Origin of the sequence: Anaerosalibacter massiliensis (genome assembly GCF_024623155.1) — a bacterium.
Lineage (GTDB): Bacteria > Bacillota > Clostridia > Tissierellales > Sporanaerobacteraceae > Anaerosalibacter > Anaerosalibacter massiliensis.
On record NZ_JANJZL010000003.1, the window covers coordinates 173,014 to 230,684 of the forward strand.

Sequence of the window (57,671 nt, forward strand, 5' to 3'; positions counted from 1 at the left end):
CTCCTCCAAGTCTTATAGTAGTAGGACAGGTAGTTAAGTTACGAAAAAAGCTTAATTTTTTTGAAGAAAAATTATTATTTGGTAAAGCTATAGTTGTAACTAGGACTAAAGCTCAGAAAAAAGAATTTGTTAATGAATTAAAAAAACTAGGGGCTACAGCTTATGAATTTCCTACTATTGAAATAGATGAAATATCTCCTAATCTAGAATTAGATAGTGCCATTGAAAACATAGATAAATACACTCATATTTTACTAACTAGTGTAAATGGAGCAAATATATTTTTTAAAAAACTATTCTCTCTAGGATATGATGCTAGAAAATTAGGTGAGGTAAAAATTGGAGCTATAGGACCTAAGACAGGAAAGACTATAGAAAAATATGGTGTAAGACCAGATTTTATTCCAGAGGAACATGTATCTGAAGCTTTAATAAAAGATTTAAAGAAAGTTTTAACAGAAAAAGATAAAGTATTGGTTCCAAGGGCTAAAAATGCAAGACCCTATTTAGTAAGAGAGATTTCTAAAATATGTGATGTAGACGAAGTTAAAACTTATAATACAATTAAAGGGATAAACAAAGCGGAGAAATTAATAAAGTTTTTAAAAGATAAGAAGGATTTTTACCTAACCTTTACTAGTCCTTCAACTTTTAATAATTTTGTAGAGATATTAGGTGATGATTCTTCAGATATTTTAAATAGAGGTAAGATACTATCTATTGGACCAATAACTTCAAACACTATAAGAGAAAAAGGATATGAAGTCTATGGTGAAGCAGAAGAATATACAGTAGACGGCTTAATAGAACTACTCGTAAAGGAAGGAGAAAAACAATGAATATATTAAATAGACCTAGAAGACTTAGAAAGAATGAAACTATAAGAAATTTAATAAGAGAGACTAAACTTTCTGTTGAAGATTTTATCTATCCAATATTTGTGGAAGAAGGAACAAATATAAAAGAAGAAATACCATCTATGGAAGGAGTCTATCGTTATTCAGTAGATAGAGTACTGAAAGAAGTAGAAGAAGTAGAAAGTTTAGGAATAAAAGCTATACTATTGTTTGGAATTCCAGCAAATAAAGATGAGTTAGGGACTGAAGGATATGCAGAAGATGGTATTGTACAAAAGGCTACAAGAGAAATAAAAAAAGTATTTCCCCAAATGTATGTTATAACCGATGTATGTATGTGTGAATATACATCTCATGGTCATTGTGGAATACTTTTAGAAAATGGTTATGTAGATAATGATAAAACATTAGAGTATTTAGGAAAAATTGCTTTAAGTCATGCTAGAGCAGGAGCAGATATGATAGCACCTTCTGATATGATGGATGGCAGAATAGAGTATATTAGAAATTGTTTAGATGACAATGGATTTAAAACTGTACCTATTATGGCCTATAGTGCGAAATATGCATCTTCATTTTATGGACCATTTAGAGATGCTGCAGATTCATCTCCAGCTTTTGGAGATAGGAAGTCTTATCAAATGGATCCAGCTAATACAGATGAAGCTATGAGAGAAATTGAATTAGATATAATGGAAGGGGCAGATATAATAATGGTAAAACCAGCTCTTTCCTATCTTGATATAATAAGAAGAGCAAAAGATAATTTCAATATGCCTTTAGCAGCTTATAATGTAAGTGGAGAGTATTCAATGCTTAAGATGGCTGTAAAGGAAGGACTTTTAGACGAAACAGCTATATTAGAATCTTTACTCTCAATTAAAAGGGCTGGTGCAGATATAATTATTTCATATTTTGCTAAAGATGTAGCTAAAATACTAAAATAATTAAAAGGAAGTGATAATATGAACCTAAAAAAGTCAAAAAATATATATGATGAAGCTATAAAATACATTCCAGGAGGAGTAAATAGCCCTGTTAGAGCCTTTAAGTCTGTTGGAGCAGATCCAGCATTCATTAAATCTGGACATGGAAATAAAATAGAAGATGAGGACGGAAATACTTATATTGATTATATCTGTTCATGGGGTCCTTTAATACTTGGACACTCTGATGAAAGATTAATAGAAGGTATAGAAGATATTTTAAGAAATGGAATAAGTTTTGGACTACCTACTAAGATAGAAGTAGATATGGCAAAGCATATTGTAGAATCTTATAATGGTGTGGAAATGGTAAGAATGGTGAACTCAGGTACGGAAGCTACTATGAGTGCCATAAGAGTAGCTAGAGGATATACTGGTAGGGATAAAATAATAAAATTTGAAGGTTGCTATCATGGACATAATGATTGTTTACTTGTGAAATCTGGGTCAGGAGCTATAACTTATGGAGTACCCACTAGCAGTGGAGTTCCAGCAGATATAGTAAAAAATACTATAGTTTGCAGATATAATAATTTAGAAGATGTAAAAAAGACTTTTGAAGATTTTGGAGAAGATATAGCAGCTATAATCCTAGAACCTGTAGCAGGAAATATGGGAGTAGTTCCTGCAAAGAGAGAATTTTTAGAAGGCCTTAGGAAGATAACTAAAGAGAATGGTTCAGTACTTATATTTGATGAAGTAATAACAGGTTTTAGGATAAGCTATGGAGGGGCTAGCGAAGTATATGGAATTGAACCAGATATGGCTTGTTTTGGTAAAATAATCGGAGGAGGATTTCCAGTTGGTGCTTATGGCGGAAAAAAAGAAATAATGGAAATGGTATCTCCAACAGGGCCAGTTTATCAAGCAGGTACTCTTTCAGGAAACCCATTAGCCATGCATGTAGGATATAGAAATTTAAAAATACTAAAAGAAAATAAAAATATATATAAGGAACTAGAAGAAAAAGCTATTATGATAGAAGAAGGAATTAGAAAAAATATAGAAGAATTAAATATAAATGCAAAAATAGTAAGATTTAAAAGTATGTTAACTCTTTTCTTTGGAAAAGGACCTTTTGAAAACTTTGATGATGTTCAGTCTTGTGATACAGAAATGTATGCTAAATATTTCAATGAAATGTTAAATCGTGGAATAATGCTTCCACCAGCCCAATTTGAAGGTATGTTTTTATCTATAGCTCATACTAAAGAAGATATAGAATATACTATTAAGGCTAATTACGAAGCATTGAAGGCTATTAAGTAGAGTTAAAAAAATTGCAAAAATTATAGTCTTATGTTAGCATATGTTTTATACAACTTAATAAGAGGAGATATAGGTTTATTATGATTAAAAGGGAAATTGGTAAAAGCCAATACAGCCCCCGCTACTGTAAGTGGTACGAAATCAACGATATACCACCTCTTGGGAAGGTGTTGAGAGTAGGATAAACCACAAGTCAGGAGACCTGCCTATAACTTTTAAGTATGCCTTCGGTGGGAAGGAATTGCTTTTGTATTAAAATATATATGAATATCCATCCCATAGCTGTTTGAGGCTATGGGATTTTTTACAAATAACTCAAAGAAAAGAGGTATAAAATGAAAGAAGCTATCCTTGTAGTTAGTTTTGGAACAACTTATGAGAAAACAAGAAAGTTATGTATAGAAAGCACAGAAAATGAAATTAAAGATAGATTTAAAGATTTTGAAATTAGAAGGGCTTTTACTTCTCAAATGGTAATAGAAAGATTAAAAAAGAGAGATGGCATAATAATAGATAATGTAGAAGAAGCATTAGAGAAAATATGTAAGGGTGAGACTAAAGATATATATATTCAATCCTTACATATCATACCAGGTCATGAATATGAAAAAATGCATAGGCACATAGATAGTTTTAAGGACAAATACAATTTTAATAGTATAAGTGTAGGAAAGCCCTTACTATATGATGAAGAAGATTATAAAAAAGTGGTTGAAGCACTAGATACTAAGGGATTAAAAGAAGATGAAGCTATTGTATTTATGGGACATGGGACAGATCATATTTCTGACAATTGTTACAGTAGATTAGAAGATGAATTTAAGAAACAAGGATTTAAAAATGTATATATAGGTACAGTGGAGGGCAATGAAACTATAGAAGATATAATACCTTTACTAAAAGAAAATAAAATAAGAAAGGTAATACTAAAACCTTTCATGTTAGTTGCAGGAGATCATGCAAAAAATGATATGGCAGGAGATGAAGAAGATTCTTGGAAAAATAAACTTTTAAAAGAAGGTTTTAAGGTAGAAACCTATGTAAAAGGCCTTGGAGAAGAGGACAGTATAAGAAAGTTATTTGTGTCACATTTAGAAGATATAATAGAATAAAATTGAGAAATTAATTAAGTTTTGTTAGGGGTTTAGAATTATCTAAGCCCTTTTTCTTGTGAGTATATTTTAAATATAATATGGGCTATGATATAATAGGATATTGAATAATAAATCCCATGATTTTGATAGAGGTGAAATATGTTAAATATAGATGATAAGCTATTATTAGAAAGATCGGGAAACTATCAATCTTACATTAAAGGAAAAGAATGTTATTATAATGGTAGAGTCACGAATTTAAGGTACGATAAAGACTTAAAATATTTTCAAGGAATAGTTAAAGGAAGTAAAGAATATATAGTGGAGCTTTTTTTTGATAAAGATAATGATTTAGTATCCTCTCATTGCACATGTCCAGCTTATGAAAAATATTCAGGTGATTGTAAACATATCATTGCTCTTCTTTTATATATAAAAAACTTAAATATATCTAATACATTTCAAAAAAAAGATGAAGAAAATATAAAAAACATAATTGATTATTATAAATTTAATAGTGAAAATCAAAATATACCTGTAAAATTAGAACTTAATTATGAATTTGATTTTAATGATTTCAGAGACATTGATGAAAGTTCTTTTTTAAGTCTAAGAATGGGAGAAAACAAGCTATATGTAGTAAGAAATGTTAAAAAGTTCTTTGAGAGTTTAGAAAATGGAGAAGAAATATATTTTGGAAAAGAATTTACTTTCAATCCTAATTATCATGTATTTAGACCTGAAGATGAAAAAGTAATTAGCTTTCTGAAACTTTTATATGAAAATCATACAATAAATAGTACAAGATATTATGGAAGTGGAGACCAGAATATATTTAAAGGAAAGCACATATTACTTAAACCAGAGGCATTGAAAAGTTTTTTTAAGCTTATGGGAGGTAGAAGTTTTAATGCTTCTATAATGGGATCTGAGTACAAGAATATAAAGATAATAGAGAAAGATTTTTATTTAAATATGAAACTAGATGAAGAAGGCAATTATTTAACTATGAAAATGGATTCTTATGAAAATATTATTCCTCTTACTTCAAATGGTGAGTATATTTTTAATAATGAGCATATCTATAAAATTTCAAAAGAGTGGAGAAAGAAAATAGTACCTTTATATGATGAGATAATTTCAAGTAGAAATGAAACTTTAAAAATACCTAATAAATACAAAGAGGACTTTATATCAGAAATAATTCTAAGTGTTAAAGATGTAGCCAATATTGATATAGATGAAAAAATAGAAAATTCTATATACAACCCTGATCTTAAAGCCAATATATATTTAGATAAAGAGTCAGATATTATTATAGGAAAAGTTAATTTTATATACGGAGATATAAATATAAACCCTTTTAGTTCTCAAGATTCTAATATTAATAAACCTGGAAAAATTTTATTGAGGGATGCAGAAAAAGAAAGAAATATTTTAAGACTTTTAGAAAAAAGCGAATTTAAGGTTAGAGATGGGGAGATATATATAGATGAAGAGGAAAAAATATTTAATTTTATATTCAATATTATTCCTAAGATTCAAAACTTATGTAGTGTATATTACTCTGAAGGCTTTAGAAATATAGCATTCAAAAACCCTGCTAATTTTTCTGGAAGTATAGGTTTAAATAGTGATACAGATATGTTAGAGTTTAATTTTGAATTAGCAGGTATAAGTTCTGAAGAATTAGAAAAGGTATTTAAAGCTTTAAAGGAAAAAAAGAAATATTATAGGCTGAAAAATGGTTCGTTTTTATTATTAGATAATAATGAACTAGGATATATGGAAAATATTTTAGATTATTTAGATATAGATGAAAAAGATTTAAATAGAGAAACATTATCAATTCCTAAGTACAGAGCAGCATATTTAAATAATTATTTAAAGGAGAAGAAACTAAATTTTATTGAAAAAAATATGGATTTTCAAAATTTAGTTGAAGATATTAATAAACCAGAAGATATTGAATATGAGATTCCTATAGAGCTAGATAATATTCTTAGAGATTATCAAAAGTTTGGATTTAAGTGGTTAAAAACTTTATCAAGATATGGTTTAGGTGGAATATTAGCTGATGATATGGGTTTAGGTAAAACATTGCAAATAATTACCTTTTTATTATCAGAAAAAAATGAAAAGGGCAGATGGCCATCCCTTGTAATTGCTCCTACTTCTGTATTATACAATTGGGAAGCAGAAATTAAAAGATTTGCTCCTAGTCTTAAAGCAATTGTAGTGTCAGGAGACAAAGATGAGAGGAAAAATCTTTTGAAAGATATTGAAGATTATGATGTAATTATTACCTCATATCCTCTAATAAGGAATGATATAGCTGAATACAAAGAAATTACATTCAGACATTGTATATTAGATGAGGCTCAGTATATAAAGAATCCAAAATCTTTAAGTGCTAGGTCTGTTAAAAAGATAAAAGCTAAAAATTATTTTGCTCTAACTGGAACTCCTATGGAAAATTCTTTAACAGAATTGTGGTCAATATTTGATTATTTAATGCCTGGATATTTATTATCTAATGGAAAGTTTATAGAAAAATATGAAAAGCCAATTATTAAAGAACAAGATGAAAATGCTCTGAAAGATTTAAATCTTCATATAAGACCTTTTATTTTAAGAAGGCTTAAAAAAGATGTGCTAAAAGAATTGCCAGATAAAATAGAGCAGAAAGTAGTAGTAGAGTTAACAAATGAACAAAAAAAGATATATCTCGCTTATTTACAAGCTATAAAAGGAGAGATAGAAGAAGAAATAATAGCTAAGGGATTTGGAAAAAGTCAAATAAAGATTTTAGCAGGGCTTACAAGACTTAGACAAATCTGTTGTCATCCAGGAATGTTTGTTGAAAATTATAGAGGAAAAAGTGGAAAGATAAATTCTCTTGAAGAAATAGTAAAGGATGCTATAGAGGGAGGACATAGAATACTTCTATTTTCTCAATTTACTAGCATGTTAAATATTGTTCAAGATATGTTGGAAAAAAACCATATAGAATATATGTATTTAGATGGCTCTACCAATATAGAAGATAGAGGAAGAAGGGTTAAAGCTTTTAATAATGGAGAGGGTAATGTATTTTTAATATCTTTAAAAGCAGGTGGAACAGGATTGAATCTCACAGGGGCTGATATGGTTATCCATATTGATCCTTGGTGGAATCCAGCAGTTGAGGAACAAGCTACAGACAGGGCTTATAGAATAGGGCAAAAAAATACTGTTCAAGTTATGAAACTTATAACTAAGGGTACTATTGAAGAAAAAATATTTGAGTTACAAGAAAGAAAAAAAGAAATGATAGATAAAGTGATTACAGAAGGAGAAACTTTAGTATCAAAGCTTAGTGAAGACGAGATAAAATACCTATTTAGCATATAAAGGGACTTAGAAAGTTCTAAGTCCTTTTTCTATGGCTATTTTAGGCATTCCTATAGTTTCAACAATTATCTCCCCGGAATATTTCTTACCTTCATTTAAGACAAGTCCTTTTTTAAGTAGTTGTAAAGTAATAGTTTTATCGGCTTTTACACAAGTATTTAGAACCTCTCCTGTATCTGAATTTAGACCTGAAGGAATGTCAACAGAAAGTATATAATTATTACTTTTATTCATAGTAGAAATAGTTCTTTCAAACAACCCTTCTACTTTTCTAGATAGGCCTGTACCAAATATGCTATCTATAATCATCTGAGAAGAGTCTATACTTTTTTGAAGATATTTCAAATCTTCTATTCCTAAAATATGGTGAATTGGTATATTCATATTTCTAAGAATAGAATAATTAGTGCCAAAATCCTTACTTCCTTTTCTAACATCACCAATAACAAATATATCTACATTTTTATCTAATATTGACAAATGCCTTCCAACTGCTAATCCATCTCCTCCATTATTCCCAACACCAGATATAATAGTGAATTTATCATATTTATCTAAATCTATATTTTTAACTATTTTTAAGGCTGCATTTTCCATAAGAACTATTCCAGGAATACCTATAGCTTTAATACAAAAATTATCAATTGAATTCATTTGTTTAGAACTTACCTTTTCCATTTAAATCCCTCCTAAGATATGATTATATCATTAGTAGAAGGTTTTTAATAGTTAAAAACTAGTGATTCATGTATTGTAAATATAAAATAAATGATAAAACTGTTAAGAAATATACTAAAAAAGAAGGTTTTTAATAATCTTTATAGAAATAGTACTTTAGTCCTATAGTCAAGTATTTGGAGGTATTAAAAATGAAGGAAATTATTACTTTTTATCCAGTAGATTCAGATAAAACAATATTGCCAATTCAATATAATCATATGGTTCAAGGAATGATTTATAATTTATTGAAGAAAGATGTGGCAAGTTTTTTACATGAAGAAGGATTTAAAAATGAAAAAAGGGCTTTCAAAATGTTTACTTTTTCAAGGATAACAGGAAATTATTTTTTAAATAAAAGAAATGGAGAAATAATATTTAAAGGACCAGTTTCACTTACAGTATCTTCTCCCTATAATAAATTTTCTAATTCTATAGGAAATAACTTATTATTTAGACAAAAGGTAAGACTGGGAAATAATTATCTGGAAGTAAAGAAAGTAACAGTTGAGAAAGAAATAGTGGATAAAGAGGAAATAAGAATTAGAACTTTATCCCCTATATCTACATATAGTACTCTTTTTAGAAAAGATGGAAAGAAGTTTACATATTATTATAATCCTTATGAAAAATATTTTTCACAAACAATTAATAATAATTTAAAAAATAAGCATAAGGCTTTTTATTCAGAAGAACTACCTAAAAATGAAGTGAAAATAAAACCTATTGGGAAAACAAAAATGTCTGTAGTAAAATATAAAGGTTTTATAATAAAGGGTTATACAGGTAAATTTAATTTAACAGGCCCTATCCCATTGCTTCAATTAGGAATTGATACAGGATTAGGGAGTAAAAATAGTCAAGGATTTGGATGTGTAGAAATAATTTAAGAGCATGTTATTGGAGGTATACTATCTTTAGTATACCTATTTTTTATAGAGTTGATACAAGAGAAACTCCGTTACTTATCTCGTAGGCTGAATTGTGTGTTTAATTTTTAGATTAAATATTTAAAAATTAATATCCTTTTTATAAAATAAGATTAACTATTTATAAATAGTTAATCTTATTTTATATTAATATTGCAATAAATTTTGAATCATGCTATACTTTAGGTAAACGATTTAGTAAAACGCTTACCTAAAGAAGGGAGTAAATACTATGTCTATAACTATAAAAGATATAGCAGCTATTGCTGGAGTATCAACTGCAACAGTTTCTAAAGTATTGAATGGAAAAGATAAAGACATTAGTCAGGCTACTAGAGAAAAAGTTTTAAAAATAACTAAGGAATATAATTATGTACCAAATAATGTAGCTAGAAGTCTAGTTACTAAAAGGACTAAAACTATAGGTTTGATTATTCCAGATATAACAAATCCTTTTTTTCCAGAAATAGCTAGGGGAGCAGAAGACAAAGCTCAAGAAAAAGGATATAGTATTATATTTTGTAATACTGATGATGATATAGAAAAAGAAAATAAAAATATAAATATGCTTGTAGAAAAAATGGTAGACGGAATAGTGCTTGCTGCCTCTGCTAAAGAAGAATTGAATATTGAGAGGTCAAGATATAATTCCATACCTTTAGTGTTAGTAGATAGAGATTCAAATCTTGAAGGGATAAATGGAAAAGTATTTGTAAATAACATTTCTGGTGCTTATCAGGCAGTTAGTTATTTATTAGAAAATAATTATAAGAATATCTTGTTTTTGTCAGGGCCTTTGAGTACTATACCTTCAAAAGATAGACTTAAAGGATACAAAAAAGCTCTAAAAGAAAAGAGGATAGATTATAATGATGAGTTAGTTATAGAAGGAGAATATAAATATTCTTGGGGTTATGAAATAGGAAAAAAAGTTTTAGATAGTAAAATAAAATTTGATTCTGTATTTTGTGGAAATGATCTAATTGCTTTTGGAGTGATGAAATCTTTTAAAGATAGAGGATTAAACATACCTAAAGATATTGGGATTGTAGGTTATGATGATATATACATGTCAAGATTAGTAGAGCCAACCCTTACTACTGTAAAGCAACCAAATTATCAAATGGGCTATAGAGCAGTAGAAATACTCATAAATATAATTGAAGGAAAAGAAAAAATTGATAAAGACATAGTTCTAGAAACTAAATTAATAATTAGGAAATCTACTAAGGTATAGGTATATAAGAGCTGAGGTGATGATATGAAAGATATTTTAGTTGTAGGAAGTATAAATATGGATCTAGTAATTAATGTAGATGAAATGCCTAAGAAAGGTCAAACTATATTAGGTGAAAATTTCAATCAAATACCTGGAGGAAAAGGTGCAAATCAAGCTGTAGCTGTAGCTAGATTAGGTGGAAATGTAGCAATGATTGGAAAAGTTGGACAAGATAATTTTGGAAATAAATTAATACAAACTATGAACAGTGATGGTGTGGATACTAGCTTTATTAAAAGTGAGAAAGATATATCTACAGGAGTTGCTTTAATTACTGTAGATAGAAGTGGAGAAAACTCAATAGTAGTAGCTCCAGGTGCTAATTATGAAATAGAGAAAAAGGATATTGATAAAGCTAAAAAATTAATAGAATATTCAAAAATAGTTATTACTCAATTAGAGATACCTATTGAAATAGTGGAACATACCTTAAGTAAGGCTAAAGAAAATGGAAAATATACTATATTGAATCCAGCACCAGCTCAAGTATTAGATAGAGATATAATTAAAAATATAGACTTATTAACTCCTAATGAAACAGAGCTTGAAATTTTAAGTGGTATAAGTATTAAGAACGAAGAGGATATAAGAAAAGCAGCTCAAAAGCTTATAGATCTAGGAATTAAGGAGTTAATAATAACCTTAGGGGATAGTGGTTGTATATATGTAAATAAAAATACATTTAAAAAATATGATGCATATAAAGTTGTACCAGTAGATACTACAGGTGCAGGAGATAGTTTCAATGCCGCTATTGCAGTTGGATTATCTCATGAAAAAGATATAGATGAAATAATAGATTTTGCATTAAAAGTTGGGGCTTTAGCTGTTACAAAAGAAGGAGCACAAAGTTCCCTACCTTATATTGATGAAGTTTTAGATTTTAAGGGGAGATATTAATGAAGAAGGGAAAGCTTATAAATTCAGAGTTATCTTATACTATTGCAAAAATGGGACATACAGATACTATTGCTATATCTGATAGTGGGTTACCTATTTCTAAAGAAGTGGATAGGATAGATTTAGCACTTACTAAAGGAATTCCTTCTTTTATAGAGACTTTAGACATAGTATTGGAAGAATTAAAAATTGAAGAAATAACAATAGCTGAGGAAATTGAAAAGGCAAATCCTAAAATATATAGTGAAATAATTAATCGAATTAATTATTTGGAAAACATAGAGGGTTCTAAGATAAAAATAAACAAAATAAGTCATGAAAGTTTTAAAAAGGAAACAAAGAATTGTGTAGCTGTTATAAGGACAGGAGAGTTCACACCTTATGCCAATATAATATTAAAATCTTCTGTAGTGTTTTAGAAAAGAGGTGTTCTATGTGGATGATATAATTCTTGAAATGAATGGCATAACAAAGAAATTTCCAGGAGTTAAAGCATTGGACAATGTAAATTTTCATCTATATAAAGGAAATGTAATGGCATTGATTGGAGAAAATGGTGCTGGAAAGTCAACTTTGATGAAAATATTAAGTGGAGTATATCCAAAAGATAAAGGTAAAATAATACTCCATGAAAAGGAAGTAAATTTTGATACGCCTAAGGAAGCTCAGGATGCAGGTATAGCTATAATACATCAAGAATTAAACCTTGTGCCTTACTTAAGTATAGGAGAAAATATTTTTTTAGGAAGAGAACCTTCAAAAAAGTTTGGAAAGGTAGATTGGAATAAGTTATACATAGAATCGGAAGAATATTTAAATAAATTAGGAATGAAATTAAACTCTAGAAAACTAGTTAAAGATCTTAGTATAGCAGAACAACAAATGGTAGAGATAGCTAAAGCACTATCTATAGATGCAAAAATAATTATTATGGATGAGCCTACAGATTCCCTTACAGATAAAGAAACAGAAAATCTTTTTAGAGTAATTAATGAACTTAGAGAATCTGGAAAAAGTATTGTATATATATCTCATCGACTACAAGAAGTTTTTCAGATTTGTGATAGTATCACTGTTTTAAGAGATGGACAATTCATAGGAGAAGAATTAGTAGAAGATATTACAGAAGATGAAATAATTGAAATGATGGTTGGTAGAAAACTTGATGAACAATTTCCTAGAATAGATTCAAAATTAGGGGATACAGTATTGGAAGTTAAAAATCTTTCTAATGAATATATAAGTAATATTTCATTTAATTTACTTAAAGGCGAGATACTAGGTATATCAGGCCTTATGGGTTCAGGAAGGACTGAGCTTGCCAAAACTATATATGGAACTATTGAAAGTAGTAGCGGAGATATTTATATATATGGAAAAAAAGCAGATATAAAATCAGAAAAAGATGCTATAGAGCAAGGAATAACTTATGTATCTGAAGATAGAAAAGGCGAAGGACTTGTGTTAAATTTGCCAGTATTAGAAAACATGACTATTTCATCATTAAAATGTTTTGTTAATAATTTTGGACATATTAATAAAGAACTAGAAAAAAAGATTGCAGAAGAATATATTAATAAACTATCTATTAAAACTCCTTCCATAAATCAATTAATAAAAAATTTAAGTGGAGGGAATCAACAAAAAGTTTCTATAGCCAAAAGTCTTATGTCAGAGCCTAAAATCCTTATATTAGATGAACCCACCAGAGGGGTAGATGTAGGGGCTAAAAAAGAAATATATGATTTAATAAATGAGTTTAAGTCTCATGGGATGAGTATAATTATGATTTCTTCAGATATTCCAGAAATATTAGGAATATCTGATAGAGTTTTAGTAATGCATGAAGGAGAAATTTCTGGAGAAATAAGTATTGAAGAAGCTTCTCAAGAAAAAATAATGAAATATGCAGTGGGAATAAAGGAGATGGAGTAAATGAATAGAGAATTCTTTAAAAAATATAAATCTATAATTGGTCTAATACTATTTTCTATAATTATTTCTATATTTAATAAAGATTTTTTAACAGTTAATAATATATTAAATATATTAAGACAAACATCCATAAATTCCATTATAGCTGCAGGTATGACTTTTGTTGTTCTAACTGGTGGCATAGATCTGTCAGTAGGTTCTATTTTAGCTTTTTCAGGTGCTGTATGTATTAGTATGGTATCTGCAGGTTTTAGTGTATTTTTAGCAGTTATAGTGGCATTAATAATAGGCTCTATTATTGGAATACTTAATGGTATTTTTATAAGTAAAGGGAAACTACAACCTTTTATTGCAACTTTAGCAACTATGACTATAGTAAGAGGGGCTACATTAGTATTTACAGATGGAAGACCTATAACATCAGGAGGTAGCAAAGGAGCTCAGGCTTTTAGAAATATTGGAGCAGGATATTTTCTAAAGATTCCTATACCAATATATATCATGGTTATAGTCTTTTTGCTATCCTATTATTTACTTAAACATATGAAGTTTGGAAGATATGTCTACTCTCTTGGTGGAAATGAAGAAGCTACTAAATTATCTGGAATAAATGTAGATAAGGTAAAGATTTTTGTCTATGGAATTAGTGGTTTTCTTGCAGCTTTAGCAGGAATTGTTATGACATCTAGACTTTCTTCTGCACAACCTAATGCTGGTGTTGGATATGAGCTAGATGCAATAGCTTCAGTTGTTTTAGGAGGTACAAGCCTTACAGGAGGAGTAGGAAGTGTTTTAGGAACTATAGTAGGAGCTTTAATAATAGGAATAATAAACAATGCTTTGAATCTAATGAATGTTAGTTCATATTATCAAACTATGGTGAAAGGAATAGTCATACTTTTAGCAGTTCTTTTAGATAGAAAAAATGATTAAATGGGCTTTATTGATGTATGAAAATAAAACAAGGGGGTTTTTATATTATGAAAATGAGGAAAATGCTTTCAGTTTTACTTATTGGGATTTTAGTGATAGGAATAATATCAGGTTGTTCTAACTCAGAAGAAAAACCAGCTACTACAGATGAACCTAATAAAGAAACAGGAGATAATAAAGATGTAAAAATAGGACTTGTTGTTTCCACATTAAATAATCCTTTTTTTGTAACAATGAAAGAAGCAGCGGAAGAAAAGGCAAAAGAATTAGGTTATGAAATAATAGTTTTAGATTCTCAAGATGATCCAGGGAAAGAAATTTCAAATGTAGAAGATTTAATTACTAAAAAGGTGTCAGTTATTTTAATAAATCCTACAGATTCTGATGCAGTAGCAAATGCTGTAACAGCAGCAAATGATGCTGACATACCAGTTATAACTCTTGATAGAGTAGCAAATGGAGGAGAAGTAGCAACTCATATTGCTTCTGATAATGTAGCTGGTGGTGAAATGGCTGGAAAATTTATAATAGAACAACTTGAAGGAAAAGGAAAGGTAGTAGAAATAGAAGGAATACCAGGAGCTTCAGCAGCAATAGATAGAGGAGAAGGTTTTAATAAGGCAATAAAAGAAACTGATATTGAAGTGGTAGCAAAACAACCAGCTGATTTTAATAGAACAAAAGGACTAGAAGTAATGGAAAATATATTACAATCTCACGCAGAAATAGATGCTATATTTGCACACAATGATGAGATGGCATTGGGAGCATTAGAAGCAGTTAAAGGGGCAGGAAAAAATATAGTGGTTGTTGGATTTGATGCAACAGATGATGCAGTAAAATCAGTTGAGAATGGAGAAATGGCAGCAACAGTAGCTCAACAACCAGAAAAAATAGGAGCATTAGGAGTAGAAGCAGCAGAAAAAGTAGTGAAAGGAGAAAAGGTTGAAGAGTTTATACCAGTAGACCTAAAGCTTATAACCGAATAAAATAGAAAGGATGGACTTCTCCATCCTTTTTTTAATTTTATTAAATAAGGTATATAAAAAATTATCTTTCTTTTAAGAATCGCATATATAGAGGACTTATCACTTGAAAAACTCATATATAAATTATATAATTATTTTGAAAGGAAATATGAAAAGAGGGTGCAGCATGAGGGGAAAAAAGACATTAATTTTATTATCATTAGTATGGATTTTTATTTTAACTTCTTGTGTAAATACTACTGAAACTATTGAAGAGTCAGAAAATATAAATCTTTATCCAGCTTATAAAAAAGAAAGAAATCAAAGAAAATGGGGATACTTAGGAGAAAATGGTAATTTTGTTATTGAACCTGAATATGAAATGACTGAGGAGTTTGATGAAAACGGTTTAGCAAAAGTGTATTTAGATGGTAAAGTAGGACTTATAGATAGAGATAATAAAGTGGTTTTGTCACCAATATATGATTCCATAGGAGATATTGAAGAAGGGGTATTTAGTGCAGTAAAAGATGATAAATATTATATATTAGATATAAAGGGAAATGAATTGTTTAGTTCTAAGGAATATACATTCATAGGGAAATCAAGTAATAACTATATAGTTGCAGGAAAGAAAAGTAAAGATGGCAATGTAAAAATGGGATATATAAATAAAAATGGTAAAGTTCTTATAAAACCTAAGTATAATATGGCCTGGGATTTTAAAAATGGAAGGGTTTTAGTTAAAACAGAAAGCAATGAAAATTTAATAATAGATAAAAGTGGAAAAATTATTAACAAACTTAAATATGAAGATGTAACTCCAGATGAAAAGAATGAAACCTTTTTATTTGCCAATGAAGATAATTTATTTGGTTTTTTAGATGAAGAAGGTGAAGTTCTTATAGAACCTAGGTTTAAAAACAGTTCTAGTTTTAAAGATGGAATGGCTATAGTTAGTATTGACAAAGATTCTAGTGAAATTGGGAAAATGGGAGTAATAAATAAAGAAGGAAAGTTTCTAATTAAGCCTGATTTCACTTATATATCTTATTTAGGAGAAGGGCTATTTGAAGCTTCAAAAGATGAAAATGGAGGTAATGAAATATTCTTAAAAAAAGCTATTCTAGATAAGGATGGAAAACAATTAACGGATTTTAAATATTATAATATAGGTAAAGAAATAAAAAATGGTTATATTTCAGTTAGTGATAGCAAGAAAACTTTCTTTTTAGATAAAGAGGGAAATAAGATGTCAAATCTTCCTGAAATAGATGGTGTAGGAGAACTAGTTTTAAGAGGGGATATAATAAAAGCTCTTATAGATGATAGGTTTTCCTATTATGATAAAGAGGGAAAGATTATATGGAAAGAAGATAATGCATATAAATTAAATGAAAGTATTATAGCAAAAGAAAATAAATACAATCCTAATATGTTTTTAAGTATTTATTATCCAAAATTACAGAATATGGAAAATAAAAAAGTAGAAGAAATAATAAATAATCAAATTTATAATTTGTTTGTTGCTAATGCAGTAAATGAAGTAGAAAAATCTAAAAATAATGTAATGATCAAAATTGATTATAAAATTAAAGTATACAATAATTTATTAATGGTTCAAAAAAGTTCCTTTTATAATAACTTTGAGCTAGAAGGCACTATACCAATGGAGCAAACATATCATATAGATTTGAAGACAGGTAGATTATATGAATTGAGGGATTTATTTAAGCCAGATATAAATTATTCAGATGAATTGATGGATATTATAAAGAAAGAAATAGGAGAAAGACATAAAAAAGAAGAAGGAACATATTCTTTAGAGGATCTTGATGATATAGAGGAAGAAAATTTCATACTATTTAAGGATTATTTACAACTATATTTTTATCCAGATGAAATAGCCGATTATGCAGATGGCTTTCAAAGGTTTAATATTCCATATAAAGACATGGAGGACATTTTAGATACTAATTCTGAATTCTGGAAAGCTCTTAATCATACAAAAAAGGGGGAGTAAATTTCCCCTTATTTTTTTTGTCTACAATTGGTATAATAATAAAGTTGAAAGGAGTGAATATAATGAGAAAAAAAGATGTAGTAGAAATGAAAATAGATAAGGTTCTCTTTCCCAATAAGGCTATTGGATATGTAGATGGAAAAAAGATTCAAGTCAAGGGAGGTATAGAGGGCCAAGTTGTAAAAGTATCTATTAAAAGAAAACGTAGAGATTTTTTTGAGGGTAAAATAATTGAAGTGATTAGAAAATCTCCTTTAGAAATAGATTCTGAATGTCCTCATTTTGGAAGGTGCGGAGGATGTACTTATCAATCTTTTTCTTATGAAGAAGAATTGAAATATAAACTAACCCAGGTAAAAGAATTATTTAATAGTGAAGGATTAGGAAATATTAATTTTTTAGGAATTGAAAAAAGTCCTAAAGAATATGAGTATAGAAATAAAATGGAGTTTACTTTTGGAGATGAGGAAAAAGGTGGACCGCTTTCTTTGGGACTTCATAGGCGGGGAAGATTTTATGAAATAGTAAATGTAGGAAATTGTAATATTGTAGATAGTGACTTTACAAATATTTTAAAGGAAGTAGTTAATTATTTCCAAGAAAAAAATACGTCTTATTATAATAAGAAACGTCATGAAGGCATTCTTAGGCATTTAGTTATAAGAAAAGCTCTATCTACTGGAGAGATATTGATAAATTTAGTTACTACCTCTCAGGGAGAAATAAATTTTAATGAACTTCTAGACAGATTAAACATTGTACAATTAAAGGGAGAAATTATAGGATTTCTTCATACTACTAATGACAATATAGCCGATGCAGTAAATGTAGATAGGATAGATTTAATATATGGTAGAGACTATATTGTAGAAGAAATACTAGGACTTAAGTTTAAAATTTCCCCATTTTCATTTTTCCAAACTAATACTTTTGGAGCAGAAAAATTATATTCTATAGTCAGAGATTTTGCAGGAGATATCGAAGACAAAGTAGTATTTGATTTATACTCAGGAACAGGAACTATAGCTCAAATAATGGCACCTGTGGCTGAAAAAGTTATAGGAATAGAAATAGTAGAAGAAGCAGTGGAAATGGCAAAAGAAAATGCCGAGTTAAATAGTCTTTCAAATGTGGAGTTTATAGCTGGTGACGTATTAAAAGAAGTAGGAAACATTAAAGAAAAGCCTGATTTAATAATTATAGACCCACCAAGAGAAGGAATAAATCCTAAGGCAATAGGAAAAATAATAGATTTTTCACCAGAAAAATTCGTCTATGTATCCTGCAATCCAGTAACATTAGTTAGGGACTTAAAAGAGTTTATAGATAAAGGATATAAAGTAGAAAAAGTAAAATGCATGGACATGTTCCCCAGAACGCCACACGTTGAGTGTGTTGTCTTGATGTCAAGGGTGGAGAAGTAGAAGGATTGCAAATGCCTATATAAATAAAGGGTTTCCAGACATTGAGCTTTTCTATAGGCTACTTTGCCGGAGGTTCTCATATCAGGAAACCCTTATTTTTATTGTTTGAGGTAACATATCAACTGCCCTGAAAGTGATAGGGTTGAGTTGACAGGTTAGATAACGCCTATTTTTGTAGGGGTTGAGTTGACAGGATAGATGTAGAATTTAATCTTCTCTCTCCGCATCTGTATCGAAAATTCTGTCAAGCTCCTCATTTGATATAATGCCACGTACTTTGTTTCTAACCGTTGTTTTTCCCATATCAAGACGATAGAAATGGTCACGACCATCCACACCTTTTTTTAGTCGAATAAGTTGAATCCTACCAAATTTATCCCAGTGTTTCTCAGCAAATTTTGCTAATCCTACAGCTTTGGGGTAATTGTCTTTACGACTAGGGTCATGAGGTTCAAGAATGTCGAAAACATAACCTTCTGTATCAGCTCTCACAACTACCAAATCTGGGAACATGGAAGTGGTAACGCCGTTAACTTCATACGGAATTTCGAGTGACCATTTTTTACGATCAAGATTACGCAACCAGCAAATAGCGCCATTTTTTAGTTCTTCATCAATAACTCCGCTTTCCCATTTATTTAGTGATGTTTGGAATGTGCCATCCTCAGCACAGTAGAGATGTTGTTCAAACTTTATTCTATCGTCTGGCAGATAAAAATCGATTGAATCCGGCAATACCCATGGCACTGCAATTGGTTGTGCTGAAGCGTTGATTAATCTTTCATAAACATTCTTTCGTGCCTCATTTAGCTTTGCAATGGCGCGTTTGTTATTTTCATACAGTGTAATAAATTCTTCCTCTGCGAAATCATTTATTCTTTCCATTGCATTAGTATCATTTGTAAGAACGATTATTTCAACTTTTACATCAATATGATCCCTGGTACTATTCCGAATCCAATATTCTTTGTGCAAGCCTTCCCCTAACAATTTTCCCGATTGTTCAAAATGACGAGAAATATCAAACTCTGATACTGTCATAGTCTGTGAGGACTCATCAAAAGAATAGGCATTGTCTCCATAATCAAATGTCAACGTGCCAAGCTCAAAGCCAGTGATTGCAGCTACTCGGTTTTCAAAATCACCACTTTCTTTGATCCGCGTGATTTCCTCATGCATTTTTAACAACACTGTGTTTTTGATAGTCTTTTGAGCTTCTAAGTCGATACCATCCATGGTAAGAGCACGAGAAATCTGAATTAATAATTTTAATGGTGCTTGCTTACGAACTGAATCTATCCGGTAAGTGATGAGGTTATCCATTGCATCAAACACGTCTGTATATGCCAAGTTTCGCCCTAATGTTACAAGCTCTTTGTTAGTTCCTGTTTCTGTTGGCATAATTGCTTCACTGTCACGTAAAGCATTAACAACATTTTTTACCGTTTCTTCATCAAAGTATGGAAGGAATAAGCTGACGCTGTTAAGTTCAGCATCAGATGATATCCTTCTGGCCAAAGGTGTACGAATAACTCGCCCTAACAATTGAGCAATATAAGTATAATCCTGCGCACTACGGAATGACATCATTGTTTCGGCACGTGGACAATCCCATCCTGTAGAGAGATTCATTTTGAAGAATACAACCATCACATTTTCTTCGTCATTTATTCTAGACGCTTCTATTTGTTGTATTTCAACATCACGTACTTTAAGTGTGCCACGGTCATTGAATGTATGCACGACTTCACCTGGCTGTAATTTGCGTCCTATTGTTTCTTCTAGTAAATCAATACAAGTTCCTAAATCAGTATGAGTTGCTTCACGCTCATTGCCATCTTCAACCTGTATAACAAGAATAGGGTTCACCATTTTCTCGTCTTCGCGCTCACAGTAGGATTTCCAATGAGCACATTTTTTGCGCCAATTATCTACTGCACCTTTAAACATTGTCATATCGGCAGTTAATTGAATATCTGGATAGTGTATGATGATTCTGTCTTTCAACAAACCGGACTCACGTACCTGCTCAGGTGGAACGATGACTTTCTGGACGGTTGATGTCGTTCCGGCAATTAAATTATCAAATCTCTGGGGTGTCGCTGTCACACCGATCACTAAAGGCATGACACAAAGTCCGTCTTCTTTACTGCCTTTAATAAATTTTTGCATTATTGACTGTGCCTTGTTTTCTGCTTGAACGGATGTATAGGTACCCCTATGCGCTTCATCAATCACCACATAAAATTGTTTAGGACTGCGCTTAGCAGTATTAGTAAGTGTTTCCCAGATGGAATATTGGCGTGTATCTGAAGTCCCTGTTAGCAGTTTATCAGAACCGAGTTTTTGAGTATTTAAAAAGTAAATGCAACCACCCTCGAAATATTCAGTGTTAAAGGTTGATTCTATTGTTACCAGATCACGAACACGAATTTTGTCAGATTTACTTTCAATCTTCAGCCTTGTTTGTTCGTTAAGCTCCGGTGAATCGGATAGCCAAATGAAAACAGAATCTGGCTCTCCAATGCTGTCAGCACTGCCATATAATATATCCTCAAAAAGTGTTGTCATAATGATAGTTTTTCCTGAACCCGTAGGGGCGGAAAAGGATATTATCTGTGGATCGCGTTCGCTCCACATCAAATGCGCTTTATTAATTTTATCATGTAGTTCGGCAAGGGCCGTTTCCTGAAAAGGAAATAATATATCTCTCATTTATGAATCCCTCCTGCTTCCCAACACAAAGTTATCGATATAATCGCGATAAAGTTGGTATGTGTTATTTGCTTTTACTCCAGCCGTCATTTCACGGAAAGCTTCCTCGGAGTTAGTAACGAAGTAGACTACTTGGATATTATCCTCTTCAGAAAGCTTTTCGGTAAACTCAGCAAACTTTGTTTCATCAACCAGGATAGCAAAGCCATTTTGAGGTAAAATTAGCATTTCAGGTTCATCATTGCTGTTTACTTCTGGTCGTTTTCCAATGGCACCAGATTTAAGCCATAGTAACGGTAATATTTCGCGGAACTGTTGACCTAATGAAACACTGTTTTTATCCAAGAATTCTAGCTTGAAGTATTCAGCGTTTGCAGGAAAGCCTTCACTCATAGGACGCTTAACTTGTGATGTTACGATGATTGACCCAAGTAAGTGAGAAACACGTGTTTTGATAGACTTGAATATGGCAGCTGATTTTGATGCAATATAAAAGTCTGTGATATGATCCTGTTCCTCAAGAGCAGTCAACCACTCATCAGCGGAATCTACATCAAAGAGAATTGAAGCTGTATGTTTATCCGAAACGATGAATTTACTGTCTTTGCTTACTAGTGATTGCGGTAGTTGTGCCTTTCCTTCCTTGTTTTTGAGTAAAGAGACGATTTGCTTTTTGCAGTAGCGGTTAATTCAGAAGGATTATCTACAAAACCCAACTGATAGAATGAGCGCTCAATCTCATTAGATGCAGTCTGAGTCGTGAAGTATTCACCTGTTAGGGTTGAACCATCATCTCGCTTGCCAAGAATGCTATACTTTGTCCTTGGCCAAGTTACCGCACGACAAATTCCATGTTTTTCCCATTCAATGTCGCCAGGCTGATAGCCATTTTTTTTCAAGGCCTTTGCTTCATCATCGGATACCTCATTATTTGTTACTAATATACAGCGGCGGTTTCCGTCATCCTCAGAATTAAGTAAATTTACTGCATGTAATGTGGTGCCGCTACCTGCAAAAAAGTCAACAATTAGAGCATTTTTCTTTCCGGATACAGCGAATGTTAATGCTTCATGGACAGCATAAAGCGATTTTGGGTATGAGAAGCCACCACCAAGTATGGATTTAATCATATCTGTACCGTGGGCTTCTGCATTACATAAAGGATCAGTCCAAACCGTTTTTGGAGGTTCGCTTTCTCTACGAAGGATAACTTCTATTCGATCTCCTTTTTTTTCAATAAACATTCTATCTTTTACTGATTCTACAGTATCGCGCCCATATCTCCATTTCTTTTCAATGCCATTCTTATCAATGGGCCAAACATAAATTGTACCATCTTCATTATGCTCTACTTGAGCTGTAGGGTGTAATTCTTTATCAAGTAAATCACCGAAACCGATGATATTATAATTAGAGTCTAAAATTACTGGATAAAAACATGTCGCACCTTCATATCGGCCTGATGTGCTCCCCCAACGTCTTAGATTATATACATCTCCACCAGTATGTTGCTTGCGGTAAATAGTACTTTCTGCTGAATATGAAAATATCGCATATTCGTGAGTCACAGAGAATTTTTTGCCCTGAGTTCCACCGGGATTATGCTGAATGGTTACACAAGTATGAGTTAGGTTTGGAAAAAGTTCATGAAGTAGAACCCATAGATGTGCATATTCATTATCATCTATTGTAGTAATCAAAACGCCATCATCAGCAAGTATTCTTTTTGCAATCTTTAATCGTTTTTGCATCATTGAGAGCCACTTACTGTGGCGCCAGTTATCACTAGAATCAACATAGTCATTATTGTATTTCCAATCCCGCGCACCTGTGTTGTATGGGGGGTCGATATAAATACAATCAACCTTCTTAGGGTAGAGATATTCCAGTAACTGAAGGGCATGATAATTGTCTGCTTCAATGACTGCATGCCATAAGTTACTATCAGGCGCATTTTCTACAGAATCAATCGGTTGAAGAGTGGGAAAAATTGGCTCGCCAAATTGAGCAACTGAAACTAGCTCCGTGATTGGTATGTTCTCGGTATTACCAGTTGCTTTGTTGCGGCAAAGGGCAACATCTCCATCTAACTTCAGTACCGTATATACATCATTAATGTGGCCTGTTTTTTGTGCAACAGTCGAGCCACGTTTGATAGGAACTTCATAAAGTGGAGTGCATTCAGGGATGTGCTCCTCAAATACAAGACCAAATTTTTTGTTTTTTGATATGCGGGCAAATTCCTGTTCCAAGCGATTACGCAAAGAAGTGTCAGGGATTTGACGCAGTAAATCATTGATTGCAGCCATTTTTTAAATCCTCCTATATTTAATCATTCGTTTCGTACTTACTCCACGAACGACCAAAAAGTTCATTTCCGTCTGATAAGCGCAAGATTGCTGTTTCTTCTAAAATTCTATGTGCTTTCTCGGTTGTAGAATCAGCTTTATCAAATGCAATAAAAACCTGGTGCTTGGTAGATTGATAACGTTCCAATATATGCTCCAGATGAACATCCTCAATACGTTTAAGAATATTGGAGTCATGGATGATCGCAGGAATTGGGCGTAATTCAAGTACACTCAAATCGTACACAACAAGGCTCTTGAATGCTGTTCCTTCACTTGTGTTGCCAGGAGTTTCGAAGATGATGTCCTTCTGGGGAGTGATATACAAAAGAGGAGCAGTTTCCTGTTTCTCAGTTACTACGCCGTTAATTGTTTCCATACGAAGATTGATGTCATCTTGTATCTCGCCTAGTTTTTCAGTTTGTTGCAACAATAGTTTTTCAAGTTTTTGCTCTGCTTCAGCTCGAGCATCCTGCAACTCTTTTTGATGAATCAACTCGGCTGTTTCTTCTTCAAGTCTATCAATGCTTTTTGATACATTAACACACTGAGAGAGTACTCTCTCAGACATCTCTTTTGCTATACCGGACTCTTCGATTTTTCGATTTAGGCGTCTGATTTCCTTATCATATTCTTCGATTAGTGGTTGTAATCGATAGATTTCCTGATCCATTTCTTCGCCTAAAATCTCTCTGATTTTTATATGAAAATGTTCAATTTCTTCAAATGCTTTTAAATTTGCATTTGGAAAGAAGCGTAGCAAGGATTCAAATTCACTTGCGGTTTCAGCCTTGCTGTCAGTTATATTGCTTTTTATAGCATTTAGCTGTGATTGCAGACGATTGCGCTTACGTATTATGCTATTCAATTCTTTTTGAACAGCTGTTATTCGTTCGAATGTTTGTGTATCAAACCCAAACATTGCTAATTGAGCCTCTTCGCTGTTTTTCATTAGCTTTTGGAGTCTCTTTCTCAATGACTCGATAGTCTTTTGGTTACTTTCGATTTTATCTATGTCCACCTTTTGACGCTGACGAGATTTAAGCTGTGAAGCTTTAATTCCGAGTTCTTCCTCCATAAATTTGATAGAAGCAAGGATTTTGTAATGACCAAATAGCTTCAATAGAAAATCCACAGCCTTTTCATCTTGCTCACGAGGTTTCACTAACAATGGATACTTTTCTAGTGTATTTTCACGTCCATAGATACGGAAAAAACGCTCGGTTATTTCTGAAAACGTAAGGGCTGGTAGCCCAATTTTATATTCCTGAAACAGAAATCTTCGAAATTCGTCAAGCGTCAATTTTGTTATGAAATGGCGCTCTTTATCGATTCGATATACACTTTTAGGATCGTCAGTGCTTCTATAGAAATAATATGGCTGTCCCTCAAATTCGAAAGTGAAATAGATGGTATGTGGGCCTATTTCCTTTTTTATATCATCTGTCAGGGAGTAGTAGCTTTCACCGCCGAATACATAATCTATAATCCATAGGAATGTTGATTTTCCGATTGCATTGCTACCGCCTGCGCTACCTAGAACTGTATTTAAGCCTGAGTTAAACCGGATAATTTGATGCTCTGGAGCAAATTTATCACATTGAATCTCTATCAACATATCGTAGCACCCTCCCTTCTTCAATTAGTCCAATTTTACCTAATGCAAACAAGCAGTCTAAAGCACTCAGGAAATCAGCCATGTCCTTTTCACGATATCTAGTTAGTTCAAATAACTCTTTAGGTGACATATCCTGTTGTGCTAATGCCTCTAAAATATCTGGGAAAAGAGAAATAACGCTGTTTGTATAGGAAGTTACTTTATTTGGTAATCTCATCGAACACCTCACACCTTTGAACGAAGTAGGAGATTATTATCTCGCAAGCTTCTCTATATTTGCGGCCGGTTTTTTCAAACAAAGTTTCAACAAGTAGGTTGTATATTGCGCTTTGAGATATATGTGATTCACTTGCATCTTCATACATCCGTTTGACGCTTTTTGCAAATTTATCGACGTTCAGCTTGTTTTCTCCGGCCAACCGATCTAATGCATCATTGACTCCCTGATACAACCACCGAACATCAAAAAGCACTCTTTCTTTCAAACGTTTTTCAGTGATTTTATTCTCAACTTTTACAGGTTCAATTTTGAGTTGTGTATCATCAGTAACATCCATTAAGTCAACTTCCCGAAGTACTTGTTCGATTTGCTTTTCTATTGTATATCTCGAGGTTGCATCTCTTGCAGCCATAAGAACTTCCAAGTCATGCTTTTCTGATAGTAAAGCTAATTTTACTTCCTCAGAAGCATTTTGAATTTCGCGCTCACATTCAACACATAAAACCACTTCATCAGTTTCTGAAAGGCGAACGACTTTAGCATAGTTAACGTCGTTGCCTTCTTTTTTTATACCTAAAACTCTTCCGCACTTTTGGCATTTGCCACCTGTTTCTGCAAGCAACACTAAAGAGCGGGCATCAATCGCAATTTCGTAAGCAGTTTCCATAGACAAATTGCTATACGTTGTAATGAAACTAATATCCATTTTTTGATCTTCAAAGGACTGTATGTACTCGGCAGTTGTCTCTTTCACGCTATCTTCGCAATTTCGGTTCTCGACATTTAATACTGTGTAAAGAAAAACTCCGGCGATAAAGTCTTCAAAAACAAAAGCATCACGTCTTACTATAGATTTCTTGGTCATGCCATTCACTATTTCGACTATTGTGTCAGGCTCAATTGTATTATCAGACGCAATAATGTCTTTCAGAGCAAGAATGATGAGGCTCCTTTTATTGCTATCCAACATGTTAAGAATGTGCTGTTTAAAGTAATTAGAAACAGCGCGTGGGTCTACTGTTGGAGCTTTATCAGTTATATTAGGCGATAGATTCTTTTTACCCAGAATTAAATCTGAAACAGTACCATCCTCACCACGAATATCATAAGTAGGCGCAATAGAAAGCAGCATGGTACCACATAGAAGTTTTTGTGAAATTCTTTTTGCGCTACAAATCTTTAAAATTGTTGCAAAAGTACCAAAACATAGCTTTTTCATATATTGCGCCTCCTTTCATTGAATTTAATCTGTTGAAGTATCGTCATCGACGTAGTCAACAATATCTCCAATGTTGACATCAAGGGCTTTACAGATTCTTCCTAACACATCCATGCTTACCGGCAGATCTTTACTCATTTTTGCTATCGTTGTCGACGTTAAGTTCGTTATTGCCATTAAATCCTTTTTCATCATTTTTTTATCTATTAAAAGTTTCCACAATTTGTTATAACTAAAAGCCATTATAATCGCCTCCAAGCACAATTGGATGGTATCCAAAGACGTGTCTTTATTATTATAGCAATTTACTAAGCGAAATACAATCAATTATTTAAATATGCTTATTCAATCTTTACGAACGCTTAGTTCGTTTGACATCATAAAAACGAATTGTTATTTGTGGAGTCCTAGCGGAGTGTCAGCGGAGTTGTAGCTGAGGATTTAAAGTGTATGACTTTATAAAATTTAGTTAGACGGTAAGACAAGCTGAACTTTTTGAAAAGGGGGTAAGTCATGGAAGAAATTCGTGATTGTAATGGTCGCATAGCTTGCAAGGGCAATGCAACAACAGGTCTCATAGAAGTGTTATATAAACGCTGTAAAACCAGTACACAAATACCTATTGGAGGAACTTTAAGAATTGAACGTGATGGTGTTGTGACGATAGTCACTCGATTAAGCGATTCTGCTTTTCATGTAGAAAGTCATGCTAATGTAGCATAGAAAGATAGCTAACTAAATAAAAAATCCGCAGAGCTGCACGACGGCCAGGATAAGTTCTCACACTAGAGAACTATCTTGGCCGTCCTTTTTTGTTCTACGGATCTTTTCGGCTTCTGCGGATTTTTCAAAGCCAAATTTTGAAAACCAAAGGAGTCAAATTATGAAAAGAGCGTACAAAACAAGTAAAAAGAAGAGAACTAACTACATCTATTACACTGCTGAAGGAACAAAGATTGTTATAACTCTAGGCGAAGATGGAGTCACCGAAGCGGACATCGAGCTTTTACATACTATGGATGATGACGAAGTGGACGAGCAGCGCCGGTACGATTATCGAGTGACAACACATCTGGATGCTTATCATGATGGTGAAGAGGAAGCGGCAAATGACCGCAATAAGTATCTTGCAGATGATACTACGAATCCTGAACATCTAATTACCCAAGCAGAAGATGAAGCTCAGCATCAAAATATATTGGACAAGTTAACCAAGGCAATGGAGTGTCTTTTACCTCAGCAAAAAGAACTCTTCAAAAAAGTGTACCTTGAGAAAAGATCCAACACTGATATAGCAGCAGAAGAAGGTGTCACAGAAGCGGCTATTCGCGGTCGCCTTAAGAAGCTTCAAGAACGACTTAGAAAAATTCTATCCTAATAGGGTTCGCAAGGACCCGTTATAAAAAATCTTTTCTCAAAAGGGGGTTCGAAAGAACTCTCTTTTTCGCTTATCGGTGAGGGGCAGATGAATCGCCCCCGGAAAGGAGATGGAATATGAGCCTTAAACACAAAGTTACTATCAATGTGGCAAGGCCCGGTGGCGAAAGAAGTTCAGTAATTCAAAGCAGTCGGAAGACAATCCGAACGAGAATGCTTGATTTCCTATTTGGAAAGAAAGTTAGTCTGCTAGTAATTACTCCCGGCGACTCAGTTGAGACGGTAGAAATTAAGGAAATCAAGGAAGGAGGTGTAGGCCATGAGTAAGGTTAAGCTTCTTCTCGATGTGGTGTCAGATCTTAGATCGTTGGCAGATAGTGTTCAGGCTGTAGCTGATGCAATAGCAAGTAATGGTCCTAATGAGGGTACAAAGCCAGAGCAACCAAAGCCTGAAAAACAGCCTGAAGAAAAGCAGATCACTTTAGAAGAAGTAAGGGCAGTACTTGCGGAAAAAAGCCATGACGGATTTACAGCTGAAGTAAGAGCACTTCTAGAAAAGTATGGTGCATCAAAACTCAGCCAGATTGATCCAAGCAAGTATGCTGCACTGCTTGCAGATGCGGAGGGATTGAAATGAGTAAACATGCAATTCTCTCTGCATCTGGAGCTCATCGCTGGATGAACTGTACACCATCGGCAAGGTTGGAGCTGGAGTTTGATGACAACAGCGGTGAAGCTGCAGCTGAAGGCACAGCTGCCCATGCGTTAAGTGAACATAAACTCCGCAAGGCGCTTAAGATGAGATCAAAAAAGCCGGTTTCTCCATATGACTCAGATGAGATGGATAATTACACCGATGGATATGTAGAGTATGTGCTTGAAGTGATTGAGCAAGCCAAGCAGACATGTAGTGACCCCTTAATCTTGATAGAACAGCGGCTTGATTTTTCAAAGTATGTTCCTGATGGCTTTGGGACCGGGGATTGTGTAATTATCGCTGACGGAACTCTTCACATTATTGATTTTAAGTATGGTCAGGGTGTCTTAGTCAGCGCAGAGGACAATCCTCAAATGAAACTATATGCCCTTGGTGCACTAGGTCTCTTTGATGGTATTTATGACATCGAGATGGTTTTAATGACAATTTATCAACCTCGTCGTGAAAATATCAGCACGTCCACAGTCTCAAAAGAAAGCTTGTATCGATGGGCTGAAGAAGTTTTGAAACCTAAAGCTGAACTGGCCTTCGCTGGTGACGGAAACTATTGCCCCGGAGAGTGGTGTCAATTTTGTCGGGCTGCAGTGAAATGTCGAGCAAGAGCAGAAGCGAAAATGAAACTGGCTACATTTGAGTTTGCGCTACCGCCACTTTTATCAGATGAAGAAATTGCTGAGATTCTATCTTCTATCGGTGATCTCACCAGATGGACAAATGAGATTATAGCCTATGCGACAGATGCAGCAGTTAATCATGGAAAGAAGTGGCCCGGCTTTAAAGTAGTCGAAGGCCGTTCCAACCGTAAATACAAAGATGAAGAAGCGGTCGCAGAAGCGGCAAAGAATGCAGGTTATCGCGACATATACAAGCAAAGTCTCATCACTATTACTGAAATGGAGAAATTGATGGGCAAGACAAAATTTAATGAAGTCATTGGTGGACTAATTATGAAGCCACCAGGCAAACCGACGCTAGTACCAGTTTCAGACAAGCGTCCTGAAATGAACACATCATCAGCAAAAAATGATTTTATGGAGGTATAATACTATGTCAAAAACAGTAAAAAGAACGAACCCAACGAAAGTAATCACAGGAGTTGTACGACTCTCTTATGCCAATGTCTGGGAACCTAAATCTATCAATGGCGGTACTGAAAAATACAGTGTGAGCCTGATTATCCCTAAGAGTGATACTAAAACCTTAAGCGCTATCAACGAAGCAGTGAATGCCGCCATAGAGGAAGGTAAAGGTAAATTCGGTGGGAAGATTCCCAATAAAGCAGTTCTCAAGCTCCCTCTGCGTGATGGCGACATTGATCGTCCGGATGATGAGGCTTATGCCAACAGCTATTTTATCAATGCCAACAGCAATACTGCTCCACAAATTGTAGACAGAAACGTCAATCCAATCCTTGATCGTTCAGAAGTGTACTCCGGTGTCTATGCAAGAGTGAGTATCAACTTCTACGCCTTTAACTCCAATGGAAATAAGGGTATAGCGTGTGGCCTTGGAAACATTCAAAAAATCCGCGATGGTGAGCCTTTAGGCGGTAGAACCAATGCAGCTGATGACTTTGCCACTGACGTGGATGACGACTTTTTATCATGAGAACCCTCAGCATAGATATAGAAACATATAGTAGCGTAGACATCGCCAAAAGCGGGGTCTATCGTTACGCTGAAGCACCGGATTTTCAAATCCTACTTTTGGGCTACAGTGTGGATGGTGGTCCTGTACAGGTAGTTGATTTGGCATGTGGCGAAAAGATCCCACAAGAAATCCAGAATGCAGTTCTAGATAGCCAGATTATAAAGTGGGCATTTAATGCTCAATTTGAACGAATCTGCTTGTCTCGTCATTTTGGTGTCTGGCTTGAGCCTGCTTCATGGCGTTGTACGATGGTGTGGTCTGCCTACCTAGGACTTCCTCTATCGCTAGAAGGAGCGGCTCTTGTAACAGGAGCTGATAAGAAAAAGCTGACTGAGGGTAAGGAACTCATAAGATATTTCTCAGTTCCCTGCAAAGCGACTCAGTCTAATGGAGGCCGAACTCGCAATCTACCGGAGCATGCTTTAGAAAAGTGGGAGAGTTTCAAAGCATATAACCTTCGAGATGTTGAAGCTGAACTTTCCATACAGGCAAAGCTTCATAAGTTCCCTATGCCAGAAGAGGAGTGGCAGAACTATATTCTAGACCAGCAGATTAATGATCGAGGTATTCAATTGGATTTAGAATTGGTAAGGCAGGCTATCCAGTGTGATGAACAAACCCGAGAGGAATTCACAAGCCGACTAAAAGAGCTTACTAAACTTGAAAATCCAAACTCAGTGACCCAGATGAAAACCTGGCTATCGGAAAGTGGTCTGGAAACGGATAGTCTTGATAAGGCGTCAGTTAAGGCACTATTAAAGGAAGCTCCAGATCACCTGAGTGAAGTGCTGGAATTGAGGCAACTACTAGCCAAGTCCAGTGTAAAGAAATACACCGCTATGGAAAATGCAGTATGTGCAGATGAAAGAGCACGTGGTCTATTGCAGTTTTATGGTGCCAATCGAACCGGCAGATTTGCAGGGAGGCTTATACAAGTTCAAAATCTTCCGCAGAACCATTTGCCGGATCTGGAGCAGGCGCGAAGGTTAGTTAGAGGTGGTCATTTTGAGGCCTTGGAATTATTGTACGATTCTGTTCCAGGAGTTTTGTCCGAGTTAATCCGTACTGCCTTTGTTCCAAAGAAAGGATATAAGTTTATTGTTGCTGATTTTAGTGCAATTGAAGCTAGAGTGATTGCCTGGCTCGCAGGCGAGACATGGAGAAATGAGGTATTCGCTACCCATGGCAAGATTTACGAAGCATCCGCTTCCCAGATGTTTAGGGTCCCCTTGGAAGAAGTCACAAAAGGTAGTCCACTCAGACAAAAAGGAAAAATTGCGGAGTTGGCCTTGGGTTATGGTGGATCGGTTGGTGCGTTAAAAGCAATGGGAGCACTTGATATGGGTCTTACCGAAGAAGAGTTAAAGCCACTGGTATATGCGTGGAGAAATGCGAATCCAAACATTGTTAGGCTTTGGTGGGATGTCGATAGAGCAGTTAAAAAAGCTGTAAAAGAAAGATCCAGAACAGAAACTCATCGTATCCGATTTGAATATCGTAGTGGAATGCTGTTGATATGGCTGCCATCCGGGAGACAGCTTACCTATGTCAAACCAAGGATGGGGATTAACAGATTCGGCAGTGAAACAGTGACGTATGAAGGCGTTGGTGCCACAAAGAAGTGGGAGCGTATTGAAAGCTATGGTCCGAAGTTTGTTGAGAACATCGTGCAGGCCATTTCAAGAGATCTTCTTTGCTATGCCATGAGAAAGCTTAATGAAAAAGGTTTTGATATTGTAATGCATGTCCATGATGAGGTAGTTTTAGAGGTTCCTTTAGAAGTATCTGTTCCAGATATATGTGCTCTTATGGGACAGACACCACCTTGGGCTCAGGGGCTTTTGCTTCGTGCTGATGGGTTTGAATGTGATTTTTATAAAAAAGATTAATTTGAGGGGGTTCGAAGCCTCCTCTTTTTTTGCTTATAGCTGAGGGCATGTTTTATCGCTCTACAACTATATGCTGGAGGTTCGATATGAACAAATTAACTATTTTCAACTACGAGGGCAACAATGTCAGAACAATTTTAAAGGAAGGTAGTCCTTGGTGGGTACTTAAGGATGTCTGTGCTGTACTCGGTATCTCAAAATATCGAGATGCGGCAGAAAGATTAGATGCCGATGAAAGGGAGCCGGTAAGAGTGGACACCCCTGGTGGTCCGCAGGAAATGACATGTATCAATGAAAGTGGACTATACAATTTAATTCTTCGCTCTGACAAGCCAGGGGCTAAAAAGTTCAAGCGCTGGGTAACTCATGAGGTTCTTCCTTCAATCAGAAGGCATGGACTTTATGCTACAGATGAGTTGCTTGCTAATCCAGACTTTTTAATTAAAGCATTGCAGGAACTTAAAGCTGCAAGAGCCAAAAATGCCGAGCTAACAACTACGATTAGTATTCAGGAACAGCAGATTGCAGAAATGAAACCAAAAGCCAGTTATTACGATGTGGTGCTTAATTGCAAGGATGCGGTGTCTATCACAACAATCGCCAAGGATTATGGAAAGTCTGGTCGCTGGTTCAATGAATATCTACATGATCTTGGCGTTCAGTTCCGTCAAGGGAAAATCTGGCTCTTATATCAAAAGTATGCCCAACATGGATATACAACAACAAAAACCCATACGTACCCTGGAAAGGATGGAACGATACATTCAAAGGTTCATACCTATTGGACTCAGAAAGGACGCTTGTTTATTTATGAGCTTCTAAAGGATCATGGCATTTTACCACTGATTGAACAAGAGTCTGAATTCGAGGGGATGTAGTTATGGATAGATATAACGCCGATAGCTATCCAGATCCAACTGCAGCAGAAGCCTTGGAAAATGTCATGCGTGAAGAAAAAGTAAAATGCTACAAACCTTGTGTCTTTATTTGTTCACCTTTTGCTGGGGATACAGAAAAAAATCTGAAGAAGGCCAGAAAATATCTGAAGTTTGCAGTGGAGCAAGGAACTATTCCTTTTGCTCCTCATCTGCTATACCCTCAAGTTCTAGATGATAGCGATCCAGAACAAAGAAAACTAGGACTATTCTTTGGAATGGTTTGGCTTAGAAAGTGCGAGGAACTGTGGGTATTTGGTCGCAACATCTCAAAAGGAATGCAAGCAGAAATAGATAAAGCATCGAAGCATCGTATTCCTATTCGGTATTTTACCGAAAACTGCAGGGAGGTGCAGAAGATATGAAGATAGCGGTTGGTAACAGCCGAATGGATAAAAAGTGGAAGAACAAAGACATCACATGGGAGGACTTCATCTCCCGAGTTAAATCTACTATACGAACAACAGAAACAGTATCTGAATTCCGAAAAATGAGTCGCGCTCAGCAGGACTCAATAAAAGACGTCGGTGGATTTGTGGGAGGAGCTCTTCGTGAAGGAAAGCGCAGAAATGGTTATGTCCTCTCCCGCTCCCTTCTGACATTAGATATGGATTATGCCAAACCGAGGATTTGGGATCAAATTGAAGCATTACATGATTTCAAATGCTGCATCTATTCAACCCATAAACATACACCAGATGCACCGCGATTAAGACTTATCATTCCAATTAAAAGAGAAGTAACAGAGGATGAATACCCAGCTCTTGGCCGGATGGTTGCAAAGGAGATTGGGATTGATTTATTCGATGATACCACTTATGAGCCATCTAGGTTAATGTATTGGCCATCCACACCGTCTGATGGAGAATTTGTCTTTAAAGAAAAGGATGGAGAGCTTTTAGATCCTGATGTTTATCTTTCCAAATATGCAGATTGGCGGGATACATCCATGTGGCCTGTATCCACAAGACAATCAGAGGTTGTACAAAGGAAAATCACAAAGCAAGCAGACCCTTTAAGTAAAGAGGGCGTTGTCGGGGCATTTTGCAGAGCTTATACCATTGAAGAAGCTATTAATACATTCTTGACGGATGTATATGAGTCAAGTGCTATGAATGGTAGGTTTGATTATATCCCTGCAGATTCTTCTGCGGGCTTGGTAATCTATGACGGTAAATTTGCTTATAGCCATCATGCCACAGATCCAGCATGTGGAATGCTGCTAAACGCTTTTGATCTGGTCCGAGTGCATAAGTTTCGCGACTTAGATGAAAAGGCGGCAGAAAATACATCACCTAGCAAACTACCTTCGTTTAAAGCTATGACTGATTTAACTTTAGAGGATGAACGGGTAAAAGAGCAGTTTGCAGAAGAACGAAAGGCTCAGGCTGAAAAAGAGTTTATTGATGAAGATTGGGAAAAGCAGCTGGAGCTTGACAAGACAGGATCAGTTAAAAATACCCTTAGAAACTTGATTTTAATACTTGAAAATGATCCAAATCTGAAAGGCATTGTGTTTAATCAGCTATCAGACAGTCTCGAAATTAAAGGTGATGTTCCTTGGCCACATCCATCTAAGTTCTGGAGAGATGCAGATGATGCCCAGCTAATCAGCTACATTGACACCCACTACGGAACCTTCTCTGCAAGAAACTATGATGTGGCCGTAGCAAAGGTAGCTGACGACCGATCTTATCATCCTATTCGTGAGTTTATTGATGCACTCCCTGAATGGGATAAGGTACCGCGAGTAGATACCCTGCTCATCGATTATCTAGGTGCATCAGATAACTCTTATGTTCGGGCTGTAACAAGAAAAACTTTATGTGCAGCTATCTCTCGTGTGCTAACTCCTGGTATCAAATTCGATTCCATGTTGGTTCTTAATGGCCCGCAGGGAGTTGGAAAAAGCACTCTCATAGCCAAGTTGGGTGGAGACTGGTTTTCAGATAGCTTGAACTTATCGGATACCAAGGATAAGACCGCCGCAGAAAAACTTCAAGGTTACTGGATTTTAGAAATTGGAGAACTAGCCGGACTTAAAAAAGCTGAAGTCGAAACACTTCGAAGTTTCTTGTCTCGCCAAAATGACATTTATCGTGCCAGCTTTGGCAGGAGAGCTACTCCGCACTTAAGACAATGTATCTTTTTCGGAACCACCAATGCTGAGAAAGGCTATTTGCGGGACACCACAGGAAACCGTCGCTTCTGGCCAGTAAAGACTCCGGGAAATGGCACAAAAAAATCTTGGCAGCTAAAGCAGGATGAAATTCTGCAGATATGGGCTGAGGCTCTTACCTATGTAAAGGCTGGAGAGAAATTGTACCTTGATGCTAGCCTTGAAAAGCTTGCAAAAGAAGAACAGCGAGAAGCTATGGAGTCCGATGAGCGAGAAGGTTTGGTTAGAGAGTACCTTGATATGCTTTTACCTGAGGATTGGGACACCATGGATCTATATGAACGTCGAGCCTATATCAACGGGACTGAGTTTGGTGAAAGCCAAAGGGTTGGTGTTTGGAAACGAAAATCGGTTTCTAATATGGAAATCTGGTGTGAGTGCTTTGGCAAAGATCGAGCCAATCTCCGAAGAATGGATGGCAATGAGATATCTGCAATTATGGCAAGTATCGGAGGCTGGACTGGACTCGTGAAAAAAGAACGTATCCCGCTTTATGGACCACAATGGGTTTATGTTCCCAAAACATAATTTAGTTTGGAACACATGGAACAATTTTTTCTCGGGAACAGATTTCACCTGTTCCGGTGAAACAAAAACGGTCTTTTGGTACACCTCATCGGAACAGGCGGCAGCCCCTTGTAAAGTAGGCTACTTTATAACTTATGTTCCATTGTTCCAAAAATAATTATTAAAAATAATCCTAAAGACAAAAAGAAGAAATTACCTGCAGACGCGTATATACGCGCGTATAGAGACTTTTTGGATTTAGGGAACATGGAGGCTATATGAGAGAAAAATGGATTGAACAACAACTGGTAAAAGCAGTAAAAGATATAGGCGGCATTGCACTGAAGATTGCATCACCAGGTTTTGATGGAATGCCAGACAGATTGATTCTTTTGCCGGATAAAAAAATAGCTTTTGTGGAGGTAAAAGCTCCAGGTAAAACCTTAAGGCCTCTACAGGAAAAGCGAAAAAGACAGTTAGAATCACTTGGATTTTTGGTATTCTGCCTGGATCACATAGAACAGATTGGAGGGATACTTCATGAAATACAAGCCTCATGAATATCAGGTTTATGCCACTGAGTATATCCTCACCCATCCCATAGCAGCAGTGCTTTTAGATATGGGATTAGGTAAGAGTGTCATTACCTTAACTGCCATCTTTGATTTAACACTGGATAGTTTTCTTGTTCGTAAGGTTCTGGTCATTGCACCTCTTCGAGTAGCCAGAGATACATGGCCTGCAGAGCTTGAAAAGTGGGATCACCTAAAAGGTCTTAAATACACCGTAGCAGTTGGCTCTGAGGTACAGAGGAAAACAGCCCTTATGAAAAGAGCTCAGGTATACATCATCAATCGAGAAAATGTCGAATGGCTAATTTCTAGAAGTGCCATACCCTTTGATTTTGACATGGTAGTAATCGATGAGCTGTCATCCTTCAAATCCCATCAAGCGAAACGGTTTAAAAGCCTACTTAAAGTCAGGCCAAAGATTAAAAGGATCGTAGGGCTTACCGGAACGCCATCATCCAATGGACTGATGGATTTATGGGCTGAGTATCGCCTGCTGGATATGGGACAGCGATTGGGCAGGTTTATTGGCAGATATCGAGAGGACTTTTTCGTACCAGATAAACGCAATCAGCAAGTGATCTTCTCCTACAAACCAAAACCGGGAGCAGAAGAAGCTATTTATAGGCTCATATCTGACATCACTATTAGCATGAAAGGGACAGACTACCTGAAGTTGCCGGAGTTGGTTATAAACGAAGTGCCAGTGAAGCTTTCTGAAAAAGAAATGAAAACTATCGACACTATGAAGCGGGATTTAATTACAACGGTGAAAGGTGAGGATATTACTGCTGCTAATGCAGCAGCTCTTTCAGGAAAGCTCCTGCAGATGGCAAACGGAGCAGTCTATGATGATCAAGGTGTAGTTATTCATATACATGACCGTAAGCTGGATGCACTGGAAGACTTAATCGAAGCCGCTAATGGCAAACCAGTTCTAATTGCTTATTGGTTTAAGCATGATTTATCTCGAATACAAAAGCGCTTTGAAGTTGAGGTATTATCCACTAGCGATTCTATTAAAAGGTGGAATGATGGAGAAATCCCCATTGCAGTCATCCATCCAGCATCAGCAGGCCATGGACTGAACTTGCAAGCTGGAGGTTCAACTCTTGTATGGTTTGGCCTGACTTGGAGCTTGGAGCTTTACCAGCAAACCAATGCCCGTCTTTGGCGTCAAGGACAAAATGAAACGGTAGTGATCCATCACCTGATTGCCAAAGGCACCATTGATGAGCGTGTAATGAAAGCTTTAAAAGATAAAGACAATACCCAATCCGCACTGATAGATGCGGTAAAAGCAACACTAAAGGAGGTCTGATACGATGAACATTGTCTGGCAGTATTTAGATAAAAGAGCAGCGGCAATTAATGCCTTAAAAGATTACAGCAGCATGAAGTACATCATAGAACATACTGATGAGGACATTGCTACTCTCAACGAAGAAATGAGTTCCACTGCTTCTCCAGTTCTAAATGGCATGCCATCGACCCATGATCCAAAAGCAGGAGAGAAAAGGCTCATTGCCTGCATCAATGAAATTGATGTATTGAAAGAACGCTATCGTCAAGCACTGGAATACATGGACTGGTTTCAACCGGCGTGGGATGCCTTAACGGAGGATGAACAGTATGTGTTAAAGGAGTTCTATTTGGATGATGAACAAAAGCAGATAGATGCAGTGTATAACATTTGTGACCGCTTTAACATTGAACGTTCCTCTGCATACAACAAGAAGAATCGGGCGCTTCAGCATCTAGCGCTACTGCTCTATGGAAAGTAATGAGTAATATCGTGGACGATTTTATTAGAAATCGGTTATACAATGGTATTGTGAAAAACTGTAGAGAGCCTTCGTGGAAAAACCGCGGGGGCTTTTTCTATACCCAAATGGAGGTGCGAAATGCCAAGGAAACCTAAACGACCATGCTCTTCTCCTGGTTGTCCTGAGCTGACAGATGAACGCTTTTGTCCGGAGCATGCCAAAAAGGAAGCTTCACGATATGAAAAATATCAGCGCGATCCAGAGACGAGGAAGCGTTATGGTCGTGCGTGGAAAAGAATACGTGACGGTTACATCACAGCCCATCCTCTGTGTGAAGAGTGCAAAAGGCAGGGAAAGCTGACACCGGCTGCTGAAGTGCATCACATCCTTCCTTTGTCGCGAGGGGGAACACACGATGAAAGTAACTTGATGGCTCTTTGTACTCCTTGTCACTCTGCCATCACAGCAAGAGATGGAGACCGTTGGCCATCCCGGTAGGGGGAGTCGAATCTCTACAGCCTTTTAAGTGGACAACGGGCGTGGGGCTTCGTGCAAAAAGTCGCAGTTTCAAACGGGGTAATACCCCCTTAATAAGAAAAGAGGTGAGTTAATGGCCAAAGATGGTACAAATCGAGGTGGTGCCCGTATTGGATCTGGCCAGAAAAAGAAAGCACTTATAGATAAAATTGCTGAGGGAAATCCCGGAAAAAGAAAACTGGAAGTTATTGAATTTAAAAATACCGCAGAACTTCAAGGGCAGGAGATGCCACAGCCAAGGGCTATGCTTTCAGCAGTACAAAAGGATGGTAAAACCTTAGTAGCTAGCGAAATTTATGAGCTTACGTGGAAATGGCTTGAGGAGCGAGGGTGTGCACATCTAGTTCTACCACAGCTATTAGAAAGATATGCCATGAGTGCTGCTAGGTGGATACAGTGTGAGGAAGCAATAAGTGAGTTTGGTTTTCTTGCTAAGCATCCAACTACTGGCAACGCTATCCAAAGTCCATACGTTTCCATGAGCCATAATTTTATGAGTCAAACCAACAGACTCTGGATGGAAATATATCAGATTGTTCGTGAAAACTGTGCGACAGAGTATTCCGGTACAAATCCACAGGATGATGTGATGGAACGACTGTTGACTGCCCGTAGAGGTAAATAATAATAAGGAGATGTGAGATGAGTAAGAGATATTTAACAGCAGAAAGTGTATGTGCAGGACATCCTGATAAACTGTGCGATATTATTGCTGATAATATTTTGGATGAATGCTTTAGAAGAGATAAAGCGTCACGCGTAGCGTGTGAGGTTATGGCTACTAAAGGGAAAATTATCGTGGCGGGCGAGATCTCCTGCAGCGAGAAAATTGATATCAGAAGCATTGTTAAGAATGTGCTAAAAGAACTAGGTTATAACCCTTTGAAATTTTTAATTTATGTATATGTACACAATCAGAGTTCTGATATTGCAGCTGGTGTGAATACTGCACTAGAAGCACGAAATGGTATAAACGAACAATATGGTTCCATCGGCGCTGGTGATCAAGGTAGTATGTATGGTTATGCCACAAAAGAAACCAGAGAAATGCTTCCCCTTCCCCTTGTCTTATCTCATCGAATTGTAAAGAGACTAGATGAGGCAAGGAAAGGTAAACTTATTAAAGGTATCCTTCCCGATGGAAAAGCACAGGTGACCATTGAGTATAATGATGATGTTCCAGTGAGAGTTAAGACCATTGTAGTGTCAGTTCAGCATGAAAAGAATAAAACTCAGGAAGAGTTAAAATCAGATATTCTAAATAATGTGTTATGGCAGTGTTTTGAGGATTTCCCTTTTGATGATGAAACAGAAATTCTTATTAATCCATCTGGACAGTTTGTATTAGGAGGACCTGCTGCAGATACAGGTTTAACTGGAAGAAAGATCATGGTGGATACTTATGGTGGACTTGCATCACATGGTGGCGGAGCACTTTGTGGGAAAGATCCGACCAAAGTTGACCGAAGCGGAGCTTACATGGCTAGGTATATTGCTAAACATATTGTGTGGTGTGATTTGGCAGAGAAATGTGAAGTGGCTATTTCCTATGCCATTGGCAAGGCAAATCCTGTAGCTTTTTCTATAAATACTTTTGGAACAGGAACAGTTTCTGATGAAGTTCTAACCATTGCTGCTCAAGAAGTATTTAATTTGAGGCCTGCAGCAATTATAGAAAAGTTGCGACTTAGAAACATTCATTACTCTGATACAGCAGTCTATGGTCACTTTAACAGTTGCCTCTTCCCTTGGGAGGATGTTAATAAATATAGCGAACTAAAAGAGGCGGTGGAAAAATATGCAGATTGAGAAAATTAAGACGAAACTGCTGATCCCTGCTGATTATAATCCTAGAAAGGATTTAAAACCGGGTGATCCAGAGTACGAAAAGTTAAAACGCTCACTTGAGGAGTTTGGCTATGTTGAACCAGTTATTTGGAATAGAACCACAGGCAGAGTAGTTGGTGGCCATCAGCGGTTGAAAATCCTACTGAACATGGGTATGGAAGAAGTGGATTGCGTAGTTGTTGAGATGAATGAGGAAAAGGAAAAAGCCCTCAATATTGCATTGAACAAAATAAATGGAGATTGGGATAGGGAGAAACTAGCACTTCTCATTACAGACTTAAATGCTGCAGACTTTGATGTATCGCTGACAGGCTTTGACCCCGGAGAACTAGATGATCTTTTCAAGGATACGATGAAAGAAAAAATAAAAGAAGATGATTTTGATGTGGACAGCGAGCTGAATAAGCCCGCTGTTTCGCGTTTAGGAGATGTATGGATACTTGGTAAGCACAGACTGGTATGTGGAGACAGCACAAAAAAAGAAACATATAACATTTTAATGGAAGGAAAGGTCGCCAATCTGGTGGTAACTGATCCCCCATACAATGTCAACTATGAAGGAACCACTGGGAAAATCAAAAATGATAATATGGCCAATGACGCATTTTATCAATTTTTATTAGATGCCTTTAAGAATATCGAATCGGTATTGGCATCAGATGGAAGTATATATGTTTTCCATGCTGATACAGAAGGACTTAATTTTAGAAAAGCCTTTGTTGACGCAGGCTTTTATCTTTCCGGTACTTGTATTTGGAAGAAACAGTCATTGGTTCTTGGAAGATCCCCTTATCAGTGGCAGCATGAACCGGTGCTATTCGGTTGGAAAAAGAAGGGGAAGCATCTCTGGTATTCAGACCGTAAGCAATCAACCATTTGGGAATTTGATAAGCCGAAAAAGAATGCAGATCATCCGACTATGAAGCCCATTGCTTTAATTGCCTACCCCATTATGAATTCTAGCCTTACTAATAGTATCGTACTTGATCCTTTTGGAGGTTCTGGCTCGACGCTGATTGCCTGTGAACAGACCGATAGAATTTGCTATACCATCGAGCTGGATGAAAAGTACTGCGATGTTATTGTGAAGCGTTACATCGAGCAGGTTGGAACAGATAAAGAGGTATATGTCATTCGAGAAAAAGAGAAGATTCCATTTAATGTGGCAGCCACATCTTCTGATGAATTAGATTGATAGAGCAAGTTTTAAATTCATTTTTGCACAGAAATAACTTGCTATTGTGTAGCGTTAGAGTGATATATGGTACTACCAAATAAGAAAGGTGGTATGTAGGATGAAAATTGAATTTAATCGTACTGGTGGTGAGAGAAAGGCCCTCGTTACTGCGATTGGAGAAGTACTAGGTGAAAAGCCTGAATACAAAGGCGCACCAACATTTATTTATCAAATAGGCAGATTTGAAGTGGATAAGGAAGGTGCTCTTATTTTTGATGAGGGTGTTGTGGGCGAAAAAGCGGTCAAACTGCTTGATGAACTTAATAGTCGAGGATTTACTTATGTGAAACCAGAAGGCCTGGAACAGGGGCTTACAGATAATACAGATTTGTTGGTAATTGAAATACCTAAGGAAAACTTCACCGACATTGCCTTAAGTAACTTGGAAAAGATTCTGGAAAGCAAAGGAGATCTCATTAAAAAAGCACTTGGAGTAGAGGAATTACCTATTGAGCAAACAGAGGAAACTCTACGATTCCCTTGGTTTTCCTTTGATGAAGATGCTGAGAAAGTTAAAGCTTACACGCATTTCATTACAGCCCTTTGTGATATGGCAAAAAAACAGAAGAGAATCACTGCCACAGCTAAGGAAGTGGATAATGAAAAGTATGCCTTTCGTTGTTTTCTGTTAAGGTTAGGATTTATCGGTGAAGAATACAAGGCCGCAAGAAAGATACTCCTTTCCAAACTGAACGGAAGTTCTGCATTTAAAAGTGTAGTTGCTAAGCAGGAGGAGGTAGATGGAATTTGAAAACCATTAACCCTAATGTCTTAGAACAACTCAGAAGTATCTATAGGCCTGGAACACGAGTGGTTTTAGTAAAGATGAATGATCCCTATACCAAACTGGAACCTGGGACGAGAGGAACTGTCATTAGTGTAGATGATATTGGAACCATCCATGTGAATTGGGACTCTGGAAGCTCATTAGGTATTGTATATGGCGAGGATTCCTGCAGAAGGATTGAAGAATAAAGCACACGTTTTATCCTGAAAAAGTAAAGAAAAACTGTGTAAATTATGCTCCTTATATCGAATAATTGTCTTGCTATTTAACCCTTTTAGAGTGATATATGTACATGCCAAAAGGATAAACACACTTTAAAAGGAGTGAGGTACGATGTTAAGTGCAAAATTCGGAATCGAGATTGAATTTACAGGGATTACAAGGGAAAGGACAGCCAGAGTTGCTGCAGAGTTTTTGCAAGGCACTTATAGTGAAGGCGGGACTTACTACGACACTAAGAAGGTAAAAACTCCAGATGGTAGAGTTTGGAGATTTATGTATGATGGGAGCATTCACTGTCAAAGAAAAGAAGGTAGAAGAAAAGTAGCTGCAGGTAGAGATTATAGCGTTGAGCTAGTTAGCCCAATCCTAACTTACCGGGAGGACATTGAAACTTTGCAGGAGCTAGTAAGAAAGCTTCGCAAAGCTGGAGCCTTTACAAATACATCTTGCGGCATTCACATTCATCTAGACGGTGCTGAACATACCCCAAGAAGTATTCGAAACTTTATAAATATCATTGCAAGTAAAAATGACTTATTTTATAAAGCACTACAGATTGCACCGGAGCGAATGCGCTACTGCAAAAAGATGGACAGCATTTTGGTTGAGAAGATGAACCACAAAAAGCCTAAAACCATGAGACAAATTGAGGACATTTGGTACGAGGGTTACAGCGAGAGTAGAAGCACTCATTACCACAACAGCCGCTACCATTTCCTCAACCTTCACAGCTTTTTTACCGGAAACCATACAGTTGAACTTAGAGGTTTTAACAGCGAGCTTCATGCTGGAAAGATGAGAAGCTACATTGTTCTAGCGCTTGCCATCAACCATCAAGCCTTAACACAAAAGTGTGCATCAGCAAAGAAGCCACAGGTGGAGAACGAGAAATTTGCCATGAGAACCTACCTAAACCGGATTGGTTTCATTGGTGATGAATTTGCAAACTGCAGAGAGCATTTGACCGCAGCACTTTCGGGTTCAGCTGCATGGCGGTTTCGGGCGGCCTGAGCTGCCCCTAACCCACAAAGCTAAGAAGGAGGATTACAATGAATAATAAATTATATCTTGCCTATGGCTCCAACCTTAACCTGAAACAAATGGCCAACAGATGCCCCACAGCGAAGGTGGTAGGAGCAAGTCAAATCAATGACCACCGTTTATTATTTAGAGGGGCACACGCAGGCGCTGTGGCGACTATCGAGCCTTTTAAGGGTGGCAACGTACCCGTTTTAGTGTGGGAAATCACACCTGTCGATGAAGCGGCACTTGACCGTTACGAGGGATGGCCGTTCCTTTATCGCAAGGAAACAATAAAAGTGAAGTTGGGGGGTAAAACCGTTAAGGCGATGGTATACATCATGAATGATGGGAGGCCGCTTGGACAGCCGAGCTGTTATTATTACAGTACAATTTTAGAAGGCTATAAGAGTGCAGGCTTCGATGTGGAAATCCTGCGCAAAGCGACAACCGATTCAGTAGAATCGGAGGAGGTAGCCAATGAATGAGATAATTATGCAACAAATACTTGCCATTCGAGAAACAGGTGAAACGAATATGTTTGATCTTCCGGTTGTGACAAGTATTGCTTTAAGAGCAGGTTATACGGAGCTAGTAGATTACCTTGAAAAGAACAAAGGAGAATATGTCCATTTCATTTTGACAGGGGAAGCGAAAACAGAATAACCTAAACAAATTTTGAAGGAACTCTGCGGGGTTCCTTTTTTCGCTTTATAGGAAAGTTCTCCTTCGGAGAACTCTTGATATGAAAAGGGCCCGCATGGAGGCGGGCACAACAAGTAAACGATAGGTTTTAGAAGATATAGAAACCTTCAGCTCCCGGGAAGTCTTCGTCAAACGCATCGTCTTCATTTAAGAAGTAATCCATATCAAGCAAATCATCCTCACTCATGTGGCGGATGTCATCAGCGGTCATGCCTTCGGGTGGATTCTGTATATACTTGTTTCTGATTTCATCTGAACATTTTGACATAGTGTTTTCCTCCGTTTTATATATTTTATCACAGACGGAGGTGGTATGTATATATTTCATGCAGAAGAGAAAGTTGGGAGTCTTCCCATTGCCCTTTCATACATTTTGTCCAGAGAAATATGCTGATGTTTATGATAAAGCTCAAGAAAAAGCATTGTCTCGCCACAGCATGGACATTTGAGAGGATCATAACCAAAAGAGGATAAAGTGCAATTGCGCCAGCGATTGAATGAAAGAATAACCTTATGTTTTTCTTTTGATATGGCAAGAGATAGCTTTTTATCACTCTCACGTGTTCTTGCATAAAGACCATAGTAGCGGATTTGTTTGAAGTGTTTTTCAGGAATGTGCATGCTTAGTCGTTCAATGAATTCCATAACAGGAATGGTTTCAACGACAAGTTTGTCATCCTCATGACGATTGTAGTGAAAAGTTACATTTTCACCGTCGTAATCGTCGATACGAGAAGTGGCAATAACAGGACGACCAAGATAACGGCCTATGTATTTAGTAACAACTTTAGGATTACACTTATTAGGTTTTGCATAGACATAGAATCCTTCTTTATGTTCGTGGTAGCATTTAGCCTTGACCAGTTTAAAAGATGGCCCAAGCTTTTTCTCCATTAAGTTAAGGAGGGCTGTGCGAAAGGCGTTGCGAAGGAATGTGTAATTAAAGTGAGTTTTGGGACGCCAAATACCAGAGTTACCAATGCCACCTTCGGACAGAAGACAATGAATATGAGGATTCCATTTCAAGTCTCTACCAAAAGTGTGGAGAACAAGAATGAATCCAGGCGTGAATTTTTCGGCTTTATTGTCTTTGTGAAATAAGCGAAAGACAACACTTTGAACAGCTTCAAAAAGAAGATTAAGAAGTTTTCTATCTTCAAGAAAGTAATGTCTAAGTTCAGAATCAATGGTAAAAACACAGTGACGGTGCTGAGCATTGATTATCTTAAAAGACATAGAGGTAGTGCGGTCAATGGAATACTTAGTTCCACAGGTAGGACAGAAGCGACTGTGACAACGGAAAGGAACAAATTTAAGGGTACCACATTTGCCGCAACCATACATTGCACCACCAAAAGAAGGGTCACCGCAGTTAATCATACGATTAACATTTTCAATGACCGACTTGCGAGGGTGTAAAGTATAAATCATTCTTTCATAGTTATCTTTAAATATATCCTGAAGTATGTTGCTCATAAGATTATTATGAAGGATTTGTAGCAAAAAGAAAACCCCCTAAATCCCCTCAAGATTGAGGGGGAGGGGAGTTGAAGTGTCGAAGACACTTTTTTATAGCCATAAGGAGGTGGCGGCCATACGTAAACTAAAAAAATATAAGCCGACCATCTTTAAGGCAGATGGTTCGGTATATGATAAGGACGCTGCAGACATTGCGGTGTCTTTTATTAATTGCTTAAAACATACGAAGGGAGAATGGTATGGGCAACCATTTGAACTTATAGACTGGCAGGAACAGATTATCCGCGATGTGTTTGGGATTATAAAGCCTAATGGTTACCGTCAATTCAATACGGCATATATCGAAATCGCTAAAAAGCAAGGGAAATCTGAACTTGCAGCAGCGGTTGCGTTACTGCTTACCTGTGGTGATTTTGAGCATGGCGGTGAAGTATACGGATGTGCATCTGACAGACAGCAAGCTTCCATTGTTTTTGATGTAGCAGTGGATATGGTAGAACAATGTCCAGCTCTGAAAGCGAGGATTAAACCGGTACTATCGCAAAAACGACTTGTTTATAAACCCCTTGGTAGCTTTTATCAGGTTTTGTCTGCAGAAGCTTATACTAAGCATGGCCTAAATGTTCATGGCGTAGTTTTCGATGAACTTCATGCTCAGCCTAACCGCCAACTATTCGATGTCATGACTCATGGTTCCGGTGATGCCAGAAAACAACCACTGTATTTCTTAATCACAACTGCTGGGAATGATACCCATTCCATTTGCTACGAGGTGCATCAAAAGGCCAAAGATATCCTGGAAGGGCGAAAGGTTGACCCTACATTCTATCCTGTCATTTACGGTGCTGACGAAGATGATGACTGGACAGATCCAAAGGTATGGGCGAAAGCCAACCCCTCTCTGGGTATTACAGTGGACATTGAAAAGATACAGATTGCTTGTGAAAGCGCAAAGCAAAACCCAGCCGAAGAGAACCTATTCAGGCAGCTTCGTTTGAATCAATGGGTAAAACAGTCGGTGCGCTGGATGCCTATGGAGAAGTGGGATAAATGTTCATTTGCTGTAAATCCAGAAAACCTTGTAGGAAGAGAATGCTTCGGTGGTTTGGACTTATCATCTACTACAGATATTACAGCGTTCGTACTTATCTTCCCGCCTGAGTATGAAGGAGATAAATACATCGTTCTTCCCTACTTCTGGATACCGGAAGATAATCTGGACCAAAGGGTAAAGCGTGATCATGTTCCTTATGATGTTTGGGAGAAGCAGGGGTTCTTACACACCACTGAAGGAAACGTGGTGCATTATGGATACATCGAAAACTTTATCGAAGAGCTGGGCTTAAAGTACAACATTCGAGAAATTGCCTTTGACCGGTGGGGAGCTGTGCAGATGACACAAAACTTAGAGAACCTTGGGTTTACAGTAGTTCCTTTCGGTCAAGGTTTTAAAGATATGAGTCCGCCAACGAAGGAGCTTATGAAGCTTACCTTGGAAGAGAAACTGGCGCATGGTGGTCATCCGGTGCTCCGATGGATGATGGATAACATCTTTATCCGAACAGATCCTGCCGGTAATATTAAACCAGATAAAGAAAAGTCAACTGAGAGAATAGATGGAGCTGTCGCTACCATTATGGCTCTTGACCGAGCGATCCGCAAAGGTGGAACAGGTAACTCTGTTTATGATGGAAGAGGTTTATTGATTCTTTAATCTGCAAATTTATTATTATAACGTTTTTACTTGTAAAACAAAACAATCTCCGATATTATAGATTTATGAACAGAAGTCTGAACACAAGTCCGTAAAAGGAGGTTGAAAATGAGTTACAGGGTACAATTTACGATAAGTGATACTGAAAAAGAACAATTAATTGCTGAGGCAGCATCTGAAGGTTATCCCAATATCGCTGAGTTATGTAAAGTTAGAGCATTGCGGGGAAAAAGTACTTACGCAGATCTTTATAAAAGAATGGTAAAGAAAATAGATTCTTTACCTTCTGGACAGAAGTTCTTTCTAAGAGATTTAATAGATACTCCTCCAACACTACTTGGAAGATGGTTATATGACAATGTTGCAAATGGAACCATTAAAGGTGTTAAGCATCTCGGAAACAATGGATCAGATGCAGAAGAATATCTAAAGTTATAATAATGATTTTAGGAAAGGCATCTCAAACGCGAGGTGCTTTTTTCATGCCCAATTTTAAGGAGAGTGATGTATATGGGCCTCTTTTCAAAGCTATTTAAGGCGCGTGATAAACCGAAGGATCGAACCACAGGAAGCAATTATAGCTTCTTTTTTGGTGGAACAACCAGCGGTAAGCCTGTAAACGAACATACAGCAATGCAAATGACAGCGGTCTATTCATGCGTAAGAATACTTGCAGAGGCTGTGGCAGGGTTACCCCTCCACCTATATAAATACAATGCAAGCGGCGGTAAGGAAAAGGCTCTTTCTCATCCGCTGTATTTTGTATTACATGATGAACCTAACCCAGAGATGAGTTCCTTCGTTTTTCGGGAGACGTTGATGACTCATCTTTTATTATGGGGCAATGCCTATGCACAGATTATTCGAAATGGAAAAGGTGAAGTCATAGCACTGTATCCGTTAATGCCAAATCGAATGTCGGTGGACCGCGATTCCAGTGGTGCTCTTTATTATACCTATACCAGATATTCCGATGAAGCACCTACGATGAATGGAATGACGGTCACACTAAGGCCAAGCGATGTGCTTCATATTCCTGGCTTAGGATTTGATGGACTAGTAGGGTATTCTCCGATTGCAATGGCCAAGAATGCCATTGGTATGGCCATAGCCTGTGAGGAATATGGAGCTAAGTTTTTTGCAAATGGAGCAGCTCCGGGAGGTGTACTTGAGCATCCTGGAACGATTAATGACCCACAAAAAGTGCGAGATAGCTGGAATGCGGCCTATCAAGGAAGCAGCAACTCCCATCGTGTGGCAGTGCTTGAGGAAGGGATGAAGTATCAGCCTATTGGTATCTCACCAGAACAAGCTCAGTTTTTAGAGACAAGAAAGTTTCAGATTAATGAAATCGCTCGGATTTTCCGCGTACCTCCACATATGGTTGGGGACTTGGAAAAATCGAGCTTTTCTAATATTGAGCAACAGTCACTGGAGTTTGTGAAATACACTTTGGACCCTTGGGTGATACGTTGGGAGCAGGCCATCAGCCGAGCACTTTTAAGACCAGATGAAAAGAAGCTCTATTTTGCCAAGTTTAATGTGGATGGACTGCTTCGAGGTGATTATGTCTCTCGGATGAACGGTTATGCAACCGCGAGACAAAATGGTTGGATGAGTGCCAATGATATCCGAGAGCTAGAAAACCTTGACCGAATCCCACCTGAGCTTGGCGGGGACTTATATCTGATCAATGGCAATATGACCAAGCTTGCGGATGCGGGCATATTCGCAAATAGAGAAGGATTGGAGGGAAAAAATGAATGAAGAAATTTTGGAATTGGGTGCGTGATGAAGATATACAGACACGGACCCTCTATCTAAACGGTGCAATTGCTGAGGAGAGTTGGTTTGATGATGATATTACCCCTGCTGCTTTTAAAGCAGAGCTAATGAGTGGCGAGGGTGACATAGTAGTTTGGATTAATTCACCTGGTGGTGATTGTATCGCGGCATCACAGATTTACAACATGCTGATGGATTATAAAGGCAATGTCACCATAAAGATTGATGGCATTGCAGCATCAGCCGCCTCAGTCATTGCCATGGCAGGTACGGAAGTTTTAATGTCTCCAACATCACTGATGATGATCCATAATCCTTTCACCATAGCCATTGGCGATAGCGAGGAGATGCAAAAGGCAATGCAGATGCTGGATGAAGTTAAGGAAAGTATCATCAACGCTTATGAACTTAAAACCGATTTGTCTAGAACAAGGTTATCTCAACTGATGGATGCTGAAACTTGGCTAAATGCCAATAAGGCAGTCGAGCTTGGCTTTGCAGATGACATTATGTTCAAACCAGGAGAGAGTGCACTACAAGATAGCTTTGTCTTCAGCAGAAGAGCAGTGACTAATTCACTAATGAATAAGCTTCAAAAACCAGTTGTAAAACAGTCAGCCGAGTCGCTTTATGAGCGGCTTAATTTATTGAAATATTAGGAGGAAATGAAAATGAGTAAAATTCTTGAACTGCGTGAAAAGCGCGCAAAAGCATGGGAAGCAGCAAAGGCATTTCTTGATTCAAAGCGTGGTAGTGATGGACTTGTGTCCGCAGAGGATGCCGCAACCTACGACAAAATGGAAGCAGACATTATTAATCTGGGTAAGGAAATTGCAAGACTGGAGCGCCAAGAAGCTCTTGAAGCAGAGCTTAATAAGCCTGTAAACACACCTCTTACCGAAAAACCAGCTATTCCGGGGATGGATACAAAGACCGGAAGAGCCAGTGATGAGTACAGAAAGGCATTCTGGAACGTAATGCGTAGCAAAACTCCTCGTCATGATGTGCTAAATGCTTTGTCTGTAGGCACTGATTCAGAGGGAGGATATCTTGTTCCTGATGAATTTGAGCGTACTTTAGTTCAAACCCTTGAGGAAGAGAATGTATTCCGTAAACTGGCAAAAATTATTCAGACTTCAAGCGGTGACCGCAAAATCCCTGTTGTTGTGACTAAGGGTACAGCGGCTTGGCTTGATGAAGGTGAGGAGTTTGATGAGAGCGATTCTGTATTTGGCCAGACATCTATCGGTGCCTATAAGCTGGGTACAATGATTAAAGTTTCTGATGAACTTCTCAATGACAGTGTATTTGATCTGGAGAATTATATCTCCACTGAATTTGCCCGTAGAATCGGTGCTAAGGAAGAAGAAGCTTTTTTAGTTGGAGATGCAGATGGGAAACCTACAGGAATTTTCAACGCTACTGGTGGTGCACAGCTTGGAGTGACAGCCGGGTCTGCAACTGCCATTACGGCAGATGAGATTATCGATCTTGTTTATTCCCTAAAGGCTCCTTACAGAAAGAACGCAGTATTCCTGATGAATGATGCAACAGTAAAAGCAATCCGTAAACTGAAAGACGGTCAAGGTCAATATCTGTGGCAGCCTTCTTTAACAGCAGGTACTCCAGATACGTTGCTGAATCGTCCGGTTTACACTTCTGCTTATGCTCCTATTATTGAAGCCGGAGCAAAGACGATTGCCTTCGGTGATTTCGGATACTATTGGATTGCTGACAGACAGGGGCGTTCTTTCAAACGTTTAAACGAGCTTTTTGCAACTACTGGGCAGGTTGGTTTCCTTGCGAGCCAGCGTGTAGATGGAAAGCTCATTTTACCTGAAGCCATCAAAGTTTTTCAGCAGAAAGCTTAATGGGAGGTGCAAATTATGAGCTATAACGCAAAGAACTACACCGAACAAGGTGGAGAAAAAACCGTTATTGGTGGAGAACTTGTCATTGAAGAGGGAGCCAAAGTAACTGGGCTCCCTGTTCTTGAAAATCAACCGGCAAGCACTGCGGATACTGTAGAAGCTCTAGTGACGGACTTTAATGCCTTGCTCAGTAAGCTGAAAACTGCAGGAATCATGAATGGAGATACACCTTAGAAAGGATAGTGATGGTGATGACACTTTTAGAAAAAGTTAAAGCAAATCTAATTCTTGAGCACGATCGCGATGATGAACTTCTTCAGATGTACATCACCACCGCTATCGCATATGCCGAGAGTTATCAGCATGTACCGGAAGGTCATTATAATGAGAACACAATGCCGCCAACTACCGAGCAGGCCGTCATTATGTTGTCATCTCACTTCTATGAAAGTAGGGATGGTAGCACTGGCGGCTTTTTTGCTGATAACGTGCAGGCAGGCCAGCAGGTTTGGAACACTGTAAATTTACTGCTCAGGCTTGACCGGGATTGGAAGGTGTAGAGTATGAGTTTTGGAAAAATGAATACCTTTATCGATCTCATTTTTGTTGAAAGAACGAAAGACAGTGAAGGCTTTGGTAAATCTAAGGACACCATCCTCGCTTCCGTTCGTGCTTATAAGGAAGATCGTCATGGAAATGAAAAGTGGGCTAACCGAGCGGCATTTTCTGAAGCAACTGCTCTGTTTTGTTTTCGTAAGATACCTGATGTTGAGGTATCTACCAATATGGTGATTGTGTGTAATGATGGCCGCTATGAGATTACAAATGTTGAAGATGTAAAAGGTCGAGGCATGTATATTGAAGCCTTGGCAAAAAAGGTGGTGGGGTCAAGTGGCTAAGTTACAAGTAAAAATGCCTGAGGATTTTCTTTTAAAGCTTTCAAAGCTTGGCGATAAGACGGATGAAATCATCCCAAAGGTACTTGAGTCAGGCGGGGAAATCGTTTTGGAAAAGGTTAGATCTAATTTGCAAGCTATAGTTGGTAGTGGAACAAAAGAAAAAAGTCGGTCTACAGGAGAACTGATTAGTTCGTTGGGTCTTTCTCCCGCTAAAGTGGACTGGAATGGCAATTTCAACGTGAAGATAGGTTTTAAGGAGCCACGAAGAAGCGGCGAAAGTAACGCTAAGATTGCCAATATCATCGAATATGGAAAATCGGGTCAGCCACCAAAACCATTTTTAAAGCCTGCAAGAAGGGCTTCAAGAAAAGCATGTATTGACGCTATGAAGAAGATGTTTGAGCAGGAGGTCGAAAACTTATGAGTATATTAAATGAGCTTAATCTCATAGCAGATTTGTGCGGTATCCCAGTAGAAACAGGAAGATTTTCTGGTGTTCCTCCTGATACTTATCTTGTGATTACACCTCTTATTGATTTGTTTGAGGTTCATGCGGATAACACACCGGGATATGAAGTACAGGAAGCCAGACTTTCCTTATTTGTGAAAGGCAGTTATACAGCTATAAAAAATGCCATTGTCCGCACTCTTCTAGGTGCGGATTTTACGATAACGGATCGTCGATACATCGGACATGAGGATGATACCGATTATCACCATTATGCCATAGATGTGGCTAAACCATATGAATTTCAATTGGAAAAGGAGGAATAAAACATGGCTACAATCGGTCTGGATAGACTTTATTATGCAAAAATCACCGAAGATGACAACGGTGATGAAACCTATGATACACCGATGCCGCTGGCAAAAGCAATCAGTGCAGAACTTTCCGTTGAGCTTGCTGAGGCCACTCTTTATGCCGATGATGGTGCCGCTGAAATTGTCAAAGAATTTAAAAGTGGTACCCTAACTCTCGGTATTGATGATATAGGGGTAGCAGCTGCAGGAGATTTAACAGGAGCAACCATTGATGACAACCATGTACTCATTTCAACCAGTGAGGATGGAGGGGCTCCTGTTGCAATTGGCTTTAGAGCACAAAAAGCAAACGGTAAATACCGATACTTTTGGCTGTATCGTGTGAAGTTTGGAATTCCTGCAACAAACTTGGCGACCAAAGGTGATAGTATTACTTTCTCAACTCCGACCATTGAAGGAACAGTACTTCGTAGAAATAAGCTGGATGGTCAGGGTAAGCATCCATGGAAAGCAGAAGTAAACGAGGGTGATGAGGGCGTAACCCAGGCAATTATTAATGGTTGGTATAGCGAAGTGTATGAGCCTATATTTGCTGCTTCTGGCGGAAGTGGAGAATAAGGGGGATTGAAATGGATAACGAAAGAAGTGCAAAGATCAATATTGGCGGGCAGGAGTATGAGCTTATTCTTACCACTAAAGCCACAAAAGAAATTGCTGGGAGATATGGTGGCCTTGAAAATTTGGGTGAAAAATTAATGAAGTCTGAGAACTTCGAAATGGCACTGGATGAAATAGTCTGGTTGATAACTTTAATGGCCAATCAGAGCCTACTCATTCACAACCTTCGAAATCCAGATAACAAAAAGCTGCTGCTTACTCAAGAAGAAGTTGAACTTCTAACCTCTCCTTTGGAACTAGCTACTTATAAAAACGCTTTGACAGAAGCAATGTTTAAGGGAACCAAGAGAAATGTAGAATCTGAAGATGGCTCAAAAAACGTGCAAACCGGGTAAACGAGAATGAACTCTTTACCCGGCTTTTATATTACGGGACTGTTCATTTAAATCGTACCGAAGAGGAAACATGGCTTACACCTATTGGCTTGCTTATGGATTTATGGGAGTGCCATAAGCAGTTTCTTGGAATGTCCAAACCAAAACGGAAGATTTACATCGATGACATTATTCCTTATGGTATTTGATCTTTCAAAGAAAGGAGGCGATAATCTTGGCAGATAATTTTGGTTTAAAAATCGGAGTGGAAGGCGAAAAGGAATTCAAAAATGCACTTCGTGACATTAACCAAGCATTTAAAGTATTAGGTAGTGAGATGGCTCTAGTCAGTTCCCAGTTTGATAAAAACGATAAATCCATCCAAGCCTTAACTGCGCGAAATGAAGTATTAGAAAAATCCATTGATGCACAAAAAGAAAAAATAGAGACACTACGAGCTGCCCTAGATAACGCCTCTACTTCTTTTGGAGAAAACGATCGTAGAACTCAAAACTGGCAGATTCAACTAAATAAATCTTTGGCTGAACTTAATGGCATGGAGCGTGAACTTGAAAATAACCATAAAGTGCTACGAGACCATGCCGACGCCACAGATGACAGTGCTGATAACATGGAAGATGCCGCTGATGCAGCCAACGAACTTGCAGATAATGTTGATGATGTTGGCGATGAAATGGATGATGCTAGCAAGAAAACCTCTGTTTTTGGAGATGTACTTAAAGCAAATTTGTTATCAGAAGCCATAATTGGTGGGGTAAAAGCTTTAGGCTCAGCCATTGCGGGAATTGGAAAAGCCTTTATAGGCGCTATGAAAGATGGCGTTGAGTACAACGCTCAAATGGAAAACTACACAGCTTCCTTTACCACCATGCTTGGTGATGAGGCTAAAGCTCAAAAGCTGGTTAATGATCTGAAAAAAGAAGCAGCAGCTACACCATTTGGAATGCAGGATCTTGCCCAATCAGCTCAAACCCTTATGAGCTTTGGTATGTCTGCAGAAGAAGCTCAAAAACGCATGAAGCAGCTGGGTGATATATCTCAGGGAGATGCCGAGAAGTTCAAAAGCCTGACACTGGCATTTGCACAAATGTCCTCTACTGGTAAGTTAACCGGACAGGACTTGATGCAAATGATTAATGCAGGATTTAACCCACTAGAGGAAATCTCGCGTAAGACAGGAAAATCCATTGGTGAACTTAAGGATGAAATGTCCAAAGGGGCAATATCTGCAGATATGGTCGCAGAAGCGTTTGCATCAGCCACATCGGAAGGTGGCCGTTTCTATGGGTCAATGGAAGCTCAGTCAAGAACCTTTTCTGGGCAGATGGCAACTCTCGAAGATGGTGTTGCTTCATTGAAGGGCCAACTTGCTGAAGGCTTAACAACTATGCTTTCCGGTACCGTTCTTCCCATGGTTAATGGTTGGGTCGATGAATTGTCTGGAGCATTTCAAAAAGACGGTGTTCAAGGCTTAATTGATGCTTTTGGAGGAATCTTAGAGGAAGCAGTTCAGTTTATATCTGAGCAGTTGCCAGTTGTAGTAGATATTGCTTCGCAGATTATTATTTCTCTGGTTCAAGGGCTTACCTCTGCATTACCACAAATAACAGAAGCTGCAGTCATGCTACTGATGACATTAGTCAATGGAATCATTGAAACACTTCCAGCGCTAATTACAGCAGGTATTCAAATGATTGGAACCATAATAAGTGGAATTGCAGAAGCTCTGCCACAGTTAATTCCTGCTGCAGTTTCAGCGGTGGTACAAATCGTACAAGGGCTTTTGGATAACCTTCCTATGGTTTTAGAAGCAGCTCTGCAACTTGTACTTGGATTAACTCAAGGTATTTTAGATGCCCTTCCAGTGCTGATTGCGGCTTTGCCAGCCATTATTACTGGAATAGTAGATTTTGTTATAGGCGCAATACCTCAAATAATCGAGGCTGGTATTCAACTTCTGACATCTTTAATTGGTGCTTTGCCAGAAATCATTACCGCCATTGTAGAAGCAATTCCTCAGATTGTTGACGGGTTAATCACAGCGATTTTGGGCTCAATCCCACAGCTCATTGATGCTGGGGTTCAACTGCTAGTGGCACTGATTCAAAATCTACCACTAATTATTACAACAGTTATTACTGCTATACCAAAGATTGTATCCTCTCTTGTGAATGCTATTATTGGCAGCATACCACAGATCATTCAAGCAGGAATCATGCTGTTGGTTTCGCTGATTAAGAACCTTCCAACAATTATAGTAGAGGTTGTTAAAGCAGTGCCACAAATTATTACAGCACTGGTTAAAGGTTTTACAGGATCTATTTGGCAAATTGCCCAGGTTGGGACCAATTTAATCAAAGGTTTGTGGCAGGGTATTTCAGATGCCGGAGCCTGGCTTTGGGATAAAATCTCAGGCTTTTTTGGTGGTGTTGTAGATAAAATAAAAAATTTCTTTGGAATTCGATCGCCATCTACATTGTTTGCTGGAATTGGCGAAAACATGGGAGAGGGTATTGGTGTCGGTTTTGAAAAAGCCATGAATAGTGTTAGCCAGGATATGCAAAACGCTATCCCTACTGATTTTGACATTAACCCTAATCTGAATATGAATGGAGCCGGTATTAGTAGCGGATATGGAACATTTGGAGGGTCATTAATTACGATACAACAGATGATTGTTCGAAGTGAAGACGATATTAGAAAGATTTCACAGGAGTTATACAATTTGATGCAGACAGGATCTCGAGCTCAGGGAAGATTTATAACTGCGTAAAGGAGGGCGATGTATGGGCTTTATTTATAACGGTATTAACTCAAAGAATATGAAAATAAAAGCAAGGCTCACAAGTTGGCAAGCATCGCCCGCTTTAAGAAACACGTATGAGGTTGTTCCGGGAAAGGCAGGGGTTGCTGATTTTGGTTGTGATATCTCAGAGCGGATCATTACGATTAGCTGCAGCATATATCCTCAAAAGAGCTTTGAGGATTTAGTAGGCGTGTTAGATGATCTTGCAGAGTGGCTCAACCCTATGAACGGTCTTAAACAGCTTGTATTAGAGGATATTCCGAATCGATACTTTTATGCTCGCCTCACTGAACAAGTGGACTGCGAGAGATTACTTAGAACTGCAGGTGCCTTTGAGTTGAAGTTTATCTGTCCTGATCCTCACGCCTATGCGTTGACAGATGAACAATTCACGATTTCAAGTGTTGGAACTCATGAGATCCAAAGAATAACCGGGAATGCAGATTCAGAACCGATATATCAACTTAAGGGCACAATAAGTGGATCTACATCCACATATATTTCCATTACCACGAATGGAGAGGAGCTTCGAGTGGTTGGAGCTTTGACGGCAGATGAAGCGCTTGTAA

The 57,671-nt window shown here is 37.1% G+C and carries 59 protein-coding genes and 1 riboswitch (2 of these 60 only partly in view); of the genes, 49 read left to right on the plus strand and 10 right to left on the minus strand.

Annotation, left to right across the window (positions count from 1 at the left end):
- The 5 genes from cobA to NSA23_RS06150 form a co-directional block, all read left to right on the plus strand.
- Nucleotides 1-839, plus strand: the 3' portion of a protein-coding gene (gene cobA, locus NSA23_RS06130) for a uroporphyrinogen-III C-methyltransferase (protein WP_042680331.1). Its footprint begins 670 nt before the window's first position; only the last 839 of its 1,509 coding nucleotides appear in the window; the start codon falls outside the window, past its left edge; it ends in the stop codon at nt 837-839.
- A complete protein-coding gene (hemB, locus tag NSA23_RS06135; RefSeq protein WP_042680329.1) occupies nt 836-1,804 on the plus strand; it encodes a porphobilinogen synthase in 969 nt (322 codons plus the stop codon). Before cobA ends, hemB begins: the two co-directional genes overlap by 4 nt.
- Before the next feature lie 18 nt (nt 1,805-1,822).
- Entirely contained in the window at nt 1,823-3,112 is a 1,290-nt protein-coding gene (hemL, locus tag NSA23_RS06140) for a glutamate-1-semialdehyde 2,1-aminomutase (RefSeq protein WP_042680327.1), read from the plus strand.
- 54 nt (nt 3,113-3,166) lie between these two features.
- Nucleotides 3,167-3,336: riboswitch (cobalamin riboswitch) on the plus strand.
- A gap of 111 nt (nt 3,337-3,447) precedes the next feature.
- Nucleotides 3,448-4,224 carry a sirohydrochlorin cobaltochelatase gene (locus tag NSA23_RS06145; protein WP_042680325.1) on the plus strand — a complete coding sequence of 259 codons (777 nt, stop codon included), beginning with the start codon at nt 3,448-3,450 and terminating at the stop codon, nt 4,222-4,224.
- 141 nt (nt 4,225-4,365) lie between these two features.
- Complete coding sequence (locus NSA23_RS06150; RefSeq protein WP_042680323.1) at nt 4,366-7,599, plus strand: DEAD/DEAH box helicase; 3,234 nt, start codon at nt 4,366-4,368, stop codon at nt 7,597-7,599.
- A 6-nt stretch (nt 7,600-7,605) separates the two neighbouring features.
- On the opposite strand, the gene NSA23_RS06155 is transcribed toward NSA23_RS06150, so the two are convergent.
- Nucleotides 7,606-8,277 (minus strand): NAD(P)H-hydrate epimerase, encoded by a 672-nt coding sequence (locus NSA23_RS06155; RefSeq protein ID WP_042680321.1) that lies wholly within the window; start codon nt 8,275-8,277, stop codon nt 7,606-7,608.
- Nucleotides 8,278-8,468: 191 nt separating this feature from the next.
- On the opposite strand from NSA23_RS06155, the gene cas6 reads away from it, so the two are divergent.
- From cas6 to rlmD, 9 genes are all read left to right on the plus strand, one after another.
- Nucleotides 8,469-9,206 carry a CRISPR-associated endoribonuclease Cas6 gene (gene cas6 / locus NSA23_RS06160; RefSeq protein WP_042680319.1) on the plus strand — a complete coding sequence of 246 codons (738 nt, stop codon included), beginning with the start codon at nt 8,469-8,471 and terminating at the stop codon, nt 9,204-9,206.
- Between the two features lie 271 nt (nt 9,207-9,477).
- On the plus strand, nt 9,478-10,482 hold the full coding sequence (locus NSA23_RS06165; protein ID WP_257490337.1) for a LacI family DNA-binding transcriptional regulator: 1,005 nt from the start codon (nt 9,478-9,480) through the stop codon (nt 10,480-10,482).
- 24 nt (nt 10,483-10,506) lie between these two features.
- Complete coding sequence (rbsK, locus tag NSA23_RS06170; protein WP_042680315.1) at nt 10,507-11,424, plus strand: ribokinase; 918 nt, start codon at nt 10,507-10,509, stop codon at nt 11,422-11,424.
- On the plus strand, nt 11,424-11,843 hold the full coding sequence (rbsD, locus tag NSA23_RS06175) for a D-ribose pyranase (RefSeq protein ID WP_042680313.1): 420 nt from the start codon (nt 11,424-11,426) through the stop codon (nt 11,841-11,843). The genes rbsK and rbsD overlap by 1 nt, the downstream gene beginning before the upstream one ends.
- A gap of 16 nt (nt 11,844-11,859) precedes the next feature.
- Nucleotides 11,860-13,359 (plus strand): ribose ABC transporter ATP-binding protein RbsA, encoded by a 1,500-nt coding sequence (rbsA, locus tag NSA23_RS06180; RefSeq protein WP_042680311.1) that lies wholly within the window; start codon nt 11,860-11,862, stop codon nt 13,357-13,359.
- Nucleotides 13,360-14,292, plus strand: coding sequence for a ribose ABC transporter permease (rbsC, locus tag NSA23_RS06185; RefSeq protein ID WP_042680309.1), 933 nt, complete (start codon nt 13,360-13,362; stop codon nt 14,290-14,292).
- A gap of 47 nt (nt 14,293-14,339) precedes the next feature.
- Entirely contained in the window at nt 14,340-15,281 is a 942-nt protein-coding gene (rbsB, locus tag NSA23_RS06190; RefSeq protein WP_042680307.1) for a ribose ABC transporter substrate-binding protein RbsB, read from the plus strand.
- Between the two features lie 166 nt (nt 15,282-15,447).
- On the plus strand, nt 15,448-17,283 hold the full coding sequence (locus tag NSA23_RS06195) for a WG repeat-containing protein (protein ID WP_042680305.1): 1,836 nt from the start codon (nt 15,448-15,450) through the stop codon (nt 17,281-17,283).
- Between the two features lie 62 nt (nt 17,284-17,345).
- Nucleotides 17,346-18,707, plus strand: coding sequence for a 23S rRNA (uracil(1939)-C(5))-methyltransferase RlmD (gene rlmD, locus NSA23_RS06200; protein WP_257490338.1), 1,362 nt, complete (start codon nt 17,346-17,348; stop codon nt 18,705-18,707).
- A gap of 207 nt (nt 18,708-18,914) precedes the next feature.
- Here rlmD and NSA23_RS06205 read toward each other — a convergent pair whose 3' ends face one another.
- From NSA23_RS06205 to NSA23_RS06235, 7 genes are all read right to left on the minus strand, one after another.
- A complete protein-coding gene (locus tag NSA23_RS06205; RefSeq protein ID WP_042679904.1) occupies nt 18,915-21,422 on the minus strand; it encodes a DEAD/DEAH box helicase in 2,508 nt (835 codons plus the stop codon).
- The gene (locus NSA23_RS06210) at nt 21,423-21,953 is read right to left on the minus strand and encodes a hypothetical protein (protein ID WP_257490339.1); all 531 of its coding nucleotides are present in this window, start codon (nt 21,951-21,953) and stop codon (nt 21,423-21,425) included.
- A gap of 80 nt (nt 21,954-22,033) precedes the next feature.
- Nucleotides 22,034-23,731 (minus strand): site-specific DNA-methyltransferase, encoded by a 1,698-nt coding sequence (locus NSA23_RS06215; RefSeq protein WP_257490340.1) that lies wholly within the window; start codon nt 23,729-23,731, stop codon nt 22,034-22,036.
- Nucleotides 23,732-23,750: 19 nt separating this feature from the next.
- Entirely contained in the window at nt 23,751-25,388 is a 1,638-nt protein-coding gene (locus NSA23_RS06220; RefSeq protein ID WP_042679900.1) for a DUF2326 domain-containing protein, read from the minus strand.
- Nucleotides 25,366-25,605 carry an ABC-three component system middle component 7 gene (locus NSA23_RS06225; RefSeq protein ID WP_021401094.1) on the minus strand — a complete coding sequence of 80 codons (240 nt, stop codon included), beginning with the start codon at nt 25,603-25,605 and terminating at the stop codon, nt 25,366-25,368. The genes NSA23_RS06220 and NSA23_RS06225 overlap by 23 nt, the downstream gene beginning before the upstream one ends.
- The gene (locus NSA23_RS06230) at nt 25,589-26,827 is read right to left on the minus strand and encodes an ABC-three component system protein (protein WP_042679898.1); all 1,239 of its coding nucleotides are present in this window, start codon (nt 26,825-26,827) and stop codon (nt 25,589-25,591) included. Before NSA23_RS06230 ends, NSA23_RS06225 begins: the two co-directional genes overlap by 17 nt.
- Before the next feature lie 24 nt (nt 26,828-26,851).
- Entirely contained in the window at nt 26,852-27,070 is a 219-nt protein-coding gene (locus NSA23_RS06235; protein ID WP_021401135.1) for a helix-turn-helix domain-containing protein, read from the minus strand.
- A gap of 270 nt (nt 27,071-27,340) precedes the next feature.
- Here NSA23_RS06235 and NSA23_RS06240 point away from each other — a divergent pair, with 270 nt between their 5' ends.
- From NSA23_RS06240 to NSA23_RS06340, 21 genes are all read left to right on the plus strand, one after another.
- Nucleotides 27,341-27,550 (plus strand): hypothetical protein, encoded by a 210-nt coding sequence (locus tag NSA23_RS06240; protein WP_042679895.1) that lies wholly within the window; start codon nt 27,341-27,343, stop codon nt 27,548-27,550.
- Nucleotides 27,551-27,710: 160 nt separating this feature from the next.
- Nucleotides 27,711-28,205 carry an RNA polymerase sigma factor gene (locus NSA23_RS06245; protein ID WP_042679893.1) on the plus strand — a complete coding sequence of 165 codons (495 nt, stop codon included), beginning with the start codon at nt 27,711-27,713 and terminating at the stop codon, nt 28,203-28,205.
- 318 nt (nt 28,206-28,523) lie between these two features.
- Nucleotides 28,524-28,841: an rRNA biogenesis protein rrp5 gene (locus NSA23_RS06250; protein WP_042679889.1), complete on the plus strand. Its 318-nt coding sequence runs from the start codon at nt 28,524-28,526 to the stop codon at nt 28,839-28,841.
- Complete coding sequence (locus tag NSA23_RS06255) at nt 28,838-29,965, plus strand: DUF2800 domain-containing protein (protein WP_042679887.1); 1,128 nt, start codon at nt 28,838-28,840, stop codon at nt 29,963-29,965. The genes NSA23_RS06250 and NSA23_RS06255 overlap by 4 nt, the downstream gene beginning before the upstream one ends.
- Nucleotides 29,966-29,969: 4 nt before the next feature.
- Entirely contained in the window at nt 29,970-30,530 is a 561-nt protein-coding gene (locus NSA23_RS06260) for a DUF2815 family protein (RefSeq protein WP_042679885.1), read from the plus strand.
- A gap of 110 nt (nt 30,531-30,640) precedes the next feature.
- Entirely contained in the window at nt 30,641-32,461 is a 1,821-nt protein-coding gene (locus tag NSA23_RS06265; RefSeq protein ID WP_257490341.1) for a DNA polymerase, read from the plus strand.
- A gap of 86 nt (nt 32,462-32,547) precedes the next feature.
- Entirely contained in the window at nt 32,548-33,339 is a 792-nt protein-coding gene (locus tag NSA23_RS06270) for a phage antirepressor (RefSeq protein ID WP_042679881.1), read from the plus strand.
- A 2-nt stretch (nt 33,340-33,341) separates the two neighbouring features.
- A complete protein-coding gene (locus NSA23_RS06275; protein WP_039652070.1) occupies nt 33,342-33,761 on the plus strand; it encodes a DUF7768 domain-containing protein in 420 nt (139 codons plus the stop codon).
- Entirely contained in the window at nt 33,758-36,103 is a 2,346-nt protein-coding gene (locus tag NSA23_RS06280) for a virulence-associated E family protein (protein WP_042679878.1), read from the plus strand. The genes NSA23_RS06275 and NSA23_RS06280 overlap by 4 nt, the downstream gene beginning before the upstream one ends.
- Nucleotides 36,104-36,360: 257 nt before the next feature.
- On the plus strand, nt 36,361-36,642 hold the full coding sequence (locus NSA23_RS06285; protein ID WP_039652072.1) for a VRR-NUC domain-containing protein: 282 nt from the start codon (nt 36,361-36,363) through the stop codon (nt 36,640-36,642).
- Nucleotides 36,623-37,972 (plus strand): DEAD/DEAH box helicase, encoded by a 1,350-nt coding sequence (locus tag NSA23_RS06290; protein WP_042679875.1) that lies wholly within the window; start codon nt 36,623-36,625, stop codon nt 37,970-37,972. Before NSA23_RS06285 ends, NSA23_RS06290 begins: the two co-directional genes overlap by 20 nt.
- 4 nt (nt 37,973-37,976) lie before the next feature.
- Nucleotides 37,977-38,435 carry an ArpU family phage packaging/lysis transcriptional regulator gene (locus NSA23_RS06295; protein WP_042679872.1) on the plus strand — a complete coding sequence of 153 codons (459 nt, stop codon included), beginning with the start codon at nt 37,977-37,979 and terminating at the stop codon, nt 38,433-38,435.
- A gap of 120 nt (nt 38,436-38,555) precedes the next feature.
- Nucleotides 38,556-38,915, plus strand: coding sequence for an HNH endonuclease (locus NSA23_RS06300; RefSeq protein ID WP_042679870.1), 360 nt, complete (start codon nt 38,556-38,558; stop codon nt 38,913-38,915).
- 112 nt (nt 38,916-39,027) lie between these two features.
- Nucleotides 39,028-39,579: a P27 family phage terminase small subunit gene (locus NSA23_RS06305; protein WP_009052899.1), complete on the plus strand. Its 552-nt coding sequence runs from the start codon at nt 39,028-39,030 to the stop codon at nt 39,577-39,579.
- A 17-nt stretch (nt 39,580-39,596) separates the two neighbouring features.
- Entirely contained in the window at nt 39,597-40,763 is a 1,167-nt protein-coding gene (metK, locus tag NSA23_RS06310) for a methionine adenosyltransferase (RefSeq protein ID WP_147524971.1), read from the plus strand.
- On the plus strand, nt 40,753-41,997 hold the full coding sequence (locus NSA23_RS06315) for a site-specific DNA-methyltransferase (RefSeq protein ID WP_257490342.1): 1,245 nt from the start codon (nt 40,753-40,755) through the stop codon (nt 41,995-41,997). The genes metK and NSA23_RS06315 overlap by 11 nt, the downstream gene beginning before the upstream one ends.
- Nucleotides 41,998-42,097: 100 nt before the next feature.
- Nucleotides 42,098-42,790, plus strand: coding sequence for a virulence protein (locus tag NSA23_RS06320; RefSeq protein ID WP_042679859.1), 693 nt, complete (start codon nt 42,098-42,100; stop codon nt 42,788-42,790).
- The gene (locus NSA23_RS06325) at nt 42,787-43,014 is read left to right on the plus strand and encodes a DUF4314 domain-containing protein (protein WP_039652078.1); all 228 of its coding nucleotides are present in this window, start codon (nt 42,787-42,789) and stop codon (nt 43,012-43,014) included. The genes NSA23_RS06320 and NSA23_RS06325 overlap by 4 nt, the downstream gene beginning before the upstream one ends.
- A 145-nt stretch (nt 43,015-43,159) precedes the next feature.
- A complete protein-coding gene (locus NSA23_RS06330) occupies nt 43,160-44,059 on the plus strand; it encodes an amidoligase family protein (protein WP_257490343.1) in 900 nt (299 codons plus the stop codon).
- A 38-nt stretch (nt 44,060-44,097) separates the two neighbouring features.
- Complete coding sequence (locus tag NSA23_RS06335) at nt 44,098-44,556, plus strand: gamma-glutamylcyclotransferase family protein (RefSeq protein ID WP_021401004.1); 459 nt, start codon at nt 44,098-44,100, stop codon at nt 44,554-44,556.
- A complete protein-coding gene (locus NSA23_RS06340) occupies nt 44,549-44,734 on the plus strand; it encodes a DUF5049 domain-containing protein (RefSeq protein WP_021401016.1) in 186 nt (61 codons plus the stop codon). Before NSA23_RS06335 ends, NSA23_RS06340 begins: the two co-directional genes overlap by 8 nt.
- Before the next feature lie 127 nt (nt 44,735-44,861).
- On the opposite strand, the gene NSA23_RS06345 is transcribed toward NSA23_RS06340, so the two are convergent.
- Entirely contained in the window at nt 44,862-45,041 is a 180-nt protein-coding gene (locus tag NSA23_RS06345; RefSeq protein ID WP_042679852.1) for a hypothetical protein, read from the minus strand.
- A gap of 56 nt (nt 45,042-45,097) precedes the next feature.
- Complete coding sequence (locus tag NSA23_RS06350) at nt 45,098-46,249, minus strand: IS91 family transposase (protein ID WP_042679924.1); 1,152 nt, start codon at nt 46,247-46,249, stop codon at nt 45,098-45,100.
- A gap of 76 nt (nt 46,250-46,325) precedes the next feature.
- On the opposite strand from NSA23_RS06350, the gene NSA23_RS06355 reads away from it, so the two are divergent.
- The 14 genes from NSA23_RS06355 to NSA23_RS06420 form a co-directional block, all read left to right on the plus strand.
- Nucleotides 46,326-47,966: a terminase large subunit gene (locus NSA23_RS06355; protein WP_246119176.1), complete on the plus strand. Its 1,641-nt coding sequence runs from the start codon at nt 46,326-46,328 to the stop codon at nt 47,964-47,966.
- Nucleotides 47,967-48,074: 108 nt separating this feature from the next.
- Nucleotides 48,075-48,404, plus strand: coding sequence for a hypothetical protein (locus NSA23_RS06360; RefSeq protein WP_021401040.1), 330 nt, complete (start codon nt 48,075-48,077; stop codon nt 48,402-48,404).
- A 72-nt stretch (nt 48,405-48,476) separates the two neighbouring features.
- Nucleotides 48,477-49,733, plus strand: coding sequence for a phage portal protein (locus NSA23_RS06365; RefSeq protein ID WP_042679850.1), 1,257 nt, complete (start codon nt 48,477-48,479; stop codon nt 49,731-49,733).
- Nucleotides 49,730-50,410, plus strand: coding sequence for a head maturation protease, ClpP-related (locus tag NSA23_RS06370; protein WP_024400896.1), 681 nt, complete (start codon nt 49,730-49,732; stop codon nt 50,408-50,410). The genes NSA23_RS06365 and NSA23_RS06370 overlap by 4 nt, the downstream gene beginning before the upstream one ends.
- Nucleotides 50,411-50,422: 12 nt before the next feature.
- A complete protein-coding gene (locus NSA23_RS06375; RefSeq protein ID WP_257490344.1) occupies nt 50,423-51,622 on the plus strand; it encodes a phage major capsid protein in 1,200 nt (399 codons plus the stop codon).
- 15 nt (nt 51,623-51,637) lie between these two features.
- Nucleotides 51,638-51,856, plus strand: coding sequence for a Head fiber protein (locus NSA23_RS06380; RefSeq protein WP_024400894.1), 219 nt, complete (start codon nt 51,638-51,640; stop codon nt 51,854-51,856).
- Nucleotides 51,857-51,873: 17 nt separating this feature from the next.
- Entirely contained in the window at nt 51,874-52,182 is a 309-nt protein-coding gene (locus NSA23_RS06385; RefSeq protein ID WP_024400893.1) for a head-tail connector protein, read from the plus strand.
- Nucleotides 52,183-52,185: 3 nt separating this feature from the next.
- Nucleotides 52,186-52,521 carry a head-tail adaptor protein gene (locus NSA23_RS06390; protein ID WP_024400892.1) on the plus strand — a complete coding sequence of 112 codons (336 nt, stop codon included), beginning with the start codon at nt 52,186-52,188 and terminating at the stop codon, nt 52,519-52,521.
- Nucleotides 52,514-52,945: an HK97-gp10 family putative phage morphogenesis protein gene (locus NSA23_RS06395; RefSeq protein ID WP_042679847.1), complete on the plus strand. Its 432-nt coding sequence runs from the start codon at nt 52,514-52,516 to the stop codon at nt 52,943-52,945. Before NSA23_RS06390 ends, NSA23_RS06395 begins: the two co-directional genes overlap by 8 nt.
- Nucleotides 52,942-53,295 carry a hypothetical protein gene (locus tag NSA23_RS06400; protein ID WP_024400890.1) on the plus strand — a complete coding sequence of 118 codons (354 nt, stop codon included), beginning with the start codon at nt 52,942-52,944 and terminating at the stop codon, nt 53,293-53,295. Before NSA23_RS06395 ends, NSA23_RS06400 begins: the two co-directional genes overlap by 4 nt.
- Before the next feature lie 3 nt (nt 53,296-53,298).
- Complete coding sequence (locus NSA23_RS06405; RefSeq protein ID WP_042679844.1) at nt 53,299-53,901, plus strand: major tail protein; 603 nt, start codon at nt 53,299-53,301, stop codon at nt 53,899-53,901.
- Between the two features lie 11 nt (nt 53,902-53,912).
- A complete protein-coding gene (locus tag NSA23_RS06410) occupies nt 53,913-54,296 on the plus strand; it encodes a hypothetical protein (protein WP_039652084.1) in 384 nt (127 codons plus the stop codon).
- Nucleotides 54,297-54,510: 214 nt separating this feature from the next.
- On the plus strand, nt 54,511-57,069 hold the full coding sequence (locus tag NSA23_RS06415; protein WP_042679837.1) for a phage tail protein: 2,559 nt from the start codon (nt 54,511-54,513) through the stop codon (nt 57,067-57,069).
- 13 nt (nt 57,070-57,082) lie between these two features.
- Nucleotides 57,083-57,671 carry the 5' portion of a distal tail protein Dit gene (locus NSA23_RS06420; protein ID WP_024400887.1) on the plus strand. Its footprint extends 185 nt past the window's final position, so the window shows 589 of its 774 coding nt (coding positions 1-589); it begins with the start codon at nt 57,083-57,085; the stop codon falls past the right edge of the window.

Coding starts and splice junctions, on each gene's coding strand:
- hemB (WP_042680329.1), top strand. CDS start 836: ATGAATATATTAAATAGACCTAGAAGACTTAGAAAGAATGAAACTATA.
- hemL (WP_042680327.1), top strand. CDS start 1,823: ATGAACCTAAAAAAGTCAAAAAATATATATGATGAAGCTATAAAATAC.
- NSA23_RS06145 (WP_042680325.1), top strand. CDS start 3,448: ATGAAAGAAGCTATCCTTGTAGTTAGTTTTGGAACAACTTATGAGAAA.
- NSA23_RS06150 (WP_042680323.1), top strand. CDS start 4,366: ATGTTAAATATAGATGATAAGCTATTATTAGAAAGATCGGGAAACTAT.
- NSA23_RS06155 (WP_042680321.1), bottom strand. CDS start 8,277: ATGGAAAAGGTAAGTTCTAAACAAATGAATTCAATTGATAATTTTTGT.
- cas6 (WP_042680319.1), top strand. CDS start 8,469: ATGAAGGAAATTATTACTTTTTATCCAGTAGATTCAGATAAAACAATA.
- NSA23_RS06165 (WP_257490337.1), top strand. CDS start 9,478: ATGTCTATAACTATAAAAGATATAGCAGCTATTGCTGGAGTATCAACT.
- rbsK (WP_042680315.1), top strand. CDS start 10,507: ATGAAAGATATTTTAGTTGTAGGAAGTATAAATATGGATCTAGTAATT.
- rbsD (WP_042680313.1), top strand. CDS start 11,424: ATGAAGAAGGGAAAGCTTATAAATTCAGAGTTATCTTATACTATTGCA.
- rbsC (WP_042680309.1), top strand. CDS start 13,360: ATGAATAGAGAATTCTTTAAAAAATATAAATCTATAATTGGTCTAATA.
- rbsB (WP_042680307.1), top strand. CDS start 14,340: ATGAAAATGAGGAAAATGCTTTCAGTTTTACTTATTGGGATTTTAGTG.
- NSA23_RS06195 (WP_042680305.1), top strand. CDS start 15,448: ATGAGGGGAAAAAAGACATTAATTTTATTATCATTAGTATGGATTTTT.
- rlmD (WP_257490338.1), top strand. CDS start 17,346: ATGAGAAAAAAAGATGTAGTAGAAATGAAAATAGATAAGGTTCTCTTT.
- NSA23_RS06205 (WP_042679904.1), bottom strand. CDS start 21,422: ATGAGAGATATATTATTTCCTTTTCAGGAAACGGCCCTTGCCGAACTA.
- NSA23_RS06215 (WP_257490340.1), bottom strand. CDS start 23,731: ATGGCTGCAATCAATGATTTACTGCGTCAAATCCCTGACACTTCTTTG.
- NSA23_RS06220 (WP_042679900.1), bottom strand. CDS start 25,388: ATGTTGATAGAGATTCAATGTGATAAATTTGCTCCAGAGCATCAAATT.
- NSA23_RS06225 (WP_021401094.1), bottom strand. CDS start 25,605: ATGAGATTACCAAATAAAGTAACTTCCTATACAAACAGCGTTATTTCT.
- NSA23_RS06230 (WP_042679898.1), bottom strand. CDS start 26,827: ATGAAAAAGCTATGTTTTGGTACTTTTGCAACAATTTTAAAGATTTGT.
- NSA23_RS06235 (WP_021401135.1), bottom strand. CDS start 27,070: ATGGCTTTTAGTTATAACAAATTGTGGAAACTTTTAATAGATAAAAAA.
- NSA23_RS06240 (WP_042679895.1), top strand. CDS start 27,341: ATGGAAGAAATTCGTGATTGTAATGGTCGCATAGCTTGCAAGGGCAAT.
- NSA23_RS06245 (WP_042679893.1), top strand. CDS start 27,711: ATGAAAAGAGCGTACAAAACAAGTAAAAAGAAGAGAACTAACTACATC.
- NSA23_RS06250 (WP_042679889.1), top strand. CDS start 28,524: ATGAGTAAGGTTAAGCTTCTTCTCGATGTGGTGTCAGATCTTAGATCG.
- NSA23_RS06255 (WP_042679887.1), top strand. CDS start 28,838: ATGAGTAAACATGCAATTCTCTCTGCATCTGGAGCTCATCGCTGGATG.
- NSA23_RS06260 (WP_042679885.1), top strand. CDS start 29,970: ATGTCAAAAACAGTAAAAAGAACGAACCCAACGAAAGTAATCACAGGA.
- NSA23_RS06270 (WP_042679881.1), top strand. CDS start 32,548: ATGAACAAATTAACTATTTTCAACTACGAGGGCAACAATGTCAGAACA.
- NSA23_RS06275 (WP_039652070.1), top strand. CDS start 33,342: ATGGATAGATATAACGCCGATAGCTATCCAGATCCAACTGCAGCAGAA.
- NSA23_RS06280 (WP_042679878.1), top strand. CDS start 33,758: ATGAAGATAGCGGTTGGTAACAGCCGAATGGATAAAAAGTGGAAGAAC.
- NSA23_RS06285 (WP_039652072.1), top strand. CDS start 36,361: ATGAGAGAAAAATGGATTGAACAACAACTGGTAAAAGCAGTAAAAGAT.
- NSA23_RS06290 (WP_042679875.1), top strand. CDS start 36,623: ATGAAATACAAGCCTCATGAATATCAGGTTTATGCCACTGAGTATATC.
- NSA23_RS06295 (WP_042679872.1), top strand. CDS start 37,977: ATGAACATTGTCTGGCAGTATTTAGATAAAAGAGCAGCGGCAATTAAT.
- NSA23_RS06300 (WP_042679870.1), top strand. CDS start 38,556: ATGCCAAGGAAACCTAAACGACCATGCTCTTCTCCTGGTTGTCCTGAG.
- NSA23_RS06305 (WP_009052899.1), top strand. CDS start 39,028: ATGGCCAAAGATGGTACAAATCGAGGTGGTGCCCGTATTGGATCTGGC.
- metK (WP_147524971.1), top strand. CDS start 39,597: ATGAGTAAGAGATATTTAACAGCAGAAAGTGTATGTGCAGGACATCCT.
- NSA23_RS06315 (WP_257490342.1), top strand. CDS start 40,753: ATGCAGATTGAGAAAATTAAGACGAAACTGCTGATCCCTGCTGATTAT.
- NSA23_RS06320 (WP_042679859.1), top strand. CDS start 42,098: ATGAAAATTGAATTTAATCGTACTGGTGGTGAGAGAAAGGCCCTCGTT.
- NSA23_RS06330 (WP_257490343.1), top strand. CDS start 43,160: ATGTTAAGTGCAAAATTCGGAATCGAGATTGAATTTACAGGGATTACA.
- NSA23_RS06335 (WP_021401004.1), top strand. CDS start 44,098: ATGAATAATAAATTATATCTTGCCTATGGCTCCAACCTTAACCTGAAA.
- NSA23_RS06340 (WP_021401016.1), top strand. CDS start 44,549: ATGAATGAGATAATTATGCAACAAATACTTGCCATTCGAGAAACAGGT.
- NSA23_RS06345 (WP_042679852.1), bottom strand. CDS start 45,041: ATGTCAAAATGTTCAGATGAAATCAGAAACAAGTATATACAGAATCCA.
- NSA23_RS06350 (WP_042679924.1), bottom strand. CDS start 46,249: ATGAGCAACATACTTCAGGATATATTTAAAGATAACTATGAAAGAATG.
- NSA23_RS06360 (WP_021401040.1), top strand. CDS start 48,075: ATGAGTTACAGGGTACAATTTACGATAAGTGATACTGAAAAAGAACAA.
- NSA23_RS06365 (WP_042679850.1), top strand. CDS start 48,477: ATGGGCCTCTTTTCAAAGCTATTTAAGGCGCGTGATAAACCGAAGGAT.
- NSA23_RS06370 (WP_024400896.1), top strand. CDS start 49,730: ATGAAGAAATTTTGGAATTGGGTGCGTGATGAAGATATACAGACACGG.
- NSA23_RS06375 (WP_257490344.1), top strand. CDS start 50,423: ATGAGTAAAATTCTTGAACTGCGTGAAAAGCGCGCAAAAGCATGGGAA.
- NSA23_RS06380 (WP_024400894.1), top strand. CDS start 51,638: ATGAGCTATAACGCAAAGAACTACACCGAACAAGGTGGAGAAAAAACC.
- NSA23_RS06385 (WP_024400893.1), top strand. CDS start 51,874: ATGACACTTTTAGAAAAAGTTAAAGCAAATCTAATTCTTGAGCACGAT.
- NSA23_RS06390 (WP_024400892.1), top strand. CDS start 52,186: ATGAGTTTTGGAAAAATGAATACCTTTATCGATCTCATTTTTGTTGAA.
- NSA23_RS06400 (WP_024400890.1), top strand. CDS start 52,942: ATGAGTATATTAAATGAGCTTAATCTCATAGCAGATTTGTGCGGTATC.
- NSA23_RS06405 (WP_042679844.1), top strand. CDS start 53,299: ATGGCTACAATCGGTCTGGATAGACTTTATTATGCAAAAATCACCGAA.
- NSA23_RS06410 (WP_039652084.1), top strand. CDS start 53,913: ATGGATAACGAAAGAAGTGCAAAGATCAATATTGGCGGGCAGGAGTAT.